Genomic DNA, 57,034 nt, shown 5'->3' on the forward strand with positions numbered 1-57,034 from the left:
CGTTTTTGGTTTTCACGCGCGGCCCCCCACACCCCAGAGCCCTGGGGGTCGCGGGGACCCTCGCGACCGCCAACAAAAACCCCACAAACAACCCCGGGGGGGGGGGGGGGGGGGACCCCCCCGCGACCAGCCACCCACCGGCCCGCAGACGAACCCCGGGCCGAATCACCCCCCGTTCGGGTTTCGCCGAGAACTCACACGTTCGTATGACGCGGCCCCGGCCCCCGCACTTCCCCCCACCCCCACGGGTACTGCTGGAGCCGACCAACTGGTCGTATCAGGAGGGGAACCCGTGACCCAGCCGTTCGTACTGCCGGACTTCTACATGCCGTATCCGGCCCGGCTCAACCCCCATCTGGAGGCCGCCCGGGTCCACTCCCGCGCGTGGGCCCGCGAGCGGGGCATGCTGGAGGGCTCCGGCATCTGGGAGCAGAGCGACCTCGACGCCCACGACTACGCGCTGCTCTGCTCGTACACCCACCCCGACTGCGACGCCGACGTCCTCTCCCTCGTCACCGACTGGTACGTGTGGGTGTTCTTCTTCGACGACCACTTCCTGGAGGAGTTCAAACGGACCCAGGACCACGAGGGGGCGCGGGCGTATCTGGACCGGCTGCCGGCGTTCATGCCGATGGACCTCGCGGACGGCTTCCCCGAACCCCTCAACCCGGTGGAGGCGGGGCTCGCCGACCTGTGGGCGCGGACCGTGCCGAGCATGTCGCACGGCTGGCGGGAGCGGTTCGCCGAATCCACCCGCAACCTCCTGGACGAGTCGATGTGGGAACTCGTCAACATCGGCGAGGGCCGGATCGCCAACCCCGTCGAGTACATCGAGATGCGCCGCAAGGTCGGCGGCGCCCCCTGGTCGGCGGGGATCGTCGAGTACGCGGCCAACGCCGAACTCCCGTACACCGTCGCCGGCTCCCGCCCCCTGCGGGTGCTCACCGACGCCTTCTCCGACGGCGTCCATCTGCGCAACGACCTCTTCTCCTACCAGCGGGAGGTGGAGGACGAGGGGGAGTTGAGCAACGGCGTCCTCGTCCTGGAGACGTTCCTCGGCTGCTCCACCCAGGAGGCCGCCGAGACCGTCAACGACCTGCTCACCTCCCGGCTCCAGCAGTTCGAGAACACCGCGCTCACCGAGGTCCCGGCGCTCTGCCTGGACCAGGGGCTCACCCCCGAGGAGTGCGCGCGGATCGGGGCGTACGTGAAGGGCCTCCAGGACTGGCAGTCCGGCGGCCACGAGTGGCACATGCGCTCCAGCCGGTACATGAACGAGGAGACCCGCGGGCGCGGGGCGATGGCCCACGGGGTGCTGGGCACCTCCGCGCTGGACGTGCGGAACTTCTTCGGCCGCCCGGCGGCGGCGAGGCTGCGCAGCCACACCCATGTGCCGTTCCAGCACGTCGGCCCGTCCGTGCTCCCCGACTTCGACATCCCCTTCACGCTGACGCTCAGCCCGCACTGGAAGGACGCGCGACGACGGTCCGTCGCCTGGGCGGGCCGCCATGGACTGCTCGACGACATCTGGGACGAGCAGAAGCTCCTCGGCTACGACTTCGCGCTCTGCTCGGCCGGTCTCGACCCCGACGCCACACCGGAGGAGCTGGAACTGCACGCCGAGTGGCTGACCTGGGGGACGTACGGGGACGACTACTACCCGCTGCGGTACGGGCGTTCCGGCGACCTCGCCGGGGCGCGCCTGACGCACGAGCGCCTGCTGCGCGTGATGGACCCCGTGGACCCGGCGGCCGGGGCGGCGGTCGCGGTGACCCCCATGGAACGGGCGCTCGCCGATCTGTGGCGGCGCACGGCGTGCCCGATGTCACCGCGGGGACGGCAGGAGTTCCGGAACGCGGTGGAGGCGATGCTGGAGAGCTGGCTGTGGGAGCTGCTCAACCAGCACCAGCACCGGATCCCCGACCCCGTCGACTACCTGGAGATGCGCCGGTTCACCTTCGGCTCCCACCTCACCGCCGCCCTGGGCAGGATGCGGCACGCCGACGCGCTGCCCGAGGCGCTGTTCCGGTCGAGCACGATGACGGCCCTGGAGAACGCCGTCATGGACTACGGGATGCTGATCAACGACTTCTTCTCGTACCAGAAGGAGATCGAGTACGAGGGCGAGCTGCACAACCTGCTCCTGGTCGTGCAGCGCTTCTTCGCCTGCGACTACCCGGCCGCCGTGCGGATCGTGGACGACCTGGTACGCGCGCGGCTGCGGCAGTACCTGCACCTCAAGGAGACCGCGGTGCCGCTGCTGTACGAGGAGTTCGGCCTCGACGCGGACGGGCGGGCGGTGCTGGACGCGTACATGGGGGAGTGGGAGGACTGGATCGCCGGGATCCTCCACTGGCACCGGGGCACGCGCCGGTACGGCGAGGAGGCGCTGCGGGGCGGCTCGCTGCCGAGCGTGATCCCCTCGGTGCTCGCCCCCGGCGGGCCCGGCACGGCCGCGCTCGGGCTCGCCCGGCTCGTGGCGCGGCCCCCGGCGGCTCCGGTAGCGGGGTCGTGGGGGGCGTGATCGACTCTGCCGTATGGGCCACGACCACGGACCGGTGCCCTCGGCCGCGGGCACCCTGAGCGGCACCTTCCGCGGCCGGCTGCTGTGGACCATCGGCATCAGCGCGTCGATCACCCTCATCCAGGTGATCGGCGCGCTGCTCTCCGGCTCGCTCGCCCTGCTCGCGGACGCCGCGCACAGCCTCACCGACGCGGTCGGGGTCGCGCTGGCGCTCGGCGCGGTCACCCTGGCCCAGCGGGCTCCCACGCCCCGGCGCACCTTCGGCTTCGTCCGCGTCGAGATCTTCTCGGCCGTCGTCAACGCGCTGCTGCTCGCGGCGGTCTTCGGCTGGGTGGTGTGGTCGGCGGTCGGGCGGTTCAGCGAGCCCGTCGAGGTCGAGGGCGGGCTGATGTTCGCGGTCGCGGTGGCCGGGCTCGCGGCGAACCTGGTGGGGCTGTGGCTGCTGCGGGACGCCAAGGACCGGAGCCTGAACCTGCGCGGCGCCTATCTGGAGGTCCTCGGCGACGCGCTGGGCTCGGTCGCGGTGATCATCGGCGGTCTGGTCATCCTGCTGACGGGCTGGCAGGCCGCCGACCCGGTCGCCTCCCTGGTGATCGGCGTGCTGATCGTGCCGAGGGCGTACGGACTGCTCCGCGACGCCCTGCACATCCTCATGGAGGCGGCCCCGCGGGACGTGGACCTCGCCGAGGTGCGCCGGCATCTGCTGGAGGAGCCCGGGGTGCTGGCGGTCCACGATCTGCACGGCTGGACCGTCACCTCCGGGATGCCGGTGCTCACCGCCCATGTGGTGGTGACGGCCCAGGCACTGGCGGACGGGTACGGCGACCTCCTCGGCCGCCTCCAGGCCTGCGTCGGCGAGCACTTCGACGTGGCCCACTCGACGATCCAGCTGGAGCCCGAGGGGCACTCCGAGACGCCCGGCGCGCTGCACGGCTAGCCGGCCGGCCGCCGCCGGACCGGGGGAGCGGTGCACCCTTGTCACATCCGGGCCCGGCGCGTCGTCCTAGGGACATGGACATCGCCATTGCGGGAGGGACGGGGACGCTGGGAAGCCGCGTCGCCGAGGAGCTGCGTACGCGGGGGCATCGCGTACGGGTGCTGAGCCGCAGGTCCCGGGAGTACCCGGTCGACCTGACCACGGGGGAGGGCCTGATCGACGCCCTTGCGGGGTGCGACGTCGTGGTGGACGCCTCCAACGCCCACGGGTCGTCCAAGGGGGCGTCCCGCACCCTCGTCGACGGGACGCGCCGGCTGCTCGCCGCCGCGCGGGCGGTGGGCGTACAGCACCACGTATGCGTCTCGATCGTGGGCTGCGACATGGTGCCGATGGGATATTTGCAGGTCAAGGCCGAGCAGGAGTGGGTCGTACGGGAGGGCCGGGTGCCCTGGACGATCGTGCGGGCCACCCAGTTCCACGAACTGCTCGCCTCGGCGCTGGCGTCGGCCGCCAAGTGGGGGGTGGTGCCGGTGCCCCGGGCGCGGCTGCGCACGGTCGCCTGTATGGAGGCCGCGTGGGTGGTCGCGGACGTGGCGGAGGGGGTGCCGCACCGGGGGCGGATCCAGATCTGCGGGCCGGAGGACACCGATGTGCGCGAGATGGCCCGGGTGTGGCGGGCGGTCACCGGCCGCAAGGCCTTCCTGATGCCGGTGCCGCTGCCCGGCCGGGCGGGCCAGGCGCTGCGGGCGGGCGCGCTCACCATCGAGCGTCCGGACGTGCGCGGCACCATGTCCTTCGGGGAGTGGCTGCGGACCGAACAGGTCTGGGCGAGCGTCGCGGGGTCGCGGTGAGCGCGGTCGCCGGGCGCGGGCCGCTGTCCGGCGAGGACGGACTGGCCCGGGCCTTCGAGCGGGAGCGGCCCCGGCTGCTGCGGGTCGCCTATACGACGACGGGGTGCCTGGCGGAGGCGGAGGACTGCGTCCAGGAGGCGTGGCTGCGGCTGCGGGGTCTTGAGGACCCGGGCGCGGTCCGCGATCTGCGCGCCTGGCTGACCACGACCGTGGGCCGGCTCGCCCTGGACGCGCTGGGCAGCGCGCGCGTGCGGCGTGAGCGGTACGTCGGCACCTGGCTGCCCGAGCCCCTGGTGGAGCAGGCCCCGGACGAGCAGGACCCCGCCGACCGGGTGACGCTCGACGAGTCGGTGTCGATGGCCCTGATGATCGTCCTGGACGAGCTGTCCCCGGCGCAGCGCACCGCGTTCCTGCTGCACGACGTGTTCGGGCTGCCGTTCGAGGAGGTCGCGGGCGTGGTGGGCCGCACCCCGGCGGCGGTACGCCAACTGGCGTCCCGGGCCCGCCGCCACGTCGACGCCAGCCGCCCGCACCACCCCGCCGGCTACGCCCGCCAGCGCGAGCTGGTCAGCGCCTTCGGCAAGGCCTGCCAGGAAGGGGATCTGGAGCGGCTGGTCTCGCTGCTCGACCCCGAGGTGGTCTGGCGCGGCGACGGCGGCGGCAAGGTGACGGCCCTGCGCGGGATCGTGCGCGGCGCGGAGAGCGTGGCACGCGGCATCGTCGCCCTCACCCGGGCGCACGTACCCCCGGACGGCCTGCGACCGGCACACGTCAACGGGGCGCCCGGTCTCGCCCTCCACCACTGGGACGGGGCCCGCACGATCGTGGCGATCACGGTGGACGGCGGCCGGATCACGTCGGTGGACGCGATCCGCAACCCGGACAAGCTGATGCGCGTACCTCGGGCTTAGACATCGGGGTCGGCCTCTTCGTACCGTTCCGCGCTCCCGCGCATGATCCGCCCCGGGGCACTGGGAGCCGGGCCCGGCCCTCGGGGGCCGCCCTCCCCCAGCAGTCCCCGGGCGCGCGCGAGGCCGTACGCGGCCAGGGTGTAGGCGTCGGAGATCCGGCCGGTGACGAGCATGTGCTCGAACTCGCGCAGGGGCAGGGCCCGGCATTCCCCGATGCCCTCCTCCCGCGCTTCCGGGCCGGCGTGGGCACGGAAGCCGGCCGTGTCGATCCGGGCGAGGTACAGGTGGTCGCGTCCGGCCCGGAGGCCGGTGTCGGGTGACATGGACCCCAGGAGGGTGAGATCACTCGCCTCGCACCCCGTCTCCTCCCGCAGCTCCCGGCGGGCGGTCGGCCGGACGGCAACCGTACGGCGTCACGCAGCACGCTGACGTAGGGGCCGCACCCCTCGGGGGTGTCCACGTAGGTGCCGTGGCCCGCGTACTGGGTGAGATCGTCCGGACGGGATGCCGCCCGAGCACATCGCGGTGGCCGGGAGCGTGCCGCAGGGGGACGGCCCCGTCGAGCGGCTGCCCGCCGACTGGGACGGGATAGCGGCGCTGACCGCCCGCAGACCGGAGTTCTTCGTAACGGGATGACGATCTGGCCGCTGCTGGTCACCGACACCGACACCGACGCCACGGGTAGGGAGGTGGCCAAGAAGGCCGACGAGGGCGGCCCGAAGGGCGCCGCCGGGCCCCGTTGAGACTGGAGATGAGACTACGTACGAAGAAGGGCCCCACCGCGAACGGTGGGGCCCTTCGACATCGTGCCCGGTGAGGCACTGGCGGAGGATACGAGATTCGAACTCGTGAGGGGTTGCCCCCAACACGCTTTCCAAGCGTGCGCCCTAGGCCACTAGGCGAATCCTCCGCCGCAAACAATACAAGACGCTGAGGGGTGCTCGCGAACTCGTCCCCCGGTCAGGGATCGGGTACCCTGTGCGGAGCCCCTCACGTGGCGCTATCTGACTGAACTCCCCCAGGGCCGGAAGGCAGCAAGGGTAGGTCGGCTCTGGCGGGTGCGTGAGGGGCGCTTGCGTGTACGGGGTCTGTGTACTGGGTGCGGTACGGGGTCTGTGTACGGGGCAGGGCCGGATCCGTTGTGGTGCGGCATGCGGGACCGGACCCCCGGGAACCCGTCGCCTGCCGCTCGCGGGGCCGGTTGTCAGTCCGCCCCGATAACCTCGTAGGTGTGTCGTCCCTTGCGCTGTACCGCCGCTACCGCCCGGAGTCCTTCGCCGAGGTCATCGGGCAGGAGCATGTCACCGACCCGCTGCAGCAGGCGCTGCGGAACAACCGGGTCAATCACGCGTACCTGTTCAGCGGGCCGCGTGGCTGTGGAAAGACGACCAGCGCGCGCATCCTCGCCCGGTGCCTGAACTGCGAGCAGGGGCCCACGCCGACGCCGTGCGGGGAGTGCCAGTCCTGCCGGGACCTCGCGCGCAACGGGCCGGGGTCCATCGACGTCATCGAGATCGACGCCGCCTCCCACGGTGGCGTGGACGACGCCCGTGAGCTGCGCGAGAAGGCCTTCTTCGGGCCGGCCGGCAGCCGGTACAAGATCTACATCATCGACGAGGCCCACATGGTCACCTCGGCGGGGTTCAACGCCCTGCTGAAGGTCGTCGAGGAGCCGCCGGAGCACCTCAAGTTCATCTTCGCCACGACCGAGCCCGAGAAGGTCATCGGGACGATCCGGTCGCGCACCCACCACTACCCCTTCCGGCTCGTGCCGCCCGGCACACTCCGCGAGTACCTGGGCGAGGTCTGCGGCCAGGAGGGCATCCCCGTCGAGGACGGCGTGCTGCCGCTCGTCGTGCGCGCGGGCGCCGGCTCCGTGCGTGACTCGATGTCCGTCATGGACCAGCTCCTCGCCGGCGCCGCCGAGGACGGTGTGACGTACGCCATGGCCACCGCCCTCCTCGGCTACACGGACGGCTCCCTCCTCGACTCCGTGGTGGACGCCTTCGCCTCCGGGGACGGCGCCGCCGCCTTCGAGGTCGTGGACCGGGTCATCGAGGGCGGCAACGACCCCCGCCGGTTCGTCGCCGACCTGCTGGAGCGGTTGCGGGACCTCGTCATCCTCGCCGCCGTGCCGGACGCCGGGGAGAAGGGGCTCATCGACGCGCCCGCCGACGTCGTCGAGCGCATGCAGGCCCAGGCCGCCGTCTTCGGCGCCGCCGAGCTCAGCCGCGCCGCCGACCTCGTCAACACGGGGCTGACGGAGATGCGCGGTGCCACCTCGCCCCGGCTCCAGCTGGAGCTGATCTGCGCGCGCGTGCTGCTGCCCGCCGCGTACGACGACGAGCGCTCGGTCCAGGCCCGGCTCGACCGGCTGGAGCGCGGCGCCCACTTCCAGGCGGGTGCGGGGACCGGTCCCGCGCTGGGATACGTGCCGGGGGCCGAGGCCCATCCGCCGATGCCGCCCACCGTCCAGGCCGGACACGGAGCCGGGGGCCCCGAGGCCGCCCGGGCCGCCGCGCGCGCCCCGCAGGCGCCCGCCCCGGCCGCGCCGCCGGTCCGTTCCCAGCCGCCCGCGCCCGTCGCCCCGCCGGTCCGGCCGGAGGCCGCGCCCGCGCCCGCCGCCGAGTCCGCCCCCCAGGCCCCCCAGCCCCCCGCCCCGGGCGCCTGGCCCGGTGCCGCCGCTCTCGGTGGTGCCCCCGCGGGTGGTACCGCTTCGGGTGGGGGCGGCCAGGGCGGCGGTGCCCAGCGGCCCGGTGCCTGGCCGGGCGCCGCCGGTTCCGGTCCGGGTTCCGGCAGCGCCGCCGCCACCCCGTCCCCCGCCCCCTCCAGCGGCTCCGGAGCCTGGCCCTCCGCCTCCGCCCCGGCCGCGCAGCCTCCCGCCGCGCAGAGCCCGGCGCCGGCGTCCGCCCCCGCCGCCAACCCCGGCAGCGCCGTCCACGTACGCAACATGTGGCCGGACATCTTGGAGGCGGTGAAGAACAAGCGCCGCTTCACCTGGATCCTGCTGAGCCAGAACGCGCAGGTGGCCGGGTTCGACGGCACCACCCTCCAGCTCGGGTTCATCAACGCCGGAGCCCGGGACAACTTCGCCAGCAGCGGCAGCGAGGAAGTCCTGCGCGGTGTGCTGGGCGAGCGCTTCGGGGTGCAGTGGAAGGTCGAGGCGATCATCGACCCGTCCGGCGGCTCCCAGCCCCCGGCCGCGGCGGGCAACTTCGGCGGACCGTCCTCCGGTGGCTCCGGTGGCTCCGGCGGCTCCGGTGGATACGGGACGCAGGGCGGCGGCTTCGGAGCCCCCGCCGGCCCCTCCCGCCCGCAGAATCCGGCCCCGGCCGCCCCCGCTCCCGTACAGCAGTCGCCGCAGGCCTCCCCGCCGCCGAGACCCCAGGGGTCCCAGGCCCCGCACGCCTCCCACTCCGCGCCCATGGCCCAGGAGCCGCCGCCGGTGCGCCCCGAGGACGACGTTCCCGAGGACGACGACCCGGACCTGGTGGACAACGCGCTGTCCGGTCACGACCTCATCGTCCGCGAGCTCGGCGCCACGGTGGTGGAGGAATATACGAACGAGTAGCGGTCCGGGGTTCGGTGACCCGTACGAGGGGGAATCCGCCACGGCGGCTAGGCTGGCTGCCGTGAAGGTCCTTGTCATCGGCGGCGGCGCCCGCGAGCACGCCCTGTGCCGTTCCCTGTCCCTCGACCCCGACGTGACGGCGCTGCACTGCGCCCCCGGCAACGCCGGGATCGCGGAGGTCGCCGAGCTCCACCCCGTGGACCAGCTGGACGGCGAGGCGGTCGCACGCCTCGCGGCCTCGCTCCACGCCGACCTGGTCGTCGTCGGCCCTGAGGCGCCGCTGGTCGCCGGGGTCGCCGACGCCGTACGGGCGGTGGGCGTCCCCTGCTTCGGCCCCTCGCGCGAGGCCGCGCTGCTGGAGGGCTCGAAGGCGTTCGCGAAGGACGTCATGGCCGCCGCCGGTGTGCCGACCGCCCGCAGCTATGTGTGCACCACCCCGGCCGAGATCGACGAGGCACTGGACGCGTTCGGCGCCCCGTACGTCGTCAAGGACGACGGACTGGCGGCCGGCAAGGGCGTCGTCGTCACCGACGACGTCGAGGTGGCCCGGGCGCACGCGCTCGTCTGCGACCGGGTCGTCATCGAGGAGTTCCTCGACGGCCCCGAGGTCTCGCTCTTCGCGATCACGGACGGCGTCACCGTGCTGCCCCTCCAGCCCGCGCAGGACTTCAAGCGCGCGCTCGACGGCGACGAGGGCCCCAACACCGGCGGCATGGGCGCGTACTCGCCGCTGCCCTGGGCCGACCCCAAGCTCGTGGACGAGGTCATGGCGAGCGTGCTCCAGCCGACCGTCGACGAACTGCGCCGCCGCGGCACCCCGTTCTCCGGTCTGCTGTACGCCGGCCTCGCGATCACCTCGCGCGGGGTGCGCGTGATCGAGTTCAACGCCCGCTTCGGCGACCCCGAGACGCAGGTCGTGCTCGCCCGGCTGAAGACGCCGCTCGCGGGTGTACTGCTGCACTCCGCCAACGGGACGCTGGACGCGCAGCCGCCGCTGGCCTGGCGCGACGACGCCGCCGTCACGGTCGTCGTGGCCTCGCACAACTACCCCGGCACGCCCCGGACGGGCGACCCGATCGAGGGTCTGGACCAGGTCGCGGAGGTGGACGCGCCCCACGCGTACGTCCTGCACGCCGGGACGCGCCGCGAGGGCGACGCGGTGGTGAGCGCGGGCGGACGGGTCCTCTCCGTCACCGCCACCGGAGCGGACCTGACACAGGCCCGGGAGCGGGCGTACGCGGCGGTCGGACGCATCCGGCTGGACGGCTCGCAGCACCGTACGGACATCGCCCGGAAGGCGGCCGAGGCGCGGGCGTGACGCGCTGACCGCCCCCTGTCCCGGTCCGGGGCGCGGCCCCCGCCGGGGTCGCGCCCCGGACCTTTGCGTCGGTGGACCCCGCCGCCGGGCCGCCGCCCCGCCCGGCACCGCCAACCCCACCCCAAAGCCATTCCATCGAGTGACGGGTGGGCCATCCGGATGACGGGTGGCGGGGGCGCAACTAGGGTGCGGCGGGAGCGGTCCGGCACTTGGGTCACCGGCATTGCGATGTCGGTGGGGGGTGCCACAGTGGGGGAGTGAGCAAAGCCGACGCAGGGCAGAGGGGGTGACGTCCGGCCGTGTCCGGTACCGGGATGGGTGGTGAGGCGGGCGCGCGGTCCGCGCGCTCGCGGGCGCTGGCCGTGCTGCGGGTCCGCAGCCGGGCCCTGGCCCTTGCTCTGCTGCCGGCCGCCGTCGCCGTGGTCCTGCTCGTCGCGGACGTGCAGGGCCGGATCGACGGCCGCGGCTGGGACACGGCCCGCTGGGCGGTGACGGGCGCGGCGGCCGTGGTGCTGCTGGCCGCCGCCGTGGTGACGGCCGTGATCGTCCGGGCCAGGCCCGCCCTCTCTCCGACGGTCGAGCTGGCCGAGTCCTCGGCGCCCGATCTGTACCGGCTGGTGAGGGACCTGGCCGACCGGCTCGACGTGCCCGCGCCCTCGGCCATAGCGCTGACCCCGGACTGCGACAGCTGGCTGGAGGACCGTACACATCCGGCCCATTCCGTACGGGGCGGTCCCGGCGGCGCCGGTGCGCGCGGCCCGGGCCCGCGGGGTGTTCTGCGGGGCATACCGGGTCTGCGGCGCCGTACCGACGCCGCGCCGGTCCTCGTCATCGGGTCGCCGTTCCTGTGGTGGATGCGGGTCGGTGAGCTGCGGGCCATCCTGGCGCCCGTGGTGGCCGGCACCGGGCCGTCCGCCCAGCCCGACATAGCCTCGGCCCGCCGCTTCGTCCGGGGCCTGGACGCGGCGGTCGCCGTGACCAGCGGGTCCGGCGCGCGGCGGGGGGCGCGTCTGGTGCTCTGCTTCGTCGGGCCGGTCGCCCGGCTGCTGCTGCGCGGCTGCCGGACGCACGCCGCCGAGATGGAGCGGGGCGTCGCGGCGGCTGCCTCCGAGCGCGCCCAGGACGTGGACTACGGGCTGCGGATCGTCGCCCAGGAGCAGGTCGGGCTCGCCTACGCGGGCTGGGACCGGCTGCTGACCCGGGTGGCGGTGCCGGCCTGGCGGATGGGGCGCTGGCCGTCCCGGCTGGACGCCGGGGTGGTCTCGGCGCTGACCGAGCTGTCGCGGCGGGACCGGCTGGCGGAGGGGTTCGCGTCCCGGCTCGGGGAGCGGCCCGCGTGCGATCTTCTGGAGGAGCCGGGGGTGGCCGACGAGGCGGCCTCGCTGCTGGCGGCCCGGCTCTTCCACGGCGGTCCGGCCGAGCCGGGGCCCGACTGGTCGCCGGTGGAGTGGCAGCACTACCCGGAGGAAGTCGTCGACCGGAAGTGGCGCGCGGAGGCGGCGCGGCTGCACCGGGTGCTGGACGGGATGGGTACGCCGCCGGGCGCGGAGCCCGCCGCGCCCGCCGCGCCGACGCTGGCGCGGGTCCTGGAGCACCTGACCGATGCCGGGCAGGACGGGTCGGCGCTGGCGGCCGGGATCGAGGCGGAGGTCGCGGTCGAGGAGGCGGCGGCCGGTCCGCAGGTGCCGTCGGCGGACCTGTGGGGCGACTGCGTCCCGCTCTTCCCGCTCCAGCCGCCGCGTACGGGCCGGGAGCTGCTGGCCGACCACGTCACGGCGATGGTGTGCTGCGCGGCCGTCGACACGGCCGGGGCGGCGCCCGGGCTGGACTGGCTGGACGGTCCGGCGCTGCTGGTGGACGGGGAGCGGAAGGGGGATCTGGCGGGGCGCGTGCTGGCGCTGCTGGAGGAGGGGGACGCGGAGCCGTTGCGGGGGTGGTTGGCGGGGGTGGGGGTTCGGGCGGAGAAGCCGGTGCGGCTGGTGTGAGGGGGGTTTGGCCCCTCCCCGCCCCTTCCCTGAACCCTCCGGGGGTGGGTGGGGGTGAAGATGGTTTCCGGGGGCTCCGCCCCCGGCCCCCCTGGCGGGGGCTGCGCCCCCTGCACCCCGCCACGGGGCTGCGCCCCGGACCCCGCCACGGGGCTCCGCCCCCTGCACCCCGGCCCCGCCTCCTACCCGCTTGGGGCTCCGCCCCGGACCCCCCAAAAACGGAACCCTCCCCTCCGTATCCCGTCAATTCGCGACGAACAGTGACGGAGTGCGTGCGTTATGTGATGTGCTGGAGACCGGCCGCTGACCGGTGGAGTCGGGGGAGTGAGGGAGGCGAGTGGTATGGGGGCGGAGCAGATCCGGCGGTGGGAGTCGGGGGCGCTCGCGCACGCGGTCTCCGATCCCTTCGGACAGGGGCCGTTGCCCTGGCTGCGCGGTGGGGAGCACTACTTCGACGACACCGGGCACGTCGTGCCCTGGTACGTCGAGCCCGCCCGGCTCGGCCTGGGCCGGGCCGCCGGTCCCCGTACCGCCGACGACGTACGGATGCAGATCAAGGGGTTCGCCTCCACCGGGGCCGTCGCGCCCGGTGAGGCGGTCGACTTCCACATCACCGTCAACCCGCCGCAGCAGTTCTCGGTCGACATCTACCGCATCGGGCACTACGGGGGCGATGGGGCCGCCCACGTCGCGACCAGCCCCCGGCTCGCCGGGATCGTGCAGCCCGCGCCCCTCACCGCCAACCGAACCGTCTCCTGCCACCACTGGTGGCTCTCCTGGCGCTACCAGGTCCCCTCGTCCGCCGCGCTCGGCGCGTACGTCGCCGTGCTCACCACCGTCGACGGATACCGGTCGCACATCCCCTTCACCGTCCGCGACAGCCGCCCCGCCGATCTGCTGCTCCTGCTCCCCGACATCACCTGGCAGGCCTACAACCTCTTCCCCGAGGACGGCCGCACGGGCGCCTCGCTCTACCACGCGTGGGACGACGAGGGGCGGCTCCTCGGGGAGGAGGACGCCGCCATGACCGTCTCCTTCGACCGGCCGTACGCGGGCGCGGGCCTGCCGCTGCACGTGGGGCACGCGTACGACTTCATCCGCTGGGCCGAGCGGTACGGATACGACCTCGCCTACGCCGACACCCGCGATCTGCACGCCGGCCGCGTCGACGCCACCCGCTACCGGGGCCTGGTCTTCCCCGGCCACGACGAGTACTGGTCGGCCCCCATGCGCCGCACGGTCGAGCTCGCCCGCGAGCACGGCACCTCGCTGGTGTTCCTCTCCGCCAACACCCTCTACTGGCAGGTCGACCTCACCCCGTCGCCCTCGGGCGTGCCCGACCGGCTGCTGACCTGCCGCAAGCGGCGCGGGCCCGGCCGGCCGGCGCTGTGGCGGGAGGTCGCGCGGGCCGAACAGCAGTTGCTGGGGATCCAGTACGCCGGGCGGGTGCCCGAGCCGTCCCCGCTGGTGGTGCGGAACGCCAAGCACTGGCTCTGGGAGGCCACCGGCGCCGGCGAGGGCGACGAGCTCGACGGGCTGGTCGCGGGCGAGGCCGACCGCTACTACCCGCGCACCGCGCTCCCCGAGCACCAGGACCGCATCCTGCTCGCCCACTCGCCGTACCGCGACAGCGAGGGCGCGACCCGGCACCAGGAGACCTCGCTCTACCGGGCCCCCTCCGGCGCGCTCGTCTTCGCCTCCGGCACCTTCGCCTGGTCCCCGGCGCTCGACCGGCCCGGTCACACCGACCCCCGCATCCAGCGCGCCACCGCCAATCTCCTCGACCGGATCTGCAAGCGGGACTGACGACGGGAAGAGCCCCCGTCGCCGGGTACTCGTCGCGTGCGAGAGAATCGGAAGCGCTCCTGGATCAATCTACGCGGAGGAACCGTGTCCGGATTTGTAGAAAAGCCCGAGCCGATTCAGGTCCCGGGCCTCACCCACCTCCACACGGGCAAGGTCCGCGACCTCTACCGGAACGAGGCCGGCGACCTGGTGATGGTCGCCAGCGACCGGATCTCCGCGTACGACTGGGTGCTGCCGACCGAGATCCCCGACAAGGGCCGGGTGCTCACCCAGCTCTCGCTGTGGTGGTTCGACCGCCTGGCCGACCTCGTCCCGCACCACGTGCTCTCCACCGACCTCCCCGAGGGCGCCCCCGCCGACTGGGCCGGGCGCACGCTCGTCTGCAAGTCGCTGCGGATGGTCCCGGTGGAGTGCGTGGCGCGCGGCTACCTCACCGGCTCCGGCCTCGTGGAGTACGACGAGTCCCGTACGGTCTGCGGGCTCGCCCTGCCCGAGGGGCTCAGCAACGGCTCCGAGCTGCCCGCGCCGATCTTCACGCCCGCCACCAAGGCCGCCGTCGGCGACCACGACGAGAACGTCAGCTACGAGGAGGTCGCCCGCCAGGTCGGCGCGGAGACCGCCGCGCTGCTGCGCCAGACGACGCTCGCCGTCTACGGCCGCGCCCGCGACATCGCCCGGGAGCGCGGGATCGTCCTCGCCGACACCAAGTTCGAGTTCGGCTTCGAGACCGTCGACGGCGAGGAGCGGCTCGTCCTGGCCGACGAGGTCCTCACGCCCGACTCCTCGCGGTTCTGGCCGGCCGAGACCTGGGAGCCGGGCCGCGCCCAGCCGTCGTACGACAAGCAGTTCGTGCGCGACTGGCTGACCTCCGCCGCCTCCGGCTGGGACCGCCACGGCGAGCAGCCGCCGCCCCCGCTGCCTCAGGAGGTCGTGGACGCCACCCGGGCCAAGTACCTGGAGGCGTACGAGCAGCTCACCGGCACCAGCTGGAGCTGAGCGCACGAAGAAGCCCCCGGTCACCAGACCGGGGGCTTCTTCGCACTGAGCGGACGACGAGATTCGAACTCGCGACCCTCACCTTGGCAAGGTGATGCTCTACCAACTGAGCCACGTCCGCATGCGCCGTAGCGCGGAGCCAACTATACCCAACCGCGGCGGCGGGCGAGACGCACCGCCGTGTGACGGTTCTCCGCACCCAGCTTCGAGGCGGCCGAGGAGAGGTAGTTCCGGACGGTCCCCGGGGAGAGACCGGCCCGCTCCGCGATCTCCGCGACGGGCGCCCCGTCGGCCGCCAGCTCCAGGACCTCGGCCTCGCGGGCGGTGAGCGGGGAGTCCCCGGCGGAGATCGCGTCGGCCGCCAACTCCGGGTCCACATAGCGGTTTCCGGCGTGCACGGACCTGATGATCTCCGCCAGTCCGCGGGCGCTCACCGTCTTCGGCACGAAGCCGCGCACCCCGGCCGCGAGCGCCCGCTTGAGGTGGCCCGGCCGCCCGTGGCTCGTCACGATCATGGTGCGGCAGCCGGGCAGTTCGGCCCGCAGGGATGTGGCGACACTCACACCGTCCGCCCCCGGCATCTGGAGGTCGAGGACGGCCACATCGGGCCGGTGGGCGCGGGCCATCGCCAGCGCCTCGGGCCCGGAGGCCGCCTCGGCGACCACGGTGAGGTCGTCCTCCAGGCCGAGCAGCGCGGCCAGCGCGCCCCGGATCAGATGCTCGTCGTCGGCGAGCAGGACACGTACGGGCGCCGCCGTCCGCCCCTCGGACGCCGCCGTACGGTCAGCTCCGCCGGACCCCGTCATACGGTCAGCTCCTCGGCCGGTTCCGCCGCACCGCACAGCGGCACGGTCGCGGTCAGCAGGAAGCGCGTCCCCGAGCGGACCGCCTCCAGCGTGCCGCCCATCGGGGCGAGCCGTTCGCGCAGCCCCGCCAGGCCCGAGCCGGGGGCGGCGGGGGCGAGGCCGGACACGCCGTCGTTCTCCACGACCAGGGTGACGGCGGGCCCGTCGGCCGCGAGCCGGATGGCACAGCCGCGCGCGTTGCCGTGCCGCAGCACGTTGGTGGTGGCCTCGCGCACCACCCAGCCGAGCGCCGACTGCACCCCGGCGGGCAGCCCGGTGGCCGTGCCGGTGACCGTGCAGTCGATCCCGGCCGCCTCCAGCACACCCCGGGCCCCGTCGAGTTCGACGCCCAGGTCCGCTTCGCGGTAGCCGCGCACCACTTCCCGTACCTCTCGTTGTGACTCCCGCGCGATGCGCTGGACCTCGATCATCTGGGCCACCGCCTCCGGCCGGCCGCGCTCGGCGAGCTGGACGGCGAGCTCGCTCTTGAGGGCGATCACCGCGAGGTTGCGGCCGAGCACGTCGTGCATGTCCCGCCCGAAGCGCAGCCGTTCCTCGGCCACGGCGAGGCGCGCCTGGACGTCTTTCGCCTCCTCGGCCTGCCACATGTTGCGCAGCCCCCAGGCCCCCGGCCGGACCGTGACCAGCATCAGCGCTCCCGCGATCACCACCGTCGGCAGCGGCGCGAGCAGTTCCACGCCGCGCGCCCCGGTGGCCCCGAAGGAGGCGGTGACCAGGGCCGCGTAGCCCAGGCAGTGCAGCAGGAAGGTGCGGACCGGCACCAGCAGGGCGTACGGGATCATCAGCGCGATCGGCAGATCGGCCAGGAGCAGCGGGAACACACTGTGCGGGTCCGTGGCGGCGACCGCCGCGAGCAGCGCGGTGCCGACGCCGAGCAGGGCCGCCGGGGCGACCAGCAGACGGCGGGGGAAGGCGCTGTGGCCGAGGTAGTCGTCGTAGGCGGGGCCGATCCGGCGGCCGGCCACCACGCACTGCGCGATGTTCACGGCGAGCAGCGCCGCGCCGAGGACCGTGTTCAGCGTGCCGCGCGGCCCGGTCGCGAGCAGGGGCAGGACCCCCCAGGTCAGCAGGAAGAACCAGAGCATCGCCGTCATGGTGTGGCGCGTGTACAGGTCCATCTTCTGGATCCTGCTGCGCTCCTGCCAGCGCCGTCGCCAGCCGCCGATCCGGCGTATCCGACCGAGCACCCCGTCCGTCCCCCCGTGTCACCGCCGCGGTTCCCAGCGGAACCGCCTGCGTACAGCAAACACGCCGATCAGCGTCCAGGCCACCGCCGTGGCGAGCCGGCCGAGGATGTCGGCGCCGTCGAGCGCTCCCGTCCAGCCGCCTCGGATCAGGGCGATGGCCGGGGAGAGCGGCAGCAGTTCGCAGACCGAGGCCAGTGCGTCGGGCATCAGGTCCACCGGGACGACCAGGCCGGAGCCGGCCATCGACACGAGCATCACCGGCATCACGGAGATCTGCGCGCTCTCCGCGGAGCGGGTGAGGGCCGCGGTCACCGCCGCGAGTACGCACATCAGCAGCACGCCGAGCAGCAGCCCCGCCACCGCGAGCCACACCGCGCGGGGCGCGGCGACGTCCAGGGCCACCGTGCAGCCGGCCGCCAGCAGTACGCACTGGACCAGTGCCAGCGTGACCGCCGGGAGCGCGGCACCCGCCAGGATCTCCAGGTCCCGCAGTTCGCCGGTGCGCAGCCGCTTGAGGACGAGCTCCTCACGGCGTACGACGAAGACGCCGGTCAGCGCCGAGTAGACGGCGAAGAGCAGGACGTAGCCGAGCGAGCCGGGCAGCAGGACCGTGCCGACGGTCAGTCCGCTGTCCGCGAGGTCCATGCCGTCGACGGCCGAGCTCATGGAGAAGGTGAGCATCGCGGGCAGCACCAGGGCGGTGAACATCGCCGCCTTGTTGCGGCCGAGCAGGGTGAGTTCGGCGCGGGCGAGCGCCTTCATCCGGGACGCGGGGGTGCTCGCCGACGGTGTACCGGTGCGCGGCGGGGTCAGTTCGGTGGTGCTCATCGGGTCGCCTCCTGTTCCCGGGCGATGTGCAGGAAGGCCTCTTCGAGGGTGGCCGAGCGGATGTCGAGGCCGCGCAGCTCGACGCGGTTCTCGCGGGCCCACAGCAGCAGTTCGGTGGCGGTGTGCTGGAGGGCGGTGGTCCGCAGCCGTACGGTCCGGCCCTCGCTCTCGTGGGCGCCGACGCCGAGCCGGCCCAGCGGCGGCAGGTCGCCCAGGTGGTAGCCGTCGGGCAGGTCGAAGCAGAGGCGGGAGGGCTGGGCGGCGACCACGTCGGCCACCCGCCCGGCCGCGGCGATACGTCCCTCGTGCAGGATCGCGAGCCGTTCGGCGAGCGCCTCGGCCTCCTCCAGGTAGTGCGTGGTGAGCAGCACGGTGGTGCCCGCGTCCCGCAGTTCGCGGACCAGCTCCCAGGTGGTGTGGCGGCCCTCGGCGTCCAGGCCGGTGGTCGGCTCGTCGAGGAAGAGCACCTCGGGCCGGGCGAGCAGGGCGAGCGCGAGGTCGAGGCGCCGCTTCTCGCCGCCGGAGAGCTGCTTGACGCGTACGTCCGCGCGCCGGGCGAGCCCGACCAGCTCCAGCGCCTCGGCCACGGGCCGGGCTCCGCCGGTGCAGCCCGCCCACATCCGTACGGTCTCGGCGACCGTCAGCTCGGACGGGAAGCCGCCCTCCTGGAGCATCACCCCGGTGCGGGGGCGTACGGCGGCGCGTTCGGTGTACGGGTCGTGGCCGAGCACCCGGACCGTTCCGCCGCTCGGCGGGGTGAGGCCTTCGAGCAGTTCGACGGTGGACGTCTTGCCGGCGCCGTTGGTGCCGAGCAGCGCGAAGAGTTCACCGCGCGCCACGGAGAAGGAGATTCCACGGACGGCCTCGAAGCCCCCGGCGTAGGTGCGCCGCAGCTCCTCGACCTCGATCACATCTGGCATGCGTCCAGCGTTCCGCGGGAGCGGGGCCGGGGGCAGTGCGCGCTGTCACCGCCGACCATGACAAATGTCAGTGCGCGCTCGGGCGCATACGACGAAGGCCCCGGTCTGATGACCGGGGCCTTCGCCTTCTGAGCGGACGACGAGATTCGAACTCGCGACCCTCACCTTGGCAAGGTGATGCTCTACCAACTGAGCCACGTCCGCATTGCTGCCGCTCGGCTCTCACCGGGCGGTGCGAACACCACTGTACCTGATCCACAACCGTGGTCGGTAAGCGATGCAGAGCGGGTGACAGGAATTGCACACTGCGCCTTCCCCCTGGAAGGGGGATGTTCTACTACTGAACTACACCCGCACGCTCCGGTGGACCGGGCCTTTCGGCCTTGCCCCTCGGCGTGCTCCAGACTCTAGCCGATCACCCCGGGTGCCGTGCAACTCGGTTGCCGGGGCCCGCACTCCGGGGGCCCCGGCGCCGCTGGCGTCCGGCGGCTCAGCTCGCCGCGCTGAACGCCTCGTAGACCTTCTTGGGGATGCGCCCCCGGGTCGGCACCTCCATGTGGTGCGACCGGGCCCAGGCACGGACCGCCGCCGGGTCGGGGGCGACATCGGTGTGCCGGAAGGCCTTACCGGACCTCGACTGCTTGCGCCCGGCCTTCACATACGGTGCCAGAGCCTTGCGCAGTTTCTTCGCATTGACGAGATTGAGATCGATCTCGTAGGCCTTCCCGTCCAGGCCGAACGTGACCGTTTCCGCCGCTTCTCCGCCGTCCAGGTCGTCGGAGAGCGTGACTACTACGCGCTGAGCCACGGATATCGGTTCCTTTCTGTGGTCCGCCGTTCTCACGTGTCTGACGTGCGGCGATCCCGGCCTTCCGGCTGTTTTGGAGCAAGGCTGTTTCTCTCGGGTTTCCCCCGAGAAGCCTTTGTACAGCCGCCAGCATTGCATTGTGAAGCCCAGACAATTGCATCCGCGTGTCCGATCGCAATGCGCGGGGACGGTTTTTCCCGGGATTTTTCCCGCACCCGGCCGGGGTCGAAACCGGAACGTGATCGGACCTCTTCGATATCTACTCGCGTAGATTTTCCGGCCGGGTACTCTGAGGGAACCGCCTTCGCACCACACCACCACGGGAGTGCCAGTGGCACGCGTCGTAGTCGACGTCATGCTCAAGCCGGAGATCCTCGACCCGCAGGGACAGGCGGTGCAGCGCGCACTGCCCCGTCTCGGCTTCGAGGGGATCGCCGACGTTCGCCAGGGGAAGCGTTTCGAACTCGATGTGGAGGGGCCCCTCGACGAGGCCGCCCTCGCCCGCATCCACGAGATGGCCGAAACGTTCCTCGCCAACACCGTCATCGAGGACTTCACCGTGAAGGTCGAGGAGTCCAAGTGACTGCTCGCATCGGTGTCGTCACCTTCCCCGGAACGCTCGACGACCGCGACAGCCTGCGGGCCGTGCGGATCGCGGGTGCCGAGCCGGTGTCGCTGTGGCACCGCGACAAGGACCTCAAGCAGGTCGACGCGGTCGTCCTGGCCGGCGGCTTCTCCTACGGCGACTACCTGCGGGCCGGAGCCATCTCCCGCTTCTCGCCGGTGATGGAGACGGTCATCGACCAGGCGAAGGCCGGCATGCCGGTGCTCGGCATCTGCAACGGCTTCCAGATCCTCACCGAGTCCCACCTGCTGCCGGGCGCCATGCTCCGCAACAACCATCTGCACTTCATCTGCCGCGAGCAGAAGCTGCGGGTGGAGAACGCGCGGACCGCGTGGACCGCCGACTACGAGGCGGGCCAGGAGATCCAGGTCCCGCTGAAGAACATGGACGGCCGGTACGTCGCCGACGAGCGCACGCTCGACGAGCTGGAGGCCGAGGGCCGCGTCGCCTTCCGCTACCTGGACATGAACCCCAACGGCTCGCTCCGCGACATCGCCGGCATCACCAACGCCGCCGGCAACGTCGTCGGTCTGATGCCGCACCCCGAGCACGCCGTGGAGCCGCTGGTCGGCACCGGCCGCACCGACGGCCTCGGTTTCTTCACCTCGATCCTCAAGAAGCTGGTCAACGCCTGATGAGCCTCGACACCGTCAAGCACGCCACCGGGACGCCCGACGTCGAGCAGCCGTGGAAGGAGCTCGGCCTCAAGGAGGACGAGTACGCCCGGATCCGCCAGATCCTGGGCCGCCGCCCCACCGGCGCCGAGCTCGCCATGTACTCCGTGATGTGGTCGGAGCACTGCTCGTACAAGAGCAGCAAGGTCCATCTGCGCCAGTTCGGCGAGAAGACGCCCGAGAACGACGCGATGCTCGTGGGCATCGGCGAGAACGCGGGCGTCGTCGACGTCGGCCAGGGCTACGCGGTCACCTTCAAGGTGGAGTCCCACAACCACCCCAGCTACATCGAGCCGTACCAGGGCGCGGCCACCGGGGTCGGCGGCATCGTCCGCGACATCCTGGCGATGGGCGCCCGCCCGGTCGCCGTCGTCGACCCGCTGCGCTTCGGCGCGGCCGAGCACCCCGACACCAAGCGCGTCCTGCCGGGCGTGGTCGCGGGCATCGGCGGCTACGGCAACTGCCTGGGTCTGCCGAACATCGGCGGCGAGGTCGTCTTCGACGAGTGCTACCAGGGCAACCCGCTGGTCAACGCCGGCTGCATCGGTGTGATGAAGCACGAGGACATCCACCTCGCGAAGGCGTCGGGCCCCGGCAACAAGGTGATCCTCTACGGCGCCCGTACCGGCGGCGACGGCATCGGCGGTGTGTCGGTCCTGGCCTCGGAGACCTTCGAGTCCACGGGCCCCGCGAAGAGGCCCGCGGTCCAGGTCGGCGACCCCTTCCAGGAGAAGCTCCTCATCGAGTGCACCCTGGAGATCTTCCGGGAGAAGCTGGTCGCGGGCATCCAGGACCTGGGTGGCGCGGGCCTGTCCTGCGCGACCTCGGAGCTGGCGAGCGCCGGCTCGGGCGGTATGCGCGTGGACCTGGAGACGGTCCCGCTGCGCGACGCCACGCTCTCGCCCGAGGAGATCCTCATGAGCGAGTCCCAGGAGCGCATGTGCGCGGTGGTCGAGCCGCAGTACGTGGACCGCTTCATGGAGATCTGCGAGAAGTGGGACGTCATCGCCACCGTCATCGGTGAGGTGACGGACGGCGAGCGCCTTGAGATCTTCTGGCACGGCGAGCAGATCGTGGACGTACCGCCGCGGACCGTGGCGCACGAGGGCCCGGTGTACGAGCGTCCCTACGCCCGTCCCTCCTGGCAGGACGCGCTCCAGGCGGACGACGCGGGCAGGCTGCCGCGGCCGTCGACGTCCGAGGAGCTGCGTGCGCAGGTCCTGCGTCTGGTCGGCTCCCCCAACCAGGCGTCGAAGGCCTGGATCACGGACCAGTACGACCGCTTCGTGCAGGGCAACACCGTCCTGGCGCAGCCCGAGGACGCGGGCATGGTCCGGATCGACGAGGAGTCGAACCTCGGGGTCGCGATGGCGACGGACGGCAACGGCCGGTACGCGAAGCTCGACCCGTACACGGGCGCGCAGCTCGCGCTGGCCGAGGCGTACCGCAACGTGGCCGCCTCCGGCGCCAGGCCGCTGGCCATCTCGGACTGCCTGAACTTCGGTTCGCCCGAGGACCCGGACGTGATGTGGCAGTTCGCCGAGGCCACCCGCGGTCTTGCGGACGGCTGCCTCCAGCTCGGTACGCCGGTGACCGGCGGCAACGTCTCGCTCTACAACCAGACCGGTGACACCGCCATCCACCCGACGCCGGTGGTCGCGGTCCTCGGTGTGATCGACGACGTCACGCGCCGTACGCCGATCGCCTTCGCGGAGCAGGGCCAGCTGCTGTACCTCCTCGGTGACACCCGGGAGGAGTTCGGCGGTTCGGCCTGGTCCCAGGTGATCCACGACCACCTCGGCGGGCTGCCGCCGCGGGTGGACCTGGACCGGGAGAAGCTGCTCGGCGAGATCCTGATCTCGGCCTCGCGCGACGGGATGATCGACGCGGCGCACGACCTGTCCGACGGCGGACTGGTCCAGGCCGTGGTCGAGTCCTGCCTGCGGGGCGGGAACGGGGCGCGGCTGGTGGTCCCGGACGGGCTCTCCGCGTTCACCTTCCTCTTCAGCGAGTCCGCGGGACGGGCGGTCGTCGCGGTGCCGCGCAGCGAGGAGCTCCGCTTCACGGACATGTGCGGGGCCCGGGGCCTGCCGGCGACCCGTATCGGTGTCGTCGACGGCGATTCCGTCGAGGTGCAGGGCGAGTTCACCGTGGAGCTGGCGGAGCTGCGCGAGGTCCACGAGGCGACGATTCCGGCGCTGCTGGCGTGAGGTGATCTGTCCCCCCCCGTATGGGGGATCTGTCCTCCCGTACGGGGGAAGGGGCCCCGGGGACTTCCCCGGGGCCCCTTCTTCGGTCCTCCCTCGCCTCCCCGGGGCTCAACCGGCCTGGCGGGGCAGGCGGGTCGCCAGGACGGCCGCCGCCGCCATCAGTACCGCGCCCACCACGAACACCACGTCCATCCCGGTCGTGAGGGCCTGGACCCCCGACGCGTGCGACGGCCCGCTCAGCGCGCCGAGTCCGCTCGTGGAGCCGCCGGGCCCCTTCGCCTCGTAGACCCGGCTCAGCAGGGTGCCGAACAGGGCCGTGCCCAGGGCGTTGCCGAGGGTCTGGAAGAAGCGGGTGCCCGTCGTCGCCACGCCCAGCTGCCGGGGCGGGGCCGCCTGCTGGACGATCAGGACGAGCTGTCCGACGAGCAGACCGAACCCGACGCCCATCAGCAGCAGTTCGCCCCGGATCTGCCACAGGCTGCTGGACACCCCGGTGGTCGCCAGCAGGACCAGGGCCGCCGTGGCCGCCGTCGAGCCGGCCAGGACGAACGTCTTCTGCGACCAGCCGCGTGCCGCGAGCCGCTCCGAGGCGATGCCCACCGCCGTCATCCCGATCGCCATCGGAATCAGATAGAGGCCCGCCGAGGTGGCCTCGATGCCCCGGACGACCTGGAGGTAGATCATCACGTACACCAGGGTGCCCATCATGGCGGCCCCGACCAGCGCCTGGATGGCGAAGCCGAGCCGCATCGCGGGGACCTTGAACATCGACAGCGGCAGGATCGGTTCGGCCGCCGTGGTCTGGCGGCGCAGGAACAGCGCCAGCGCCGCCGCGCTCGCCGCCGAGAGGCCGAGGATCTGCGGCGAGGACCAGGCGTAGTCCTTGCCGCCCCACTCCGTCACCAGCAGCAGGGACACCGAGAACGCCGCCGCGAGCACCGCGCCCGCGAAGTCGATCCGGTGCCGCACCGGAGTGACCGGCAGGCGCAGCACCATGGCCGCCCCGACCAGCACGGCGATGCCGACGGGCAGATTGACGTAGAAGATCCAGCGCCAGTCGGCGTGGTCCGCGAGCGTGCCGCCGAGCCACGGTCCGAGCGCCATGCCGGCGCCGGCCACGACTCCGCCGATGCTGCCGCCCTTGCCGCGCCCGCCGCCGCCGTTCCCGGGCGCCTGGAGCTGGGCGAGAACGACCATGGTCACGCTCATCAGCCCGCCGCCGCCGACGCCCTGCACGGCGCGGGCCGCGATGAGTTCGCCCATGGACTGCGCGGCGCCGCACAGCGCCGAGCCGAGCAGGAAGGTGGCGATGGCGCCCACGAACACCTTCTTGGCGCCGATGGTGTCGCACAGCTTCCCGTACAGCGGCAGCACGGCCGCCGAGGCGAGCGCGAACGCGCTGATCAGCCACGGGATCCTGTCCATGCCGTGCACCGGGTCGAGGTCCCGGACGATCGGGACGGTCGCGGCCGAGACGATGTTGGTGTCGAGCACCGCGAGCAGGATCGTCACCAGGCAGACGGCGAACGCGATCTTCGTACGGGCCGGCGACATCGGGGTGTCGGCCGCGGCGGCCGGTGTGCTGGTACGCGGGACCGTCCGCGCTGCTTCGGGCATGGCTGTGCCCGGTGTCCTGGACATGATGAATTCCCCCTCCGGGGCGTCGGACGGGCCGTACGCCGTGGTCGTCTCCGCACCACTGTGGAGCACATACCTATACCGAGTCAATCTTTAATCCGGGATCAATATTAATCCTGGTACAGTCATGCTCATGGTGGAGTACGAGGAGTCACCCGCCCCGGCCGGTCTGGGCCTGCGGGAGCGCAAGAAGTGGCAGACCCGGCGCCGGCTCATGGGGACGGCGGTCGAGCTCTTCACCGAGCGGGGCTTCGACAAGGTCTCGGTGGCGGAGATCGCCGAGGCGGCCGAGGTGTCGAAGATGACCGTCTTCAACCACTTCGGCAGCAAGGAGGACCTGGCGCTCGGGCCGGTGGAGGAGCACATCGAGGACGTGGTCCGCGCCGTCCGCGAGCGCGCGCCGGGCGACTCCGCGACCACCGCGGTGCGCCGCCACTACCTGGCGGCGGTGGCGGCCCGGGACCCCGCGGTGGGCCTCTGCGACCGCCCGCTCGTCGTCAAGCTGCTGCGGCTCATCGTGGAGACCCCGGTCCTGCTGAACCGCGCCCACGCGGCGCTCGTCCGCAGCTCCGACCTGCTCGCGGAGGCGCTGTACGAGGAGACCGGGGACCCGGTGCTCGCGCGGGTCGCGGCGGCGCAGCTGATGGGTACGCGCGCGACGCTGGTCGGCGAGAACCACCGGCGGCTGCTGCTCGGCGAACCGGCGGAGCGGATCGTGCCGGACGCGGAGCGGTTGGCGGGGGAGGCGTTCGACTTGGTGGAGTTCGGCTTGGGCAACTTCCCGACGAGGTAGCCCCTCGCCCCCCATTTCGGCTGGGACCCCGTGCCGGCCCGGTCTTTGCCTGCGGCCCGGTGGTGGGCTGGTCGCGCAGTTCCCCGCGCCCCTGAAGACCTGTGGCTGAGCCGACTGCTCCGGCTGCGGCCGACCCCCTAAGGGGCGCGGGGAACTGCGCGACCAGCCACCCACGACCCGCAGCCGAAGACCGGTCCTCAAGGGGCGCGGGGAACTGCGCGACCAGCCACAGCGCACCCGCAGACGAACGACCGGCCCAAGAGGGGCGCGGGGAACTGCGCGGGCAACCCACCACCGACCCGCAGACGAACCCCCCGAATAGGCTCCCCCACATGCCCCCCGCCAAGAAACGCCCCCGCACCTACGACCCCGTGAAGATCCGCGCCGCCGTCCTCGGCCAGTTCGCCCACGTGCGGCAAGCGGTGGCGGCGCTCGGCCCCGACGTGCTGGAGCGGCCCACCCGGCTCGCGGGCTGGAGCGTGCACGACCTCGCCGTACACCTGGCGCGGGCCATGGACGTGGTCGCCCCGCAGGAGCGCAACCCGGCCGAGCCGCCCCCGGCCCCCTCCGGCCGCCCGGACGTCTCCCTGCTGGAGTGGCCGTTTGCCGAGGCCCTGCCCCCCGCCGCACCCCCGGCGGACACCCGACCGGACCTCGGCCCGCTCTACGACGACATCGCCGCCCGTACCGCAGGGCTCCTGCCCGACGCGCGGGACGGCCGGCTCGTGGCCACCGCCGTCGGCACCATGACCCTCGCCGACCACCTGGTCACCCGCACGGTGGAGCTCTGCGTCCACACCGACGACCTCAACGACGCCGTGCCCGGCCTGGACATCCCGTACGAGCGCCAGGCGCTGGCCGCCTGCACCCGGCTGCTCGCCGACGCGCTCGCGGCGAAGGCGCCGGGCGGCTCGGTGGAGGTGCGCGTCCCGCCGTACGCGGTGGTGCAGTGCGTCGAGGGCCCCCGCCACACCCGGGGCACGCCCCCGAACGTCGTCGAGACCGACCCGCTCACCTGGCTGCGGCTCGCCACCGGACGCCGGGCGTGGACGGACGAGGTGGAGGCGGCGCGCGTCGCGGCGAGCGGGGAGCGGGCGGACCTCTCCGCGCTCCTTCCGGTGCTTACGCGCTGACGAGAACCGGGAGGAGCGCGGAGAGGGGAGGGAGGTCGGCGGCAAGGTGGTCAGGAGCGCCGGGGCGGGAGTCCGGGGCGCGGGCTCCGGGCCCCGGAATACCGGTCATTACCAGCCGGCCGTGGTGGTCATATGGCTACGGCAGGTGACACCCGGCCGGGCCCCCCGCACCCCCACGCGCGACCTCCGTCACATTCCCCGCCCGCTCCACCCACCGCGCATTTCCCGCCCTGGCGGGAAAAGCCCTGCTCCACCCCGTCCGGCAGATGCCACAAACCGCCCACTGCCCTCGTCTTGTCCGTATCCCCAATTCGGACCAGTGGTCGATCTCGCCTACACTCGGTGGCGTGCCACGTGGTGACGGTCGACTCAATCATGATCTGCTCCCCGGCGAGAAAGGCCCCCAGGACGCTTGCGGCGTCTTCGGCGTCTGGGCTCCGGGTGAAGAGGTCGCCAAGCTCACTTACTTCGGGCTTTACGCCCTCCAGCATCGGGGCCAGGAATCCGCGGGAATCGCGGTCAGCAACGGCTCCCAGATCCTCGTCTTCAAGGACATGGGACTCGTCTCCCAGGTCTTCGACGAGACCTCTCTCGGTTCCCTCCAGGGTCATATCGCGGTCGGTCACGCCCGCTACTCGACCACCGGTGCCTCCGTGTGGGAGAACGCGCAGCCGACCTTCCGGGCGACCGCCCACGGCTCCATCGCGCTCGGCCACAACGGCAACCTGGTGAACACCGCCCAGCTGGCGGAGATGGTCGCCGACCTGCCCAAGGAGAACGGTCGCGCGACCCAGGTCGCCGCCACCAACGACACCGACCTCGTCACCGCCCTGCTCGCGGGGCAGACCGACGACGACGGCAAGCCGCTCACCGTGGAGGAGGCAGCCGCCAAGGTCCTCCCGCAGGTGCAGGGCGCGTTCTCGCTGGTCTTCATGGACGAGCAGACGCTCTACTGCGCCCGTGACCCGCAGGGCATCCGCCCGCTGGTCATCGGCCGGCTGGAGCGCGGCTGGGTGGTCGCATCGGAGACCGCCGCCCTCGACATCTGTGGCGCCAGCTTCGTCCGCGAGATCGAACCGGGCGAGCTCGTCGCCATCGACGAGAACGGTCTGCGCACCTCTCGATTCGCGGATGCGAAGCCCAAGGGCTGTGTCTTCGAGTACGTGTACCTGGCCCGCCCCGACACCGACATCGCCGGGCGGAACGTCTACCTCTCCCGGGTGGAGATGGGGCGGAAACTGGCCAAGGAAGCGCCGGCCGACGCCGACCTGGTGATAGCGACTCCCGAGTCCGGCACCCCCGCGGCCATCGGCTACGCGGAGGCCAGCGGCATTCCGTACGGCTCGGGCCTGGTCAAGAACGCCTACGTCGGGCGCACCTTCATCCAGCCCTCGCAGACCATCCGCCAGCTCGGGATCCGGCTGAAGCTGAACCCTCTGAAGGAAGTCATCCGGGGCAAGCGCCTGGTGGTCGTGGACGACTCGATCGTCCGCGGCAACACCCAGCGCGCGCTGGTGAAGATGCTCCGCGAGGCCGGGGCCGCCGAGGTCCACATCCGGATCTCCTCCCCGCCGGTCAAGTGGCCGTGCTTCTTCGGCATCGACTTCGCGACCCGCGCCGAGCTGATCGCCAACGGGATGACGATCGAGGAGATCGGTACCTCGCTCGGTGCCGACTCGCTCGCGTACATCTCCACGGACGCGATGATCGAGGCGACCACCATCCCCAAGGACAACCTCTGCCGCGCCTGCTTCGACGGGGTCTACCCGATGGAGCTCCCGGACCCCGAGCTGCTCGGCAAGCAGCTGCTGGAGACCGAGCTCGCGGCCGGTCCGGCCGCCACGGCCGCGGCCGACGCGCTGCGCCGCCCGTAGGCGTCCGCACGAACCCCGCAGTACGACACGAAAGTTCTCCAGAGCCATGTCATCTGCTGAATCCACTGGTGCCAGCTACGCAGCCGCGGGCGTCGACATCGAAGCGGGCGACCGCGCGGTCGAGCTGATGAAGGAGTGGGTGAAGAAGACCAAGCGCCCCGAGGTGCTTGGCGGCCTCGGCGGTTTCGCCGGGCTCTTCGACGCCTCCGCCCTCAAGCGCTACGAGCGTCCGCTGCTCGCCTCGGCCACCGACGGCGTCGGCACCAAGGTCGACCTCGCCCGCCGCCTCGGCGTGTACGACACGATCGGCCACGACCTCGTCGGCATGGTCGTGGACGACCTCGTGGTGTGCGGCGCCGAGCCGCTGTTCATGACCGACTACATCTGCGTCGGCAAGGTGCACCCCGAGCGGGTCGCCGCCATCGTGAAGGGCATCGCCGAGGGCTGTGTCCTCGCGGGCTGCGCGCTGGTCGGCGGCGAGACCGCGGAGCACCCGGGCCTGCTGGGTCCGGACGACTTCGACGTCGCCGGCGCCGGCACCGGCGTGGTCGAGTACGACCGGCTGCTCGGCGCGGATCGCATCCGCACGGGTGACGTCGTCATCGCCCTGGCGTCCTCCGGACTTCACTCGAACGGGTACTCACTCGTCCGGCACGTGCTCTTCGACCGGGCGAAGATGTCGCTGGAGGGCCACGTCGAGGAGTTCGGCCGGACCCTGGGCGAGGAGCTCCTGGAGCCGACCAAGATCTACTCGCTGGACTGCCTGGCCCTCACCCGTACCGCCGAGGTGCACGGTTTCAGCCATGTCACCGGTGGCGGTCTCGCCAACAACCTGGCCCGGGTCATCCCCGACCACCTGCACGCCGTGGTCGACCGCTCGACCTGGGCGCCGGGCGCGGTCTTCGACCTGGTGGGCACGGCCGGGAAGGTCGAGCGGCTGGAGCTGGAGAAGACGCTGAACATGGGCGTCGGAATGATCGCCATCGTCCCCGAGGTCTCGGTGGACGTGGCCCTGACGACGCTGGCGGACCGGGGTGTGGACGCCTGGGTGGCCGGCCGGATCACCGAGCGCGGTGACCGCGCGACCGGCGCCGAGCTCACCGGCGACTACGCCAAGTAAGCCCCGCGGACAGCACAGAACCCGGTCCGGAGCGTGAGCTCCGGACCGGGTCGGTACTGCCTTGAGCAGCTAAAACGATTGCTGCGAAAAGCCGAAGGTCCTGAAAGGCGAGCGCGCGTCAAGCACCGCGCCGCTGGGACGACGGACCGGACTCCTCGTCCTCGTCGTCATCCTCGTTGTACAGCTCCGCATAGCGGGCGTACGGGTCGTCTTCCTCGTCGTCGTCCTCGAACGGCTCGCCATTCGGCGGCTGATTCGAGATCGGCTGCGAAGTCGATGCGCCCAGCTCGTTGGCCAGACGCGACAGGTCAGTCCCGCCGCTGCTGTACTTCAGCTGGCGGGCGACCTTCGTCTGCTTGGCCTTTGCCCGGCCGCGCCCCATGGCTCGACCCCCTCGGTGACGGGGCTCGACGGCCCCAGAGTCTTGACACGCGTTCATGGTTCGGAGCGGACTCTCCGTGGAGAGACCGTGTCCGTAGGGCTTCAACGGTACCTGCTTCCGCGGCCATACGGTACGCCGCCCGCATGACGTGCCACTTCACAGAACCCGCAAGGAGCCCTTTCCTCGCTGGTCAACCGCGATTTTAACCTCTTCTCGGCGTCCGACCCGCCGACCGGCGTGAGTCTTGTCTCCCCGGTCGCCGGATCGGACGCCCCGAGCGTCAGCGCCGACGCGCCTCGGCCATGCGCTGCTCGGCGATCCGGTCGGCCGCGGCGGCCGGCGGAATCCCGTCTTCCTTCGCACGTGCGAATATGGCCAGCGTGGTGTCGAAGATCTTCGCGGCCTTCGCCTTGCAGCGGTCGAAGTCGAAGCCGTGCAGCTCGTCGGCGACCTGGATCACGCCACCGGCGTTGACCACGTAGTCGGGCGCGTAGAGGATCGCGCGGTCCGCGAGGTCCTTCTCGACGCCCGGGTGGGCCAGCTGGTTGTTGGCCGCGCCGCACACGATCTTCGCGGTGAGGACCGGCACGGTCTCGTCGTCGAGCGCGCCGCCGAGGGCGCACGGGGCGTAGATGTCCAGCCCCTCCACCCGGATCAGCGCGGCCGTGTCGGCGACCGCGGTGACGCTGCCGGGGTGCTTGTCGAGGACGCGGCGCACCGACTCCTCGCGCACATCGGTGATCACGACCTCGGCGCCGTCCGCCACCAGGTGCTCCACCAGGTAGTGGCCCACCTTGCCGACGCCCGCGACGCCGACCTTGCGCCCGCGCAGCGTCGGGTCGCCCCACAGGTGCTGGGCGCTGGCCCGCATGCCCTGGAAGACACCGAACGCGGTGAGCACGGAGGAGTCGCCCGCGCCGCCGTTCTCCGGGGAGCGGCCGGTCGTCCACCGGCACTCGCGCGCCACCACGTCCATGTCCGCCACATAGGTGCCGACATCGCACGCCGTCACATAACGGCCGCCGAGCGAGGCCACCATCCGCCCGTAGGCGAGCAGGAGTTCCTCGCTCTTGCCGGTCTCGGGATCCCCGATGATCACGGCCTTGCCGCCGCCGTGGTCGAGGCCGGCCATGGCGTTCTTGTACGACATGCCGCGCGAGAGGTTGAGCGCGTCGGCGACGGCCTCGGCCTCACTGGCGTAGGGGTAGAAGCGCGTTCCGCCGAGGGCCGGGCCCAGGGCGGTGGAGTGGATGGCGATGACGGCCTTGAGGCCCGTGGCGCGGTCCTGGCACAGCACGACCTGTTCGTGTCCGCCCTGGTCCGATCGGAACAGGGTGTGCAGAACATCCGCTGAGCTGACGGCGTCGCCGGTCACATCGGTCACGGTGGTGACTCCCAAGTACGAAGCGGCGTTTGGCGGTCCGCCTGTGGGTGGGGCGGGCCGCGTCGCGGCCCGCCCGGGGCCGCGCTGGGAGCAGAGTAAGTCCTACGCGTGCGTAGATCAGGCCCAGTGCCGAGGATCACCCTCCCGCCCCCTGTGCGCGTGGGACGATTCGACCCATGGCGGTGGTGTCCTCGGTGATCGTCCCGTACGCGTCCTATCTGCGGGTGTACGAGCCGCTGGCGGCCTTCCCCGAACCGGAGCGCGCCCACTGGGCGCGGTACGCGCGGCGCGGGCGCACCCCCGACGCCCAGGACGAACACCGGCGCGCGCTGGCGGACCTGGTGCCGACGCCGCCGGTGGCGGTGCCGGTCCACGAGAGCGCGGACGCCTTCGTGGCCGAGGTCGACGGGGTGGTGTGCGTCTGCCCGTGGCGGACCCGGCTGCGCGGCTGGCAGGCCCTGGAGGTCCTGGCGGACCAGTTCCCGGCCGCGGTGCTCGACGCCCTGCTGCCGCCGGTGGTGCGCCGGCAGGCCGCGGCGGACTACGAGCGGTGGCGGGAGGCGAACCCGGACGCCCGGCCGTGGATCCTCACGGCGGTCTGGCACATCCCTGTGAGCTGGTTCACGGTCTTTTCGGACGAAGACAGGGAGTATGTCCGGGCGGAGAGCGGAGCGGCGCCCGTGCTGCGCTACCGCACTCCGATGGTCCAGGCCCGCCGCCGCCTCGCGTGGGCCCTGCGGACACTGCGCGACCACATCGACGAGGGGCCCCTGACGGAGGGGCTGGTCGACGTGGGCCGCTGGCTGGAGGAGTTCCACCCCCGCTCGCTGGTGGAGCTGGACTACGGCGGGCTGGTGCACGCCCTGCCGAGGGCGCGGCTGGAGGAGGACCGCTCGGCGGCCGACGTGGCCGAGGGGATCGCCGCGCTGCGGGCCGGGGACGGCGCGGGGGCGGCGAGGGCGTACGAGCGCTTCACGGAGCGCTGGCGGACCGTTCGGGAGCGCCGGATGGCGAACTGATGGCCTGTCGGACTGAAGGAGCGTCCGAAGGCGCCGCGCGCTCACCCGTTCGGGTGGGTGTCTTCGTACGCCTGAGTGACTCTTACGGGCGGGTGCTCGGGACGTAGGTCCTGATCCGGGCCTTTGCCTCAAGCGTGACGGACCGCACTTACGGGGCCCTTGCGCCCATCCCCCACCCTCGTGCCAAAATAGGACAAGGAGTCCGGGGAGGGCTCCTTCCGTCCAACTAAGGGCGGATTGCTTGTTATTGCCTGCTATGGGGGGTCTGATGACTCCTGATCGCTCTGTGACTGATCGTCACTGTGGCGTGACTGTCCGCTATGGCATGGTCCATCGGCTTCCGTCGCTGATGAACACCTGGGAGGGCAATTCCATCGGTTTGGCCGACGTGGCTGGACAGATGGTGTAGTTGTAGTGCCGAGGACAAGCCGTTCGTCCTATAACCGACTCGGCTCGCGTCCGCCATTTCGGGCAACGCGGGTCAAGGTGCAGAATTTAGAGGAAAGAACCGAGAAGGTTCGGTTCTCCCGAGGAGGCCGCTCATGACCGCTCGCACCCCTGATGCCGAGCCGCTGCTGACCCCGGCTGAGGTTGCCACGATGTTCCGCGTGGACCCGAAGACGGTCACCCGCTGGGCGAAGGCGGGCAAGCTCACGTCCATCCGCACGCTGGGTGGACACCGCCGGTACCGCGAAGCAGAGGTCCGTGCGCTGCTTGCGGGTATTCCGCAGCAGCGTAGCGAGGCCTGAACAACACCCCGATAACGGGCATTCCGGGGCCCCCACCCCGGTCGCCCACCCCATAGCTCCACTGACGCCCTGCCCGCCCCAACGGGCTCGCCGTCATCGGCCGCGCTGGACTCCGCCGGGTCCAGCGCGGTCTTTTTTTATGTCCCGGTCCGGGACTGTCCGGGCCGTCTGGGGGTACTTCGCGGGGCATCCCCGGCGCCCTCCGAGGGGTGGTGCAATTGCACATATTAAATTGGGGGGTTGTAGGTACGGCGTAAGTTCCCTGGTTCCCAAAACTCGTTCGGTGACTCCCGTCACACCCCTGGAAGCCCCTTCCGGGGAGAGCCCGCCGCTCCCGGGGGCCCGGCCGGCCGGCCGTCGGTCACCGCTCGGCGGGGCGTTCGTCCTCGGGCGCGGTGTCGGGCGCGGTGTCGGGCCGGGGGCGGCACGGCGCGTCGGGGAGGGCGAGGAAGGGGTCGGGCTCGGTGGACGGCTCCATGGCGAGCCGCAGGAGGCGCGAACAGACCGGGCAGTGAGGGGTGACGTGCCGGTAGCCGCTCGCGGCCGACAGGTGGGCGCGGAGCAGCGCCCGAGTCTCGTGCCTCGCGGACGACGCCTTCATGCGCCACCTCCGGAGTGGGGCCCGCTGTGCCTCCTCCTTGGGTACCGGCGCCGGATGGGCGCGTCAAGACGGCCGGAAACGCCAAACGGGCCCGAATCCCCAGGGATCCGGGCCCACTTGTCGCCGAGACGGCACCGCAACAGCACCGAAGCCCGCCTCCTTGAGGGATGCGGGCTTCGATTTCACTGCGGTCCTGACGGGATTTGCTGTGTCTGTTGCGCGGCTCCGCCGCGGGGCGCGGCCCCCGGCGGGCCGGGCTGAACAGCACCGAAGCCCGCCTCCACGAGGGATGCGGGCTTCGATTTCACTGCGGTCCTGACGGGATTTGAACCCGCGGCCTCCACCTTGACAGGGTGGCGAGCACTCCAAACTGCTCCACAGGACCAGGTTTCGCAGCCTGTGCTTGCTCCTTGGCTGCGAGAGAGACTCTACAGCAGGTCAGCTGGTCAGGTCGAACTCACTCAGGGCGATGGTGCCGTCACGGCGTCCGGAACCGCTCCCGTCACGGCGCCGCCGCGTCGATCGCCTTCACGATCCGCTTGTCCGAGACCGGGAACGCGGTGCCCAGCGCGTGCGCGAAGTAGCTCACCCGCAGCTCCTCGATCATCCAGCGGATGTCCAGGACCTCCTGCGGCACCGGCCGCCCCTGGGGCATCTGCTCCAGGAGCCAGGCGTACTCGTCCTGCATCTCGTGGACCTTCTCCATACGCGTGGTGTCGCGCTGCACCGACGTCGGCATCTGCTGGAGCCGCCGGTCCACCGCCACCAGATAGCGCATCAGGTCCGGCAGCCGGCGCAGCCCCGTCAGGGTCACGAAACCGGCCGGCATCAGGGCCGCCAGCTGCTCCCGTACGTCCTGGAGGTTGTTGATCAGGACCAGGCTGTTGGTGGCCTTCAGACGGCGCTCACAGGCCTGCCAGGCGGCCAGGATCTGCTGGACCTGCCCGACGGTCCGTACGGTCGCGTCGACGAGGTCCGCGCGCACCTTGTCGAACAGCTTGCGGAAGGCCTCCTCGTCCCACGCCGGGCCCCCGTGGTCCGCGATCAGCTTGTCGGCGGCGGCCGTGGCGCAGTCCTCGAAGAGCGCCTGCACCGAGCCGTGCGGATTGCGGGACAGGGCGAGCTTCTGCTGGTTCGTCAGCTTGTCCGAGGCGAACTTCGCCGGGTTCACCGGGATGTTCAGCAGGATCAGCTTCCGGGTGCCGCGCCACATCGCCTGCCGCTGCTCGGCCTCGGTGTCGAAGAGCCGTACGGAGACGGTCTCGCCGGAGTCGACGAGCGCCGGATAGGCCTTCACCGGCTGTCCCGCGCGCTTGGTCTCGAAGACCTTCGTCAGGGTGCCGATCGTCCAGTCGGTCAGGCCCGTGCGCTCGATGGAGACCCCGCCCGAGGGGACCGCCGCCGCGGCGGCCTGGGAGAGCGCCTGGCGGGCCTTGGGGCGCAACCGGAGCTTGAGCGCTTCGAGGTCCTTGTCCTCGGCCAGCTTGCGGCGCCGCTCGTCGACGATCCGGAACGTGATCTTCAGGTGGTCCGGGACGCGCGTCAGGTCGAAGTCCTCGGCCGTGACCGGCACCCCCACCATCCGCTGGAGCTCGCGCGCCAGCGTCATCGGCAGCGGCTCCTGCAACGGCACCGCCCGCTCCAGGAACTTCGTAGCGAAGTTGGGCGCGGGCACGTAGTGGCGCCGGATCGGCTTGGGGAGGGAACGGATCAGCTCCGTCACCACCTCCTCGCGCAGGCCCGGGATCTGCCAGTCGAAGCCCTCGTCGGTGACCTGGTTGAGGACCTGGAGCGGGATGTGGACGGTGACGCCGTCCGCGTCCGCGCCCGGCTCGAACTGGTAGGTGACCTTGAACTTCAGCCGGCCCTGGCGCCAGTTGTCCGGATAGTCGTCCTTGGTGACGGCGAGCGCCGACTCCCGGATGAGCATCTCCCGCTCGAAGTCCAGGAACTCCGGCTCCTCGTGGCGTTTGTGCTTCCACCAGGAGTCGAAATGCGCCCCCGACACCACGTGTTCGGGCACCCGCTGGTCGTAGAAGTCGAAGAGCGTCTCGTCGTCGACCAGGATGTCGCGGCGGCGCGCCCGGTGCTCCAGCTCCTCGACCTCGGTCAGCAGCTTGCGGTTGTCGGCGAAGAACTTGTGGTGGGTACGCCAGTCGCCCTCGACCAGCGCGTTGCGGATGAACAGCTCGCGCGAGGCCTCCGCGTCGATGCGGCCGTAGTTCACCTTGCGGTTGGCGACGATCGGCACGCCGTACAGCGTGACCCTCTCGTACGCCATCACCGCGGCCTGGTCCTTCTCCCAGTGCGGCTCGCTGTAGGTGCGCTTGACCAGGTGCTGGGCGAGCGGCTCGATCCACTCGGGCTCGATCTTCGCGTTGACCCGCGCCCACAGGCGGGAGGTCTCCACGAGCTCGGCCGACATGAGGACCTTGGGCTGCTTCTTGAAGAGCGCCGAGCCCGGGAAGATCGCGAACTTGGCGCTGCGGGCGCCCAGGTACTCGTTCTTGTCGGTGTCCTTCAGCCCGATGTGGGAGAGGAGGCCGGCCAGCAGCGACACATGGACGCTCTGCTCGGGGGCGTCCTCCTCGTTGAGGTGGATGCCCATGGTCTTGGCGACCGTCCGCAGCTGGGAGTAGATGTCCTGCCACTCCCGGATGCGCAGGAAGTTCAGGTACTCCTGCTTGCACATCCGGCGGAAGCTGGAGGAGCCGCGCTCCTTCTGCTGTTCGCGGACGTACCGCCACAGGTTGAGGAAGGCCAGGAAGTCGCTGGTCTCGTCCTTGAAGCGGGCGTGCTGCTGGTCGGCCTGCTGCTGCTTGTCGGAGGGGCGCTCGCGCGGGTCCTGGATGGAGAGCGCGGCGGCGATGACCATGACCTCGCGGACACAGCCGTTCTTGTCGGCCTCCAGGACCATCCGGGCGAGCCGCGGGTCGACCGGCAGCTGCGCGAGCTTGCGGCCCATCGGGGTGAGCCGCTTGCGGGGGTCCTTCTCCGCCGGGTCCAGCGCGTGCAGCTCCTGGAGGAGCTGGACGCCGTCGCGGATGTTGCGGTGGTCCGGCGGGTCGATGAAGGGGAACTTCTCGATGTCGCCGAGCCCGGCCGCGGTCATCTGGAGGATGACGGACGCCAGGTTGGTACGGAGGATCTCCGCGTCGGTGAACTCCGGCCGGGAGAGGAAGTCGTCCTCGGAGTAGAGCCGGATGCACACACCGTCGCTGGTACGGCCGCAGCGGCCCTTGCGCTGGTTGGCGCTGGCCTGCGAGATCGCCTCGATCGGCAGCCGCTGCACCTTGGTGCGGTGGCTGTAGCGGGAGATACGGGCGGTGCCGGGGTCGATGACGTACTTGATGCCCGGCACGGTCAGGGACGTCTCGGCGACGTTGGTGGCGAGCACGATCCTGCGGCCGGTGTGCTGCTGGAAGACGCGATGCTGCTCGGCGTGGCTCAGGCGCGCGTACAGCGGCAGCACCTCGGTGGAGCGGAGGCTCCTCTTGTTCAGCGCGTCCGCCGTGTCGCGGATCTCTCGCTCGCCGGAGAGGAAGACCAGGATGTCGCCGGGGCCCTCCGCCTGGAGCTCGTCGACGGCGTCGCAGATCGCGGTGATCTGGTCGCGGTCGACATCCTCGGAATCCTCTTCCAGCAGCGGGCGGTAGCGCACCTCCACCGGATACGTACGGCCGCTGACCTCGACGATCGGGGCCTCGCCGAAGTGGCGCGAGAAGCGCTCGGGATCGATGGTCGCCGAGGTGATCACGACCTTGAGGTCGGGACGCCTGGGCAGCAGCTGGGCCAGATAGCCCAGCAGGAAGTCGATGTTCAGGGACCGCTCGTGGGCCTCGTCGATGATGATCGTGTCGTAGGCGCGCAGCTCGCGGTCGGTCTGGATCTCGGCGAGCAGGATGCCGTCCGTCATCAGCTTCACGAAGGTGGCGTCCTGGTCGACCTGGTCGGTGAACCGCACCTTCCAGCCGACCGCCTCGCCGAGCGGGGTCTTCAGCTCGTCCGCGATCCGGTCCGCGACCGTACGGGCCGCGATCCGGCGGGGCTGGGTGTGCCCGATCATCCCGCGCACGCCCCGGCCCAGCTCCATACAGATCTTGGGGATCTGGGTGGTCTTGCCGGAGCCGGTCTCACCCGCGACGATCACGACCTGGTGGTCCCGTATCGCCTCCAGGATGACGTCCTTCTTCTGGCTGACCGGGAGCTGTTCCGGGTACGTGACCTCGGGTACGCGGGAGGCCCGCCGGGCGACGCGCTCGGCGGACCTGGCGGCCTCGGCGGCGATCTCGTCGAGCACGGCCTGCCGGGCCTCGGGCTTCTTGATGCGCCGGGCACCGTCCAGACGGCGGCCGAGCCGATGGGCGTCACGCAGCGAGATCTCGCCCAGCAGGGTCTGGAGATCGGCAAAGGAAGTAGACATACCTGCTTCAGGATCTCACCCGCCGCGCGGCGGTGGCGAACGCATTTCGGAAGGGGCACGCCGCACCCGTACCATTTCGGGCATGTCCCGCACCGCAGCCCCGCACCGCCGCCTCGCGGCCGTGCTGCTGATGGTGCTCGGTGTCGCGACGGTGCTGCTGTGCGGACCGTCACCGGCGGCGGCCTCCCCGGACGAGGCGCCGCGTACCCGGATCTCCGCCTCCCTCGACCATCCGCCCGGCTGTGAGCAGGGCGGCAAGCAGGACCGGGGCGGGGATCCCGCCGCGCCGGTGCGCGCCCGTACCGCCTACGACCAGGCCCCGGCCCTGGGGGAGCGGCTCGCCCCGGCGGCCCTCGCCGCACGGGCCGCGCAGCACCGCGACCCGCCGGTGCGCGGCCCCACGCTCACCGCGCCCACACCCGTCGAGCTCTCCGTACTGAGGGTCTAGACGGCCGGTCCACCGACCGGCCGTCCCTTTCCCCTTCCCTTCTCCGCCGCCATCGCGCGGCGGTACGTACACGGAGACCCGTATGTCCAAGCCCCAGGGCACCCCTGCGTCCACGTCCAAGCCCAGGCCCGCGTCCCGGCCGAAGTCCAGGAAGCCCTGGCTGATCGGCGCGGCGGTCGTCGCCGCGGCGGCCCTGCTCGGGATCGCCTCCTACGGGGCGAGCTCGTCCGGCGGCGGGGGGAAGGACTCCGGCGCCGAGGCCGTCGAGCCGCCCGCCGGGACCTTCCCCGAGCTGGAGAAGCTGGCCCGGCGCGACGGTGGGGACGCGCTGGCCCAGGGCCGCCCGGACGCACCCGTCGTGATGATCGAGTACGCCGACTTCAAGTGCTCGTACTGCGGCAAGTTCGCCCGCGACACCGAACCCGCGCTGGTGCGGAAGTACGTCGACGCCGGAACCCTGCGCATCGAGTGGCGCAACATGCCGATCTTCGGCGCGGAGTCGGAGGCGGCGGCGCGGGCGGCCTGGGCGGCCGGGCGGCAGGGCCGGTTCTGGCAGTTCCACACGGCCGCCTACGCCCACGGCTCCAAGGAGAAGGGCTTCGGCAGGGACCGGCTGCGCGAGCTGGCGAAGGAGGCGGGCGTGGGCGACCTCGACCGCTTCGCCCGGGACGCGGACAGCGACGCGGCGAAGGCCTCGGTGAAGAAGGACCAGGAAGAGGCGTACGGACTCGGCGCGAGCTCCACCCCGTCCTTCGTGATCAACGGGCGCCCGCTGGCCGGCGCCCAGCCGCTGGACACCTTCGCGCGGGCCGTCGACGAGGCGGCGGCCTACCGCGCGGCGAAGACCGCCGCCGGTGCGAAGGGCACCGGAAAGTGACCGCGGACATCGGCTATCTGGCCGCGTTCCTGGGCGGGCTGCTCGCGCTGCTCAGCCCGTGCAGCGCGCTGCTGCTGCCGGCCTTCTTCGCGTACTCGATCGACTCCGCCTCCCGGCTGCTGGCCCGCACCGGCCTCTTCTACGCGGGCCTGGCCACCACCCTGGTCCCGCTGGGGGCGGCGGGCTCGTACGCGGGCCGCCTCTTCTACGGCCACCGCGACCAGCTGGTCCTCTTCGGCGGCTGGCTGATCATCGCGCTCGGCGCCGCCCAGATCCTCGGCATGGGCTTCGCCAGCCGGCGGATGACCGAGCTGTCCGGCCGCATCCGCCCGACCACGGCCACCTCCGTCTACGCCCTGGGCGCGGTCTACGGCCTGGCGGGCTTCTGCGCCGGGCCCATCCTCGGCAGCGTGCTCACCGTGGCGGCGGTCAGCGGCAGCCCGGCCTACGGGGGGCTGCTGCTCGCGGTGTACGCGCTGGGCATGGCGGCCCCGCTGTTCCTGCTGGCGCTGCTGTGGGAGCGCTTCGGTCTTGGCCGCCGCCGCTGGCTGCGCGGCCGGGTGGTGCGGCTCGGCCGCTTCGAACTGCACACCACCTCGCTGCTCTCGGGCCTGTTCTTCATGGTCCTGGGCGGCCTGTTCCTGGCGTTCGACGGGGCCACGGCGCTGCCCGGGCTGCTGGACGTCGACGACTCCTACGCCGCCGAGCAGTGGGCCCGCTCGGTCGGCGACGCCGTTCCGGACTGGGCGCTGCTGCTCGCCGTGGTGGCGGTGGCCGCGCTGGTGCTCGCCGTACGCGGCCTGCGGGCGCGGACGCGCGAGGCGGCGGGGACGGAGGCGGGGATGGAGACGGAGCCGGAGTGAGAACGAAGAAGGCCCCGTCCAGGGGACGGGGCCTTCCGATTGTGGCTGGGGCCGGGGTCGAACCGGCGACCTATCGCTTTTCAGGCGATCGCTCGTACCAACTGAGCTACCCAGCCACGGTGTTTCACGTGAAACACCAGCGGTCCTGACGGGATTTGAACCCGCGGCCTCCACCTTGACAGGGTGGCGAGCACTCCAAACTGCTCCACAGGACCAAGCTATGTGCGAGCACTAGTCTCGCACACGGTAAAGCGTGCCCCCAACGGGATTCGAACCCGTGCTACCGCCTTGAAAGGGCGGCGTCCTGGGCCACTAGACGATGAGGGCTAAGGGCCCACCTGGGCGCTTCGCAGCGCGTCGGGGACGTGAGAAGCATATGGGATGGGAGGAGCTATCGCCAAAACGGTTTCCCGGGGGCCCGTCGGGACCCCTCCCCGGGCCGCCGGGGCGGGGCGGGGCCGGGTCCCCGGCGCCCCGGCCGGGGCGCCCGGGCGCCCCATGCGTGACAATGGCCGCGTGCTGGAGATGACGCGCGAGGAGTTCGAGGAACTGGTCGCCGAGGCGCTGGACCGCATCCCGCCCGAGCTGACACGGCTGATGGACAACGTCGCCGTGTTCGTCGAGGACGAGCCCGCCACCGACGACCCCGAGCTGCTCGGGCTCTACGAGGGGACTCCGCTCACCGACCGCGGCGAGTGGTACGCCGGGGTGCTCCCGGACCGGATCACCATCTACCGGGGCCCCACCCTGCGGATGTGCGAGTCCCGGGAGGACGTGGTCGCCGAGACCGAGGTGACCGTCGTCCACGAGATCGCCCACCACTTCGGCATCGACGACGAGCGGCTGCACGCCCTGGGCTACGGGTGAGCGCACCCGAACGGCCGGAGGCGATCGACCCGGACGTCGACCTCCACGTTCCCGCCCAGCGCGCCGAGACCGCCGGCGGGGCCAAGTGGCCGGTGCTCGCGGTGATCTCGGCGGGCGGGGCGCTGGGGGCGAGCGCCCGGTACGGCCTCGCGCGGGCCTGGCCGGTCCACGGCGGCGGCTTCCCCTGGTCGACGCTGCTGATCAACGTCCTGGGCTGTGCCCTCATCGGCGTCCTGATGCCGCTGATCAGCGAGGGCGGGCGCGGCGCCCACCCCCTGGTGCGGCCGTTCCTCGGGGTCGGGGTGCTCGGCGGCTTCACCACCTTCTCGACGTACGCCGTGGAGGTCGCGCGGCTGCTCGCCCGGCAGCAGCCGGGCCTGGCGATGGCCTACGCGGCCGGGACGCTCCTCGGGGCGCTCGGCGCGGTGGGCCTGGCGGCGGAGGCCACCCGGCGGGCGCTGGCCGCGCGGCCCGGGGCGGGGCGGACGGTGCGGACGTGACGTGGCTTCTGGTGGTCGTGGGCGCGGCCGTCGGCGCGCCGCTGCGATACCTGACCGACCGCGCGGTGCAGGCGCGCCACGACTCGGTGTTCCCCTGGGGCACGTTCGTGGTCAACGCGGTCGGGAGCCTGCTGCTCGGCGTGCTCGCGGGCGCGACCGCCTCCTCCGGTACGTACGCGCTGCTCGGCACCGGGCTGTGCGGCGCGCTCACCACGTACTCGACGTTCTCCTACGAGACGCTCCGACTGGCCGAGCGGGGCTGGAAGTTCCTCGCCGCGGCCAACGTGGCCGCGTCCGTGCTCGTGGGGCTCGGCGCGGTCTTCCTCGGGGCCGGGCTCACCGGCGGCACCCCGGCCTGACACGACCGGGTCCGCCCCGACCTGATCGGGTGGGACCGGATTCGCCACCGGAGGACCACCCGTCGGAATCCCGTTCGTACGGGCGGCGCCCCGGGCGTGTCCCCGGCGGGGGAAAGGGAGTTGGTCAGGGTGACCCTGCCCCGCCGCGCTCCGGAGGCCGCCCGTGCGCCAGTTGTCCGCCCCCACCCGTCTGGCCGTGACCGCACTGGTGGTCGCGGCGTCGGCGGGCTGCATGAGTGTGAGGGACGACGGGAAGGCGCCCAAGCCGTCGGTCTCGGTCGGGCGCGAAGGGGCGGCGGCCGAACCGGAGGGGGTCGCCGCGGTCTCCGCCGGGGCGGGCAGGGCGCGCTCCGGCAAGCACGGCGCCAAGGCGTCCCCGGGCGCGTCGTCGGCCGCGAGCCCGAGCGGTCCGGCGACCGGTGCGCCCGCGGCCTCGCCCGACAGCCGCCCCCGGCACCAGAACCCCCCGCCGCCCGGCGCGGGCAGCGCCGGCGGCCCCTCCACGCCCCCGCAGCACCCCTCCCCGCCGCCCGCCTCGCCCAGCCCGCCCGCGCCCCCGACGAGCCAGCCGCCGCCGGACCCGCCGGTGACCCCCAAGCCGAGCGACTCGCCGTCCGCCTCCCCGGCCGCCGACACCCGGACCACGGCCCTGCGCGCCCTCGGCGACAGCCCGGCCTCGCGGACCGAACCGGCGGCGTCTCCGCAGGTGGGACCGGCTTAGCGGGGGTGGCCGCGGTCCGCTGTGAGCTGGATCGCACGGGAGCGGTTTGCGCTCCCGTGGGGGGAGTGCGTATGGTGGTAGATCGTTTGATCCCATTGCCCGGCGCCGACACAGAAGAGCGCCGTGTGGCGCGTACTCTCCCTAGCCGTGGCTGACCGCATCGAGGCGGTCGAATTGCGAATCACGGAGTTGACGGGCGCGTGCCGAGACTCCGGAAGGTTTCGCATTTCGCATGTCCATTTCCAGTACTGAAAACACCGTCATGCCCGAGAACGACGAGATCGTCGTCGCCGAGGCCGTCGTGACCGAGACCGCCGTCGTCACCGAGACCGCTGAGGTCGTCGAGGTCCTCGTCGCCGACGAGGCCGTCGCGGAGCAGGCCGACGAGGCCGCCGAGCCGACCGTCACCTTCGCGGACCTCGGGCTGCCCGAGGGCGTCGTGCGCAAGCTCGCGCAGAACGGTGTGACCAGCCCCTTCCCGATCCAGGCCGCGACCATCCCGGACGCCCTGTCCGGCAAGGACATCCTCGGCCGTGGCCGTACCGGCTCCGGCAAGACCCTCTCCTTCGGTCTGCCGACCCTGGCGCAGCTCACCGGCGGCCACACCGAGAAGAAGAAGCCCCGCGCGATCATCCTCACGCCGACGCGTGAGCTCGCGATGCAGGTCGCGGACGCGCTCCAGCCGTACGGCGACGTGCTCGGCCTCAAGATGAAGGTCGTCTGCGGCGGTACGTCGATGAGCAACCAGATCTACGCCCTGGAGCGCGGCGTCGACGTCCTCGTCGCCACCCCGGGCCGTCTGCGCGACCTCATCAACCGCGGCGCCTGCTCGCTCGCCAACGTCCAGGTCGCCGTCCTCGACGAGGCCGACCAGATGTCCGACCTGGGCTTCCTGCCCGAGGTCACCGAGCTGCTCGACCAGATCCCCGGCGGCGGTCAGCGCATGCTCTTCTCCGCCACCATGGAGAACGAGATCAGCACGCTGGTCAAGCGCTACCTGACGAACCCCGTCACGCACGAGGTCGACAGCGCGCAGGGCAACGTCTCGACGATGACCCACCACGTCCTGGTCGTGAAGCCGAAGGACAAGGCGCCGGTCACGGCCGCCATCGCCGCCCGCAAGGGCCGCACGATCATCTTCGTCCGCACCCAGCTGGGCGCGGACCGTATCGCCGAGCAGCTGTGCGAGTCGGGCGTGAAGGCCGACGCGCTGCACGGCGGTATGACCCAGGGCGCGCGTACCCGCGTCCTGGAGGACTTCAAGAAGGGCTACGTCAACGCCCTGGTCGCCACCGACGTCGCCGCCCGCGGCATCCACGTCGACGGCATCGACCTGGTCCTGAACGTGGACCCGGCCGGTGACCACAAGGACTACCTGCACCGCTCGGGCCGTACCGCCCGCGCCGGCAAGTCCGGTGTCGTCGTGTCGCTGTCGCTGCCGCACCAGCGCCGCCAGATCTTCCGGCTGATGGAGGACGCGGGCGTCGACGCCTCGCGCCACATCATCCAGAGCGCCGGCGCGTTCGACCCGGAGGTCGCCGAGATCACCGGCGCCCGTTCGCTGACCGAGGTCCAGGCCGACTCCGCGAACAACGCCGCCAAGCAGGCCGAGCGCGAGGTCGCCGAGCTCACCAAGCAGCTGGAGCGTCTGACGCGCCGCGCCGCCGAGCTCCGCGAGGAGGCCGACCGTCTGGTCGCCCGCTCCGCCCGTGAGCGCGGTGAGGACCCTGAGGCAGCCGTCGCCGAGGTGGCCGTGGCCGCCGAGGCCGAGGTCGCCGCCGCCGTGGTGGCCGCCGAGCCGGTCGCCCAGGAGCGTCCGTACGAGCGCCGTGACGACCGGGGCAACTTCGGCCGTCGTGACGACCGCGGGGACCGTGGCGACCGTGGCGGCTTCCGCCGCGACGACCGTCGTGACGACAACCGTGGTGGCGGCTTCAACCGTGACCGTGGCGACCGTCCCACCGGCGGTGGCTTCAACCGTGACCGTGGCGACCGTGGCTTCGAGCGTCGTGACGACAACCGCGGTGGCGGCTTCCGCCGCGACGACCGTCCGTCCGGTGGCTTCAACCGTGACCGTGGCGACCGTGGCTTCGAGCGTCGTGACGACAACCGCGGTGGCGGCTTCAACCGTGACCGCAACGACCGTCCCACCGGCGGTGGCTTCAACCGTGACCGTGGCGACCGTCCCGCGGGCGGTGGCTTCAACCGTGACCGTGGCGACCGTCCCACCGGTGGCGGCTTCAACCGCGACCGCAACGACCGTGGCTTCGAGCGCCGTGACGACAACCGCGGTGGCGGCTTCAACCGCGACCGCAACGACCGTCCCACCGGTGGCGGCTTCCGCTCCGGTGGCGGCGACCGCCCGTTCAACCGCGACCGCAACGACCGTCCCTCGGGCGGCTTCCGCTCCGGCGGCACCGGCGACCGCCCGTACGGCCGTCGTGACGACCACCGCGGTGGCACCGGCACCGGCACGAACACCGGCTCCTTCGGCCGCCGTGACGACAAGCCGCGCTGGAAGCGCAACGGCTGACACGCCGACTGAGTGAGTGAAGGGCCCGTACGGCACCCGATGGGTGCGGTACGGGCCCTTCCGTCTGCGGGCTTCTTTTGGCCAACGGTGGCGCATGTCCGGCCCTCCGCGAGGGAATCGCTGGGGGCATGACAAGTGACGCGAGTACGAATCCGGATGCCCACGGGGCTCCGGAGGATCTCGGTCCGGCGGGCGGCGCGGTGCACACGACCGGCGCGGCGGCGTCCGACGAAGAGCGGCTGGCACAGCTCGGCTACACCCAGGTGCTGGCGCGCCGGATGTCCGGTTTCGCCAACTACGCCGTCTCGTTCACCATCATCTCGGTGCTCTCCGGCTGTCTGACGATGTACGCGTTCGGCATGAACACCGGCGGCCCCGCCCTGATCACCTGGGGCTGGGTCGGAGTGGGCCTGATGACCCTGCTGGTCGGGCTGTCGATGGCCGAGATCTGCTCGGCGTACCCGACCTCGGCCGGCCTGTACTTCTGGGCGCACCGCCTCGCGCCGGAGCGCAGCGCGGCGGCGTGGGCGTGGTTCACGGGGTGGTTCAACGTGCTGGGCCAGGTCGCGGTGACGGCCGGGATCGACTTCGGGGCGGCGTCGTTCCTGGGCGCGTACCTGAACCTCCAGTGGGGTTTCGAGGTGACCCCCGGCCGTACGATCGCGCTCTTCGCGGCGATCCTGCTCCTGCACGGCCTGCTGAACACCTTCGGCGTACGGATCGTGGCGCTCCTCAACAGCGTGAGCGTGTGGTGGCACGTGCTGGGCGTGGCGGCGATCGCGGGCGCACTGGCGTTCACCCCGGACCACCACCGCTCCACGCGGTTCGTGTTCACCCACTACGTGAACAACACCGGCTGGGGCAGCGGCTTCTACGTCGTCCTGATCGGCCTGCTGATGGCGCAGTACACCTTCACCGGCTACGACGCCTCCGCGCACATGACGGAGGAGACCCACGACGCCGCCACGGCGGGCCCGCGCGGGATCGTGCGCTCGATCTGGACGTCCTGGATAGCGGGCTTCGTGCTCCTGCTCGGCTTCACCTACGCCATCCAGTCGTACGACGACGAGCTCGGCTCGGCGACCGGCGCGCCGCCCGCCCAGATCCTCCTGGACGCGCTGGGGGCGACGGCGGGGAAGCTGCTCCTGCTGGTGGTCATCGGGGCGCAGTTGTTCTGCGGGATGGCGTCGGTGACGGCCAACTCCCGCATGATCTACGCGTTCTCGCGTGACGGCGCGCTCCCGTTCTCCCGTGTCTGGCACACGGTGAGCCCCCGCACCCGCACCCCGGTGGCGGCGGTCTGGCTGGCCACGGTGGGCGCGCTGGCGCTGGGCCTGCCGTATCTGATCAATGTGACGGCGTACGCGGCGGTGACGTCGATCGCGGTGATCGGCCTGTACATCGCGTATGTGATCCCGACGCTGCTGAGGCTGCTCAAAGGCGACGCGTTCACCCCCGGCCCCTGGCAGCTGGGCCGCTGGTCCCGCCCGGTCGGCGTGGCGGCGGTGGCGTGGGTGGCGTTGATCACGGTTCTGTTCATGCTGCCCCAGCTGTCCCCGGTGACATGGAAGAACTTCAACTACGCGCCGGTCGCGGTGCTGGTGGTGCTGGGCTTCGCGGCGGTGTGGTGGTTCGCGTCGGCCCGCCACTGGTTCCTGCGCCCGCCCGGCCCCGACTCCCGCTGACCCGCCGGCCCCGGCTCCCGCGGGCCCGCCCGCACCGTCCGTCGTGACCTGCGCATACCGGCCACGAAGAGTCCCGAACGGGCCGCAACAGGCCCGGCACCCGATACCCGATCGGCTGCCGGGCACTGTCGGGCTATGCTGCGGGGGTGCGGTATGCCAGGGGCCATTAGCTCAATTGGCAGAGCAGCGGACTTTTAATCCGTTGGTTGTCGGTTCGAGTCCGACATGGCCTACCGGTCGCGGGGGAGGGGCTAGCCCTTCTGACCTGCGCTCCAGCGCCCCGCCCGGGTTCCCTCGGGCGGGGCGCTGTGCTGTGTCCGGACGGCCGGTGGCCGGGCTCGGTTCGGGGGCGGCGCCATTGGGCGGGTAGTTGGAGGGCGCCGGGCCGGCCTCCCGCGCGCGCGACGGCCCCGCGCACGCACACGGCCGGCGCCGTGGGGCCGCCCGGGGGCGGGCTCCACGGCGCCGGCCGTCTCAACCCCGGCCCGCATGCCGGGGCTGGCCGGAGACGGGGGAATGCTGCTCTCCGGCGCGCCGCGGGCGGCCGGTGTCGAGGACGCGACGAATTGGCGATTGTCGACACCGGCCGCTGTCCTGGGTATGCGTACGCCGGTCGTCCCCGCGGCACAGGGACAGCCGCCGCGCCCCTGGTGAGCGGCGTCCCGTGAAGAACACCGAGCAACCGCTTTCACCTGGGTCGATACGCACGAGGCCCGTAGGGGCTTCGTGCGCAACAGTGTGGAGGGGCACCCCGCCCCCTTTCCAGGGGGCCGAATTGCAGATAATGATCCAGCCATCAACATTCGGCCCCGGGGACAGGAGAGCGCCGCCACACGTCAGAGCCCCTCACGTCGCATCAGGTCGCACAGGTCGCATCAGGTCACGACACGTCGCATCAGGTCGCACGCGGCAGGCCGTCCCGGGCGGTCCTGGCCCCGTCGTTCGTTCCGCCGCCGCGACAGCCGTTCGTCCCCGTCCCCCCGTGAACGAAGGTCCCGCCTTGCCGCCGCTCGCCGCCCGTGACCGCATGTCCCTCAAGACGCTCCTCCAGGAGCGGCGCGCCGCCATCCACCCGGAATCCGCCGGGTTCCCGCCGCGCCAGGCGGGGCCGGGGCGACGGGTCGCCGGGCTCAGCCAGGAGCAGATGGACCTCCTGCTGGAGCGCACCCCGGGCACCTACAACCGGTTCGAGAACGGGCAACTCAACCCCACCGCCGAGTTCCTGACGAACGTGGCGCGCGCCCTGCGCCTCAACGAGCAGGAGTGGACGTACCTGTGGCGGCTGACCCGGCGCGAGTACCCGCCGTACACCCTGCACCGCGACTCCGGGATGTCGGTGCCGGGCGTCTGGCAGCGGGTCGTCGAGCAGATCGACGGGGCGATGGCGTACATCACCGACGCCGCCTGGAACCTGCTCGCCCACAACGACGAGTTCGCCGAGCTCTTCCCGGGCGGTCAGGTCCCCGCCAACACCATGCGGTGGATGACCCTCGACCCGCGGGCGCGCGAGGACGTCCTCACCGACTGGGCGGACCGCTGGGCGCCGATGGTGCTGCCGCAGTTGCGGCACGGTGTGGAGATGCGGCCCAACCACGCGGAGCTGCGGCGCCTGGAGGCCGAGGTGCAGGCCGACCCGGTCGCGGGTCCGCTCTACCGGGAGGCCGGGGACACCCCGATCCCGTACCCGGACGGCTCGGAGCGGCCCATCCACCACAGCCGGTACGGCCCCGGCTGGGTCACCACCTGTGTGGCCGAGCCGGTCACCTCGCCGGGGGCCCGGGTGATGCTGCTCCTCTACTCCCCGGGCGCCTCGCTCGTGAGCCGCCATCCGGTGCTGAGCGCGCCGCTGACGAGCTGAGCGCGCGACCGGCGTGACCGACCGGCGGGGCCCCCTCGGAACGACTCCTTCCGGCTGAGCTCCGTGCACATTCCCAGGAACGAATTCCAGCCGCCTCAGTTAAGTTGAGCTCCCGCCCGTTGGTCCTCCGAGGGAGCCACTCGTGCCCGCTCACATAGCCCTCCCCGCCGTTGCCCTGCCTGACCACGTCATCGCAACGGATGAGATCTGCGCGGACATTCGGCGTGCCAACCCCGATCGGCCCCGGCTGGAGGCGCACCTTCGGATAGCCCGCGCGACCACCGTCCGCACCCGTCGTTTCACCCGCCCGCTGCACGCCCCGACCGTGGCCGGAAATGCCACTGTCGAGGAGCGGAACAGAGCGGGTTACGAGGACGCCCTGGCACTCGCGGTCCGCTCCGGGCGGCAGGCCCTGGCCCACGCCGGCCTCGCCCCCGGTGACATCGACTGTCTGATCACCAGCCACACCACCTCCTGGACCGTGCCGTCCCTCGATGTCGCCCTCGTCCGGGAACTCGGCCTGCGCCCGGACGTACGCCGTGTCCCCATGGCGACCGTCGGCTGCGCGGGCGGCGCGCACGGGCTGGTCAGAGCGGACCAGGACATCGCCGCCCACCCGGGCTCGCACGTCCTGGTCGTCGTCGCGGAGTGCCTGTCGACGGCCACGTACAACCACACCGACACCAGCCGGGAGTCGATGATCTACAAGGTGCTCTTCGGGGACGGCTCGGGCGCGGTCGTCGTCTCGGACACCCCGGCCTGGAGCGGGCCCAGCTTCGTCATCGAGGACACGTTCGAGTACGTCCTGCCCGACAGCCTCGACCGCTACCGGGGCCGTCTCTCGGGGGCCGGGCTGCACTTCGACTCCACCACCGCCGCCACCGCCGCGCTCAACGACAGCCTCCCGGCGGTACGCGCCTGGCTCGGTGGCAGCGGCAGGGCCCTGGAGTTCGCGGTCGTCCACCCCGGCGGCCCCCGGGTCCTCCAGGACGCCGCCGCCGGGTTCGGCCTGGACGGCGACCGCGACCACGGCGCCCTGCGGCACGCCTGGGCGAGCCTGGCCGCCAACGGGAACCTGGGCGGCTCGGCCGTCCTCGACGTGCTGGCCCGCACCTTCGCGCAGGCCCCCGGCGACCGGCAGTCCGGCCTGATCATCGGCTTCGGCCCGGGCTTCGTGCTGGCCGCCTCCCGGGGCCACTGGTCGGCCTGAGCGCGGCGCCGTCCGTAAAGCGGTACGGAGCACCGTCCGGCATGCCGTACAGTTGTGTTTACCGACGCGGGGTGGAGCAGCTCGGTAGCTCGCTGGGCTCATAACCCAGAGGTCGCAGGTTCAAATCCTGTCCCCGCTACTGAAGTCCCAAGGCCCGGCACATGCGAATGTGCCGGGCCTTCGGCATGTCCCGGGCCTGTCCCGGGCCTGTCCCGTTGTCCCGCCGACTTGGGTACGTACAGTAGTCTCGCGATTGCTATGCGCGAGCGCGTGGATGGACTGCTGCGAGCGGCGACGCGGCGCGGGACGCCCGCCGTGCCGCTGTTCCTCGCCCTGTGCGCGCTGCTGATGTGCCTCTCCCTGCCGCTGTCACGGCCCCTGTCTCCTGTCGCGCCCTGGATCTCCGCGCCCTCGCACGCCAGGGGCGCCGCCGCCGCCGTGCCCGGCGGTCCGGCGGTCCGGCGCCACGCCCGGGGGGCCTGCGTCCACGGCCGGCCCGGGCCCCGCCGCTGCCGGGCGCGGCTGATCGGCACGGGCGCCGACCGGCACTGAGGGGCGCGCGGCGCACCCGGTTGGCCGAGGAGCGTTCGCGGCGGGCCGCCGGGCCCGGCACCCTGAGTGGGGCGCGCGGGAACGCCGGCGGCCTGCGGACGGGCGGGAGACCACGGGTGCGGCAGCGATCGGACGGCGGCGGCCGGGAGGGCTCCCGGCGCCCGGCCCTGGTGCGTGCCCTGCCCGCGCTGCTGCTCGTTGCCGGGGTCGTCCTCGACGTGGCGACCCCGCCCGATCTGACCGCGGCGGCCCTGTTCGCCGCGGCCCCGCTGATCGCGGCCCCCTTCTTCGGCCCCCTCGGCACCGCCGTCGCGAGCACCTCCGCGGTCGGGGCGGTGCTGCTCACCGAGTACCTCCACGACATCCCCAGCACCGGGGAGGCGGTCAGCGAACTGTTCACCGTCACCACCGTCGGCGCCCTGGCCCTGCTCACCAACCGCATGCTGCGCCGCAGCGGCGAACGCCTGGCCTCGGCGCGGGTCATCGCGGAGACCGCCCAGCGCGCCGTCCTGCCCAGGCCCGCCGCGCGGATCGGCGGCCTCCAGGTGGCCGCGCGGTACGAGGCGGCCCAGGCCGGGGCGTTCATCGGCGGGGACCTCTTCGCCGTCCAGGACACGCCGTACGGGGTGCGCCTGGTCGTCGGGGACGTCCGGGGCAAGGGGCTGGAGGCGGTCGAGGCGGTGGCCGTGGTGATCGGGGCGTTCCGGGAGGCGGCCGAGCAGGAGACGACGCTGGAGGCGGTGGCCGGGCGGCTGGAGCGCGCGCTGACCCGCGAGGGCACCCGGCGCGACGGTCTGGACGCCTTCGAGGGGTTCACCACGGCCGTGCTCGCCGAGATCCCGCACGGCGCCACGACCGTACGGCTGGTGAACCGGGGCCACCCCGAACCGCTGCTCCTCCACGCCGACGGGGCGCTCGACGCGCTCACCCCGTCCGACCCCGCGCTGCCGCTGGGGATGGCGGAGCTCGGGGTGTGGCCGGACCGGGCGGACACCTACCCCTTCCCGCTCGGGGCGACGCTGCTCCTCTACACGGACGGCCTCTCCGAGGCGCGTTCGGTGGAGCCGCCCGGGGTCTTCTACGACCCGCACGAGCGGCTGCGCGGCCGGATCTTCCCGGGGCCGGAACAGGTCCTGGACGCGCTCGTCGACGATGTGCGCAGACATACGGGCGGGGGCGCGAACGACGACATGGCGCTGCTGGCGGTCGGGCGGCCCGCGGCGGGGCAGCCGGAGCGGCGGCGGACGATGCCGGTGGTGCCGTGACCGTCCGTGGCCGAACGGCGTCCTTACGCACCGGAATTGACGCACCATCAGCGGCTGTCCCGGGCGATTGCCCGGAACGGCTTGGAATCCGGTCCGCCTGTCTATTAACGTTCGATAACGCAGCGCGGTCGTCCCAGCCGTCGTAGAGGCGGCACCGTGCGCACGCGCCGAATTCCGCAAGGGAACCGGGGAACCACCACCTGGGGTGAATCGAGCACCTTCGTACCGTCGAAAAGGTGCCCGTAGGAGACCTTCCTGCTCCGAATCCTCCCCCAAGCTCTCAAGGAGCAGGGGGGACCCCCCACCGCTGACCCGGTAGGCGAGAAGGAAGGAAAGGAGCGCCCCCGTGGCGTCCAACGAGCCTGCCCTCGGCACCCCGCCGCTTCCCCCCGTCACCCCGTACGGGACCGCGCCCAGCGACACCGGCGTGTGGGAGGAGTGGAACCCCACGGAGGAGTCCGTGGCCTCGGTGCGCGGCCGGCACCGCGTCATCAAGCAGCGCGGCGGCCTCGCCCGCAGCTCCACCGTCCTCGGCGTCGGCGTCATCGCGGCCGTCGGCGCGGGCGGCATGGCCAGTGCGCAGACCAAGCCGCCGGTCTCCATATCCCTGCCCGACTCCGTCGCGGACAATCTCCCCGATGTGAAGTCCCTGCCGGGCGTCGGCGCACTGATCGCCGACATCGCGGGCGACGACACGGGCGACGACACCGGCGACGCCTCTCCGGCCGCCCGGGCCGACAGATCCGTCGCCGACGCGCCCCTCACCATGGCGGGCGTCTCCCGGGCCGCCGCCGAACAGGGCGCCACGGGCGCCGGTGAGGCCCTGCGCGCCCGCATCCTCCAGCAGGCCGAGCAGCAGCAGAACAACGCCGAGGCCGAGGCGAGGGCAGCCGCCGAGAAGACCGCGGCGCAGCAGGCGGCGGCCGAGGCGAAGTCCGCGCAGAGCGCCGCCCGGCAGAAGGCCGAGGCGGCGAAGAAGGCCGCCGAGGAGGCCGCCGCGAAGAAGGCCGAGGAGGAGCGGCTGGCCGAGCTCGCCAAGAGCTACTCGCTCCCGGTCGCCTCGTACACGATCACCTCCACCTTCGGCGAGGCCGGCTCGATGTGGTCCTCCGGCCACCACACCGGCCTCGACTTCGCCGCCCCCACCGGCACCCCCCTCAAGGCGGTCCACGGCGGCACGGTCAAGTCCGCGGGCTGGTCCGGCTCGTACGGCTACCGCACGGTCGTCGAGCTGGAGGACGGCTCGGAGCTCTGGTACTGCCACCAGTCCTCCATCGCGGTCAGCGCCGGGCAGAAGGTGACGACGGGCGAGACGATCGGCCGCGTCGGCGCCACCGGCAATGTGACGGGCCCGCATCTGCACCTGGAGGTGCACACCCCGGACGGCACCGGCGTCGACCCGATGACGTGGCTGCGGTCCAAGGGCCTCACCCCCTGACCCGCGCGCGGCCCGGGGGTTGCGGGGGTGCGGAATAGCCGTGCCCCGCCGCTCCGTTCACCCTCCATGACCTCTCTGCGCCCGCTCGGCTCCTCCGACCTGTCCGTCTTCCCGCTCGCCCTGGGCGGCAACGTCTTCGGCTGGACCGCCGACGAGGCCGCCTCGTTCGCGGTGCTCGACGCGTACACCGAGGCGGGCGGCAACTTCGTGGACACCGCCGACGTGTACTCCGCGTGGGCGCCGGGCAACGAGGGCGGCGAGTCCGAGCGGATCATCGGCCGGTGGCTGGCGGCGCGCGGCAACCGCGAGGACGTCGTGCTCGCCACCAAGGGCGGCGGGCACCCCGCGTTCAAGGGCCTCGCGGCCCCCACCGTCAAGGCCGCCGCCGAGGAGTCGCTGCGCCGCCTCGGCACCGACTACATCGACCTGTACTACACGCACTTCGACGACGAGTCCGTCCCCGTCGAGGAGATCGTCACCGCCCTCGACCAGCTGGTGAAGGACGGCAAGGTGCGTGCGGTCGCCGCCTCCAACATTTCCCCCGAGCGGCTCCAGGACTCCCTGGACTTCTCCGACCGCGAGGGCCTGACCAAGTACGTCGCCCTCCAGCCGCACTACAACCTGGTCTCGCGCGGCACCTACGAGGGCACGCTCCAGGACACCGCCGGCCGCTCGGGCCTGGCCGCCGTCCCGTACTTCTCGCTCGCCGCCGGCTTCCTCACCGGCAAGTACCGCCCCGGCCAGGTCGTGGACAGCCCGCGGGCCGGGGGCGCCGCCAAGCACCTGGACACCGAGCGGGGCGTGAAGGTGCTGGCCGCGCTCGACCGGGTCGCGCGGGCGCACGACGCCGAGCCCGCGAGCGTGGCGCTCGCCTGGCTCGCCGCGCAGCCGACCGTGGTCGCCCCGATCGCCTCGGCCCGGACCGTCGAGCAGCTGCCCGCGCTCCTCGCGGTCGCGGACCTGGAGCTCACGGACGCGGAGCTCAGCGAGCTGAAGACCGCCTCGGCGTAGGGCTCAGCGCCGGTAGGGGTCGTAGGGGGAGGGGGCCTGGCCGTAGCCGTACGGGGGCTGGTCGCCGTACGGGTTCTGGCCTTGGCCGTACGGGGCGGCCTGGTTGCCGTAGGGGGTCTGGCCCTGCCCGTACGGGGGCTGACCCTGCCCGTACGGGGACTGGCCGTGGCCGTACGGGTGCTGGTTTCCGTAGGAGGCCGCCTGGTGGCCGTACGGGTAGGGCTGCTGCGGGATCCAGATGCGGCCCGCCGCGCCCGCCGCGTACAGCAGCGCGGGGCCGGCCACCTCCCGGCGGGCCCACAGGTGGTGCAGCAGCTCCTGCTCGCGGGCGGTGAAGTCCGGCCCGGCCTCGGAGCGGCGGGCCCGGCGGCGCAGGAACGCCAGGGCCGTCGCGAACGCCTCGTACTCCGCGACCGTCCGCGCCGCCCGCTTGCCCCCGAAGGTGCGGTGGGCGAAGTCGCGGGCCATCGAACGGGCCCGCATCGAGGAGAGCGCCAGCGGTTCGGCGGGGCCGAGCCAGCCCGCCGCCGCGTACGCGGGCAGCTCCGCCGCGACGGTGCGCAGCTCGCGCTGGCGGCTCCACACCGCCAGCCAGGTCAGCAGGCCGAAGACCGGCACCATGAACGCGGCGTAGACCAGGTAGAAGCCGTACGTCCCGAAGGACGACGAGCCGTTCCACAGCGAGTGCATCCCCATCGCTGACAGCAGGCCGAGCACCGGCAGAGCGATCCGGCGTCCGCGCCGGCCGGGGGCCGCGAGCGCCGCGGCCCCGAAGCCTATGCCGGTGCAGACCGTGAACAGCGGGTGCGCGAACGGCGACATCACGATCCGGACGAAGAACGTCGCCGCGGTCGTCGAGGAGAGCCCGGCCGTGTGGCTGACCTGGTCCTCGCCGAAGGCGTTGCCCAGGTACAGGATGTTCTCGGTGAAGGCGAAGCCGGTCGCGGTGAAGCCCGCCACGACGACGCCGTCGACTATCCCCTTGAAGTCCCGTCTGCGGAACAGGAACAGCAGCAGCACGGCGGCGGCCTTGGCGCTCTCCTCGACGACCGGCGCGATCACGGTCGCGCCCAGGTGGTCGGCCGAGGACGGGTCGGCGGTCGCGGTGGCTATCCACTTGGTCGCGAACGAGTTGGCGATGATCGCCACCAGCGCGGCGGCGCACGCCCCCCAGGCGAAGGCGAACAGCAGGTTGCGCCAGGGACCCGGGTCCACCCGGTCGAGCCAGCGGAACGCACTGGCCAGCAGCGGCACCGGCAGCACGGCGAGCGCGAGCCCCACCAGGAACCCCTCGGTGCCGGTCTGGTCCCGCACGATCGCGAGGATCACCAGACCGCACAGGGCGAGCAGGGTGATCAGCGCGCCGGCCCGGAACGCCCTGGAGCGCCAGAAGTCGCGCCGCGGCCGGTAGCGCCATTTGGCGCGCTCCGGCACGGCGTCGAACCGCGGCTCGGCGCCGCGCTCCGGGACCGGCTGGAGCGGGCCGGGCGGCTGGCGTTGCGGAAGCGACTCGGACGACACCAGACGACCCTAACGAGGGGTACGGACAATCCGCGACGGTGCGTGGGGTCGCCGTCAGGCGGAGGGCAGCTCGGCAGCGCGGGTGAAGAGCAGGTCGTGGACCACATGGCCCTTGTCCAGGCCCTGTCCCTCGAAGCGGGTGAGTGGCCGGAACGCGGGCCTGGGCGCGAAGCCGCCGTCCGCCTGGGTGTTGTCGAACGCGGGGTGCGCGTTCAGCACCTGAAGCATCTGCTCGGCGTACGGCTCCCAGTCGGTGGCGCAGTGCAGCAGGGCGCCGGGCTTGAGCCGGGGCGCGGCCAGCGTGAGGAAGTCGGGCTGGATGATGCGGCGCTTGTGGTGGCGCTTCTTGGGCCAGGGGTCGGGGAAGTAGACGCGCAGTCCGTCCAGCGACTCGGGCGGCAGCATCTCGCGCAGCAGGATGATCGCGTCGCCGTTGGCGACCCGGATGTTGCTGAGGCCGCCGCGCTCGGCGAGGCCGAGGAGGTTGCCCTGGCCGGGGGTGTGGACGTCGACGGCGAGGATGCCGGTGCCGGGGTCGGCGGCGGCCATCTCCGCGGTCGCCTCGCCCATCCCGAAGCCGATCTCCAGGACGACTGGCAGCCCGCCGAACATCTCGTCGAGGTCGAGCGTGCCGCGCCCGTCGATGTCGAGACCCCACAGGGGCCACAGCCGCTCCAGGTACTCGCCCTGGCCGGTGGTCACCCGGCTGCGGCGCGGCTGGAAACTGCGGATGCGCCGTTCATGGTGGGACCCGGCGGGGTCGGCGACGGGACCCCCGGGGAACCGGGGCTCGCCCTTGGGGCGACGGGCGGGGGCGGGGGGCGGCAGCTCAGACACAATGAGCCGATTCTACGTGCCGCGGCCCGCCGGCGGTCGCTGCACCCGCGCCGCCCCCAGCACCCCGAGCGCCCGCCGGGCCACCTCACGCCCGATCGGCAGGGACGCGGTGGCCGCCGGGGACGGGGCGTTCAGGACGTGGATCGTGCGGGGGGCCTCGCGGATGAGGAAGTCGTCGACCAGGGTGCCGTCGCGCAGCACCGCCTGGGCGCGCACACCGGACGGGGCGGGGCGGAGGTCCTCGTCCCGGACGTCGGGGAGGAGCCGGCGGACCGCCTCGGTGAAGGCGCGGCGGGAGAGCGAGCGGTGGATCTCGCCCGCTCCGTACCGCCAGTGGCGGGCGGCGATGCGCCAGG

At 72.4% G+C, this 57,034-nt stretch carries 47 protein-coding genes, 10 tRNA genes, 1 other RNA gene, 1 pseudogene and 1 riboswitch (1 of these 60 only partly in view); of the genes and pseudogenes, 37 read left to right on the forward strand and 22 right to left on the reverse strand.

All coding sequences use genetic code 11. The features are described from left to right. The first annotated feature begins 292 nt into the window (after positions 1–292). The 4 genes from ACZ5ID_RS06780 (at position 293) to sigJ (ending at position 5,223) form a co-directional block, all read left to right on the forward strand. Positions 293–2,524, forward strand: a complete 2,232-nt coding sequence (locus ACZ5ID_RS06780) for a terpene synthase family protein (RefSeq protein WP_468894078.1) — start codon at positions 293–295, stop codon at positions 2,522–2,524. 13 nt (positions 2,525–2,537) lie between these two features. Beyond that, a complete protein-coding gene (locus ACZ5ID_RS06785; protein WP_468894080.1) occupies positions 2,538–3,461 on the forward strand; it encodes a cation diffusion facilitator family transporter in 924 nt (307 codons plus the stop codon). Between the two features lie 74 nt (positions 3,462–3,535). Next, positions 3,536–4,312, forward strand: coding sequence for an SDR family oxidoreductase (locus tag ACZ5ID_RS06790; protein ID WP_468894082.1), 777 nt, complete (start codon positions 3,536–3,538; stop codon positions 4,310–4,312). Further along, positions 4,309–5,223, forward strand: a complete 915-nt coding sequence (gene sigJ, locus ACZ5ID_RS06795; RefSeq protein ID WP_468894235.1) for an RNA polymerase sigma factor SigJ — start codon at positions 4,309–4,311, stop codon at positions 5,221–5,223. The genes ACZ5ID_RS06790 and sigJ overlap by 4 nt, the downstream gene beginning before the upstream one ends. Here the strand turns inward: sigJ and ACZ5ID_RS06800 are convergent. Further along, a pseudogene (locus ACZ5ID_RS06800) lies at positions 5,220–5,600 on the reverse strand (NUDIX hydrolase); the annotation flags it as partial. The gene sigJ and the pseudogene ACZ5ID_RS06800 sit on opposite strands and share 4 nt — an antisense overlap. A gap of 127 nt (positions 5,601–5,727) precedes the next feature. Here ACZ5ID_RS06800 and ACZ5ID_RS06805 point away from each other — a divergent pair. Next, positions 5,728–5,859, forward strand: a complete 132-nt coding sequence (locus ACZ5ID_RS06805; protein WP_468894084.1) for a hypothetical protein — start codon at positions 5,728–5,730, stop codon at positions 5,857–5,859. Between the two features lie 186 nt (positions 5,860–6,045). Here the strand turns inward: ACZ5ID_RS06805 and ACZ5ID_RS06810 are convergent. Continuing rightward, positions 6,046–6,133, reverse strand: a tRNA-Ser gene (locus ACZ5ID_RS06810). Positions 6,134–6,205: 72 nt separating this feature from the next. Between ACZ5ID_RS06810 and ffs the strand changes: the two genes are divergently transcribed. The 6 genes from ffs to ACZ5ID_RS06840 all read left to right on the forward strand — a co-directional run bounded on the left by ffs (position 6,206) and on the right by ACZ5ID_RS06840 (position 14,899). After that, positions 6,206–6,300, forward strand: an RNA gene (ffs, locus tag ACZ5ID_RS06815) — signal recognition particle sRNA small type. A gap of 154 nt (positions 6,301–6,454) precedes the next feature. Next, entirely contained in the window at positions 6,455–8,794 is a 2,340-nt protein-coding gene (locus ACZ5ID_RS06820) for a DNA polymerase III subunit gamma and tau (RefSeq protein ID WP_468894086.1), read from the forward strand. A 61-nt stretch (positions 8,795–8,855) separates the two neighbouring features. Beyond that, on the forward strand, positions 8,856–10,112 hold the full coding sequence (gene purD / locus ACZ5ID_RS06825; RefSeq protein ID WP_468894088.1) for a phosphoribosylamine--glycine ligase: 1,257 nt from the start codon (positions 8,856–8,858) through the stop codon (positions 10,110–10,112). 299 nt (positions 10,113–10,411) lie between these two features. Further along, positions 10,412–12,097 (forward strand): hypothetical protein, encoded by a 1,686-nt coding sequence (locus tag ACZ5ID_RS06830; protein ID WP_468894090.1) that lies wholly within the window; start codon positions 10,412–10,414, stop codon positions 12,095–12,097. A 342-nt stretch (positions 12,098–12,439) separates the two neighbouring features. After that, the gene (locus ACZ5ID_RS06835; RefSeq protein ID WP_468894092.1) at positions 12,440–13,903 is read left to right on the forward strand and encodes a N,N-dimethylformamidase beta subunit family domain-containing protein; all 1,464 of its coding nucleotides are present in this window, start codon (positions 12,440–12,442) and stop codon (positions 13,901–13,903) included. A gap of 84 nt (positions 13,904–13,987) precedes the next feature. Further along, on the forward strand, positions 13,988–14,899 hold the full coding sequence (locus tag ACZ5ID_RS06840) for a phosphoribosylaminoimidazolesuccinocarboxamide synthase (RefSeq protein ID WP_468894094.1): 912 nt from the start codon (positions 13,988–13,990) through the stop codon (positions 14,897–14,899). A gap of 48 nt (positions 14,900–14,947) precedes the next feature. On the opposite strand, the gene ACZ5ID_RS06845 is transcribed toward ACZ5ID_RS06840, so the two are convergent. The 8 genes from ACZ5ID_RS06845 to ACZ5ID_RS06880 all read right to left on the reverse strand — a co-directional run bounded on the left by ACZ5ID_RS06845 (position 14,948) and on the right by ACZ5ID_RS06880 (position 19,508). Next, positions 14,948–15,020, reverse strand: a tRNA-Gly gene (locus ACZ5ID_RS06845). Positions 15,021–15,042: 22 nt separating this feature from the next. Continuing rightward, a complete protein-coding gene (locus tag ACZ5ID_RS06850) occupies positions 15,043–15,705 on the reverse strand; it encodes a response regulator (RefSeq protein WP_468894096.1) in 663 nt (220 codons plus the stop codon). Next, positions 15,702–16,883: a sensor histidine kinase gene (locus ACZ5ID_RS06855; protein ID WP_468894098.1), complete on the reverse strand. Its 1,182-nt coding sequence runs from the start codon at positions 16,881–16,883 to the stop codon at positions 15,702–15,704. The genes ACZ5ID_RS06850 and ACZ5ID_RS06855 overlap by 4 nt, the downstream gene beginning before the upstream one ends. Before the next feature lie 87 nt (positions 16,884–16,970). Then, positions 16,971–17,780 (reverse strand): ABC transporter permease, encoded by an 810-nt coding sequence (locus ACZ5ID_RS06860; RefSeq protein WP_468894100.1) that lies wholly within the window; start codon positions 17,778–17,780, stop codon positions 16,971–16,973. Beyond that, positions 17,777–18,700 (reverse strand): ABC transporter ATP-binding protein, encoded by a 924-nt coding sequence (locus ACZ5ID_RS06865; RefSeq protein ID WP_468894102.1) that lies wholly within the window; start codon positions 18,698–18,700, stop codon positions 17,777–17,779. The genes ACZ5ID_RS06860 and ACZ5ID_RS06865 overlap by 4 nt, the downstream gene beginning before the upstream one ends. 131 nt (positions 18,701–18,831) lie before the next feature. Further along, positions 18,832–18,904: transfer RNA gene (locus ACZ5ID_RS06870), tRNA-Gly, on the reverse strand. Positions 18,905–18,983: 79 nt separating this feature from the next. Beyond that, positions 18,984–19,055, reverse strand: a tRNA-Gly gene (locus tag ACZ5ID_RS06875). 135 nt (positions 19,056–19,190) lie between these two features. Continuing rightward, complete coding sequence (locus tag ACZ5ID_RS06880) at positions 19,191–19,508, reverse strand: histone-like nucleoid-structuring protein Lsr2 (RefSeq protein ID WP_406553446.1); 318 nt, start codon at positions 19,506–19,508, stop codon at positions 19,191–19,193. 331 nt (positions 19,509–19,839) lie between these two features. Here ACZ5ID_RS06880 and purS point away from each other — a divergent pair, with 331 nt between their 5' ends. From purS to purL, 3 genes are read left to right on the forward strand one after another with little or no spacing between them, the layout of a single operon-like run. Further along, positions 19,840–20,091 (forward strand): phosphoribosylformylglycinamidine synthase subunit PurS, encoded by a 252-nt coding sequence (gene purS, locus ACZ5ID_RS06885; protein WP_067162360.1) that lies wholly within the window; start codon positions 19,840–19,842, stop codon positions 20,089–20,091. Beyond that, the gene (gene purQ, locus ACZ5ID_RS06890) at positions 20,088–20,768 is read left to right on the forward strand and encodes a phosphoribosylformylglycinamidine synthase subunit PurQ (protein WP_101389281.1); all 681 of its coding nucleotides are present in this window, start codon (positions 20,088–20,090) and stop codon (positions 20,766–20,768) included. Before purS ends, purQ begins: the two co-directional genes overlap by 4 nt. After that, positions 20,768–23,017, forward strand: coding sequence for a phosphoribosylformylglycinamidine synthase subunit PurL (purL, locus tag ACZ5ID_RS06895; protein ID WP_468894105.1), 2,250 nt, complete (start codon positions 20,768–20,770; stop codon positions 23,015–23,017). The genes purQ and purL overlap by 1 nt, the downstream gene beginning before the upstream one ends. A gap of 108 nt (positions 23,018–23,125) precedes the next feature. Here the strand turns inward: purL and ACZ5ID_RS06900 are convergent, their stop codons facing one another. Continuing rightward, entirely contained in the window at positions 23,126–24,571 is a 1,446-nt protein-coding gene (locus tag ACZ5ID_RS06900) for an MFS transporter (RefSeq protein ID WP_468894237.1), read from the reverse strand. Positions 24,572–24,788: 217 nt separating this feature from the next. On the opposite strand from ACZ5ID_RS06900, the gene ACZ5ID_RS06905 reads away from it, so the two are divergent. The 4 genes from ACZ5ID_RS06905 to purM all read left to right on the forward strand — a co-directional run bounded on the left by ACZ5ID_RS06905 (position 24,789) and on the right by purM (position 29,575). Beyond that, positions 24,789–25,448 carry a TetR/AcrR family transcriptional regulator gene (locus tag ACZ5ID_RS06905; protein WP_468894107.1) on the forward strand — a complete coding sequence of 220 codons (660 nt, stop codon included), beginning with the start codon at positions 24,789–24,791 and terminating at the stop codon, positions 25,446–25,448. Between the two features lie 332 nt (positions 25,449–25,780). Further along, complete coding sequence (locus tag ACZ5ID_RS06910; RefSeq protein WP_468894108.1) at positions 25,781–26,581, forward strand: maleylpyruvate isomerase family mycothiol-dependent enzyme; 801 nt, start codon at positions 25,781–25,783, stop codon at positions 26,579–26,581. 347 nt (positions 26,582–26,928) lie between these two features. Further along, on the forward strand, positions 26,929–28,455 hold the full coding sequence (purF, locus tag ACZ5ID_RS06915) for an amidophosphoribosyltransferase (protein ID WP_406555423.1): 1,527 nt from the start codon (positions 26,929–26,931) through the stop codon (positions 28,453–28,455). Between the two features lie 46 nt (positions 28,456–28,501). Beyond that, positions 28,502–29,575: a phosphoribosylformylglycinamidine cyclo-ligase gene (gene purM, locus ACZ5ID_RS06920; RefSeq protein ID WP_468894110.1), complete on the forward strand. Its 1,074-nt coding sequence runs from the start codon at positions 28,502–28,504 to the stop codon at positions 29,573–29,575. Between the two features lie 118 nt (positions 29,576–29,693). On the opposite strand, the gene ACZ5ID_RS06925 is transcribed toward purM, so the two are convergent. Further along, a complete protein-coding gene (locus tag ACZ5ID_RS06925) occupies positions 29,694–29,957 on the reverse strand; it encodes a DUF3073 domain-containing protein (protein WP_358836007.1) in 264 nt (87 codons plus the stop codon). Between the two features lie 280 nt (positions 29,958–30,237). Further along, complete coding sequence (locus tag ACZ5ID_RS06930; RefSeq protein ID WP_468894112.1) at positions 30,238–31,341, reverse strand: Leu/Phe/Val dehydrogenase; 1,104 nt, start codon at positions 31,339–31,341, stop codon at positions 30,238–30,240. A 176-nt stretch (positions 31,342–31,517) separates the two neighbouring features. On the opposite strand from ACZ5ID_RS06930, the gene ACZ5ID_RS06935 reads away from it, so the two are divergent. Together ACZ5ID_RS06935 and bldC are read left to right on the forward strand one after the other, a co-directional pair. Next, complete coding sequence (locus ACZ5ID_RS06935) at positions 31,518–32,360, forward strand: DUF8083 family protein (protein WP_468894114.1); 843 nt, start codon at positions 31,518–31,520, stop codon at positions 32,358–32,360. Between the two features lie 542 nt (positions 32,361–32,902). Beyond that, positions 32,903–33,109 (forward strand): developmental transcriptional regulator BldC, encoded by a 207-nt coding sequence (gene bldC, locus ACZ5ID_RS06940; protein ID WP_003949541.1) that lies wholly within the window; start codon positions 32,903–32,905, stop codon positions 33,107–33,109. 361 nt (positions 33,110–33,470) lie between these two features. Here the strand turns inward: bldC and ACZ5ID_RS06945 are convergent, their stop codons facing one another. From ACZ5ID_RS06945 to hrpA, 3 genes are all read right to left on the reverse strand, one after another. Continuing rightward, positions 33,471–33,710 (reverse strand): DUF6274 family protein, encoded by a 240-nt coding sequence (locus tag ACZ5ID_RS06945; RefSeq protein ID WP_468894116.1) that lies wholly within the window; start codon positions 33,708–33,710, stop codon positions 33,471–33,473. A gap of 310 nt (positions 33,711–34,020) precedes the next feature. Next, positions 34,021–34,095 (reverse strand) — tRNA-Asp (locus ACZ5ID_RS06950). Between the two features lie 117 nt (positions 34,096–34,212). Beyond that, positions 34,213–38,133, reverse strand: a complete 3,921-nt coding sequence (gene hrpA, locus ACZ5ID_RS06955; RefSeq protein ID WP_468894117.1) for an ATP-dependent RNA helicase HrpA — start codon at positions 38,131–38,133, stop codon at positions 34,213–34,215. Positions 38,134–38,215: 82 nt separating this feature from the next. On the opposite strand from hrpA, the gene ACZ5ID_RS06960 reads away from it, so the two are divergent. From ACZ5ID_RS06960 to ACZ5ID_RS06970, 3 genes are all read left to right on the forward strand, one after another. After that, the gene (locus tag ACZ5ID_RS06960; protein ID WP_468894119.1) at positions 38,216–38,581 is read left to right on the forward strand and encodes a hypothetical protein; all 366 of its coding nucleotides are present in this window, start codon (positions 38,216–38,218) and stop codon (positions 38,579–38,581) included. 82 nt (positions 38,582–38,663) lie between these two features. Continuing rightward, the gene (locus tag ACZ5ID_RS06965; RefSeq protein ID WP_468894121.1) at positions 38,664–39,458 is read left to right on the forward strand and encodes a DsbA family protein; all 795 of its coding nucleotides are present in this window, start codon (positions 38,664–38,666) and stop codon (positions 39,456–39,458) included. Beyond that, complete coding sequence (locus tag ACZ5ID_RS06970) at positions 39,455–40,321, forward strand: cytochrome c biogenesis CcdA family protein (RefSeq protein WP_468894123.1); 867 nt, start codon at positions 39,455–39,457, stop codon at positions 40,319–40,321. The genes ACZ5ID_RS06965 and ACZ5ID_RS06970 overlap by 4 nt, the downstream gene beginning before the upstream one ends. A gap of 42 nt (positions 40,322–40,363) precedes the next feature. Here the strand turns inward: ACZ5ID_RS06970 and ACZ5ID_RS06975 are convergent. The 3 genes from ACZ5ID_RS06975 to ACZ5ID_RS06985 form a co-directional block, all read right to left on the reverse strand. Then, positions 40,364–40,437, reverse strand: a tRNA-Phe gene (locus ACZ5ID_RS06975). Positions 40,438–40,461: 24 nt separating this feature from the next. Further along, positions 40,462–40,536 (reverse strand) — tRNA-Asp (locus ACZ5ID_RS06980). A 39-nt stretch (positions 40,537–40,575) separates the two neighbouring features. Then, positions 40,576–40,648: transfer RNA gene (locus ACZ5ID_RS06985), tRNA-Glu, on the reverse strand. Positions 40,649–40,837: 189 nt separating this feature from the next. Between ACZ5ID_RS06985 and ACZ5ID_RS06990 the strand changes: the two genes are divergently transcribed. From ACZ5ID_RS06990 to ACZ5ID_RS07055, 14 genes are all read left to right on the forward strand, one after another. Then, positions 40,838–41,188: a metallopeptidase family protein gene (locus ACZ5ID_RS06990; RefSeq protein ID WP_358836015.1), complete on the forward strand. Its 351-nt coding sequence runs from the start codon at positions 40,838–40,840 to the stop codon at positions 41,186–41,188. Then, positions 41,185–41,688 (forward strand): fluoride efflux transporter FluC, encoded by a 504-nt coding sequence (locus ACZ5ID_RS06995; protein ID WP_468894126.1) that lies wholly within the window; start codon positions 41,185–41,187, stop codon positions 41,686–41,688. The genes ACZ5ID_RS06990 and ACZ5ID_RS06995 overlap by 4 nt, the downstream gene beginning before the upstream one ends. After that, positions 41,685–42,047 carry a fluoride efflux transporter FluC gene (locus tag ACZ5ID_RS07000; RefSeq protein ID WP_468894128.1) on the forward strand — a complete coding sequence of 121 codons (363 nt, stop codon included), beginning with the start codon at positions 41,685–41,687 and terminating at the stop codon, positions 42,045–42,047. Before ACZ5ID_RS06995 ends, ACZ5ID_RS07000 begins: the two co-directional genes overlap by 4 nt. Positions 42,048–42,210: 163 nt before the next feature. After that, positions 42,211–42,768 carry a hypothetical protein gene (locus ACZ5ID_RS07005; RefSeq protein WP_468894130.1) on the forward strand — a complete coding sequence of 186 codons (558 nt, stop codon included), beginning with the start codon at positions 42,211–42,213 and terminating at the stop codon, positions 42,766–42,768. A 232-nt stretch (positions 42,769–43,000) separates the two neighbouring features. Further along, positions 43,001–45,301 carry a DEAD/DEAH box helicase gene (locus tag ACZ5ID_RS07010; protein ID WP_468894132.1) on the forward strand — a complete coding sequence of 767 codons (2,301 nt, stop codon included), beginning with the start codon at positions 43,001–43,003 and terminating at the stop codon, positions 45,299–45,301. Between the two features lie 128 nt (positions 45,302–45,429). Next, positions 45,430–46,986: an amino acid permease gene (locus ACZ5ID_RS07015; protein WP_468894134.1), complete on the forward strand. Its 1,557-nt coding sequence runs from the start codon at positions 45,430–45,432 to the stop codon at positions 46,984–46,986. 160 nt (positions 46,987–47,146) lie between these two features. Continuing rightward, positions 47,147–47,219: transfer RNA gene (locus tag ACZ5ID_RS07020), tRNA-Lys, on the forward strand. Between the two features lie 749 nt (positions 47,220–47,968). Then, the gene (locus ACZ5ID_RS07025) at positions 47,969–48,844 is read left to right on the forward strand and encodes a helix-turn-helix domain-containing protein (protein WP_468894136.1); all 876 of its coding nucleotides are present in this window, start codon (positions 47,969–47,971) and stop codon (positions 48,842–48,844) included. 142 nt (positions 48,845–48,986) lie between these two features. Further along, entirely contained in the window at positions 48,987–50,054 is a 1,068-nt protein-coding gene (locus ACZ5ID_RS07030) for a PhlD (protein WP_468894138.1), read from the forward strand. A gap of 65 nt (positions 50,055–50,119) precedes the next feature. After that, a tRNA-Met gene (locus ACZ5ID_RS07035) sits at positions 50,120–50,193 on the forward strand. Positions 50,194–50,312: 119 nt separating this feature from the next. Beyond that, the gene (locus ACZ5ID_RS07040; protein ID WP_468894140.1) at positions 50,313–50,606 is read left to right on the forward strand and encodes a hypothetical protein; all 294 of its coding nucleotides are present in this window, start codon (positions 50,313–50,315) and stop codon (positions 50,604–50,606) included. Positions 50,607–50,668: 62 nt separating this feature from the next. Beyond that, entirely contained in the window at positions 50,669–51,871 is a 1,203-nt protein-coding gene (locus tag ACZ5ID_RS07045) for a PP2C family protein-serine/threonine phosphatase (RefSeq protein WP_468894238.1), read from the forward strand. Between the two features lie 155 nt (positions 51,872–52,026). Then, a riboswitch (cyclic di-AMP (ydaO/yuaA leader) is annotated at positions 52,027–52,208 on the forward strand. 9 nt (positions 52,209–52,217) lie between these two features. Next, positions 52,218–53,309 carry a M23 family metallopeptidase gene (locus ACZ5ID_RS07050; protein ID WP_468894142.1) on the forward strand — a complete coding sequence of 364 codons (1,092 nt, stop codon included), beginning with the start codon at positions 52,218–52,220 and terminating at the stop codon, positions 53,307–53,309. 66 nt (positions 53,310–53,375) lie between these two features. Continuing rightward, positions 53,376–54,320, forward strand: coding sequence for an aldo/keto reductase (locus tag ACZ5ID_RS07055; RefSeq protein ID WP_468894143.1), 945 nt, complete (start codon positions 53,376–53,378; stop codon positions 54,318–54,320). 3 nt (positions 54,321–54,323) lie between these two features. Here ACZ5ID_RS07055 and ACZ5ID_RS07060 read toward each other — a convergent pair whose 3' ends face one another. The 3 genes in view from ACZ5ID_RS07060 to lhgO are tightly spaced (at most 54 nt apart) and all read right to left on the reverse strand, a layout consistent with a single transcriptional unit that may run on beyond the window. Further along, on the reverse strand, positions 54,324–55,841 hold the full coding sequence (locus ACZ5ID_RS07060; protein ID WP_468894145.1) for a PrsW family intramembrane metalloprotease: 1,518 nt from the start codon (positions 55,839–55,841) through the stop codon (positions 54,324–54,326). A gap of 54 nt (positions 55,842–55,895) precedes the next feature. Then, positions 55,896–56,678, reverse strand: a complete 783-nt coding sequence (trmB, locus tag ACZ5ID_RS07065; RefSeq protein WP_468894147.1) for a tRNA (guanosine(46)-N7)-methyltransferase TrmB — start codon at positions 56,676–56,678, stop codon at positions 55,896–55,898. Between the two features lie 12 nt (positions 56,679–56,690). Then, a protein-coding gene (lhgO, locus tag ACZ5ID_RS07070; protein ID WP_468894149.1) for an L-2-hydroxyglutarate oxidase crosses the window boundary here: on the reverse strand, positions 56,691–57,034 show its 3' portion. 892 nt of this gene lie beyond the right edge of the window; the window shows 344 of its 1,236 coding nt (coding positions 893–1,236); its start codon lies beyond the right edge, outside the window — the gene reads right to left on this strand; it ends in the stop codon at positions 56,691–56,693.

The organism is Streptomyces sp. NPDC031670 (genome assembly GCF_055580545.1).

Excerpts from the sequence above, each read along its gene's own strand:
- ACZ5ID_RS06785 (WP_468894080.1), top strand. The coding sequence starts at position 2,538 with ATGGGCCACGACCACGGACCGGTGCCCTCGGCCGCGGGCACCCTGAGC.
- ACZ5ID_RS06790 (WP_468894082.1), top strand. The coding sequence starts at position 3,536 with ATGGACATCGCCATTGCGGGAGGGACGGGGACGCTGGGAAGCCGCGTC.
- ACZ5ID_RS06805 (WP_468894084.1), top strand. The coding sequence starts at position 5,728 with ATGCCGCCCGAGCACATCGCGGTGGCCGGGAGCGTGCCGCAGGGGGAC.
- ACZ5ID_RS06835 (WP_468894092.1), top strand. The coding sequence starts at position 12,440 with ATGGGGGCGGAGCAGATCCGGCGGTGGGAGTCGGGGGCGCTCGCGCAC.
- ACZ5ID_RS06850 (WP_468894096.1), bottom strand. The coding sequence starts at position 15,705 with ATGACGGGGTCCGGCGGAGCTGACCGTACGGCGGCGTCCGAGGGGCGG.
- ACZ5ID_RS06855 (WP_468894098.1), bottom strand. The coding sequence starts at position 16,883 with ATGGACCTGTACACGCGCCACACCATGACGGCGATGCTCTGGTTCTTC.
- ACZ5ID_RS06860 (WP_468894100.1), bottom strand. The coding sequence starts at position 17,780 with ATGAGCACCACCGAACTGACCCCGCCGCGCACCGGTACACCGTCGGCG.
- ACZ5ID_RS06865 (WP_468894102.1), bottom strand. The coding sequence starts at position 18,700 with ATGCCAGATGTGATCGAGGTCGAGGAGCTGCGGCGCACCTACGCCGGG.
- purL (WP_468894105.1), top strand. The coding sequence starts at position 20,768 with ATGAGCCTCGACACCGTCAAGCACGCCACCGGGACGCCCGACGTCGAG.
- ACZ5ID_RS06900 (WP_468894237.1), bottom strand. The coding sequence starts at position 24,571 with ATGTCGCCGGCCCGTACGAAGATCGCGTTCGCCGTCTGCCTGGTGACG.
- ACZ5ID_RS06905 (WP_468894107.1), top strand. The coding sequence starts at position 24,789 with ATGGTGGAGTACGAGGAGTCACCCGCCCCGGCCGGTCTGGGCCTGCGG.
- ACZ5ID_RS06910 (WP_468894108.1), top strand. The coding sequence starts at position 25,781 with ATGCCCCCCGCCAAGAAACGCCCCCGCACCTACGACCCCGTGAAGATC.
- purM (WP_468894110.1), top strand. The coding sequence starts at position 28,502 with ATGTCATCTGCTGAATCCACTGGTGCCAGCTACGCAGCCGCGGGCGTC.
- ACZ5ID_RS06925 (WP_358836007.1), bottom strand. The coding sequence starts at position 29,957 with ATGGGGCGCGGCCGGGCAAAGGCCAAGCAGACGAAGGTCGCCCGCCAG.
- ACZ5ID_RS06935 (WP_468894114.1), top strand. The coding sequence starts at position 31,518 with ATGGCGGTGGTGTCCTCGGTGATCGTCCCGTACGCGTCCTATCTGCGG.
- bldC (WP_003949541.1), top strand. The coding sequence starts at position 32,903 with ATGACCGCTCGCACCCCTGATGCCGAGCCGCTGCTGACCCCGGCTGAG.
- ACZ5ID_RS06945 (WP_468894116.1), bottom strand. The coding sequence starts at position 33,710 with ATGAAGGCGTCGTCCGCGAGGCACGAGACTCGGGCGCTGCTCCGCGCC.
- hrpA (WP_468894117.1), bottom strand. The coding sequence starts at position 38,133 with ATGTCTACTTCCTTTGCCGATCTCCAGACCCTGCTGGGCGAGATCTCG.
- ACZ5ID_RS06960 (WP_468894119.1), top strand. The coding sequence starts at position 38,216 with ATGTCCCGCACCGCAGCCCCGCACCGCCGCCTCGCGGCCGTGCTGCTG.
- ACZ5ID_RS06965 (WP_468894121.1), top strand. The coding sequence starts at position 38,664 with ATGTCCAAGCCCCAGGGCACCCCTGCGTCCACGTCCAAGCCCAGGCCC.
- ACZ5ID_RS07010 (WP_468894132.1), top strand. The coding sequence starts at position 43,001 with ATGTCCATTTCCAGTACTGAAAACACCGTCATGCCCGAGAACGACGAG.
- ACZ5ID_RS07015 (WP_468894134.1), top strand. The coding sequence starts at position 45,430 with ATGACAAGTGACGCGAGTACGAATCCGGATGCCCACGGGGCTCCGGAG.
- ACZ5ID_RS07040 (WP_468894140.1), top strand. The coding sequence starts at position 50,313 with ATGCGCGAGCGCGTGGATGGACTGCTGCGAGCGGCGACGCGGCGCGGG.
- ACZ5ID_RS07055 (WP_468894143.1), top strand. The coding sequence starts at position 53,376 with ATGACCTCTCTGCGCCCGCTCGGCTCCTCCGACCTGTCCGTCTTCCCG.